The organism is Arenibacter echinorum (assembly GCF_003259375.1).
Classification (GTDB): domain Bacteria; phylum Bacteroidota; class Bacteroidia; order Flavobacteriales; family Flavobacteriaceae; genus Arenibacter; species Arenibacter echinorum.
Genome location: NZ_QLLN01000005.1, coordinates 288358 through 346028, shown reverse-complemented (window position 1 = coordinate 346028; position 57671 = coordinate 288358). Strand labels below are relative to the sequence as shown.

Genomic DNA, 57671 nt, shown 5'->3' with positions numbered 1-57671 from the left:
TAAGGTTCTGATTCCCATTTTTTAATTTTTAAATCGATAGTTATATTGCCCCATTATTATCCTTTATGTTCAGTAATTACTATCATTATTTATAAAGCCAAAAGGATCAATTCCTTAAATACTGGTTAAAGATTTCTTTACAAGCGAGATGTGATCATTACACTCCTTTAAAAATGTTTTTATTTTCCTGAAATACAATGCTATGGACATTCTAGTAATGGTATAGGGGCGTATGATTATTAAATGAGGTGATATGATTTTCATGAAAAAACTCACGATATTGAACGAAAGTTTTCAGAATACTTCAATTGCTAGTTTGGAATAAATTATGCTTAACATCTGATGAAGTGAATCAAAGGATTATTTATAGATTAAGCATGGCACCAATAATTTTAATGAAATGGGTTAATCTAGTTTGCAAAAAGGAGTAATGGATTATTGCCGCAAGTTTAATAATTCAATGCGATATTGTATTCTATGTAATGGTTGCTCATGTAGTTCGTAGACTAGTCCCACTTTATAATTAACCAAATTGATAATCACGGTAAATGTGATATTCTTAAGTAAATCCAGTATTCTTATTGACACTCCTGTAATACATTAAGTGTAATTGTATTTAATACGATCTATTGAAGGTTTTTATGTGACAAACCATAAAATGAAAATTAGCTATTAGTCAATAGAAGCTATAAAAAGGTGAAGACAAGTCCGGCTACTACACAATTGAATTCTTAAATCGCATATCTGAACCTAAACTGTTTTGATATAATTAGAAAAATGGAGTAAGCCATTAAGCATTGGACACAAAATTGGTTTGACTCGGGTTTTCTATTGCACTGATAGTATAACCTTTAGAGAGAACATCCTTATGTCTCCAAACTTAACAGTCTAACCTTAAGTTGACTACGGGATAGAGACAGATTCAAAATCGAAGGAGCGCCGACCGGTGCCCAATTCCATTCAAAGTAGCACAATAAGTAAAATCAAAGTTTTTGTTAATTATCAATTGCAAACAGTATTGAATAATGTCGAAGCTATAGGTGCATCTAATAAATAATGTTACCACAATATCATACTGTTGATAGTTTTTTTTAGAAAAATCACTTTTTCATGGGGAAAAATAAAAATTCGGCCTCTTTATAGATAGTACAAATCTTTATCATCCATTTAAGATGATAATAAAAATTGAATGGATTTAGTTGAAATCAATTCCAAGGAACGTGTTCTTTTTTTTCTGAACAACGTTAATTACAATTTTTTTTTGGGGTTTTGCTAAAAAGTTTCCTTTTCAATGGGGAAAAAATAAAATTCTCTCTCTATTAGTAAGTAAGAGTTTTTTTAACTGAATAACTCAAATTATGGAGTACATCGCATATTCGGTCGAAGATTTTATAAGCAATGAATATTTTGGAAAATGGGTTGTCCAGCAAGATGAAGATGCTGTTGATTTTTGGCAAAAATGGATAAAGGATCACCCTGAGAAAGATGATGAGGTACAATGTGCCGCCAATCTGATCCGACTTAGCCTTAATGAAAATACTTATCATGCCCAACAGTTTGATGTTGATACCCAGTGGAGGAGGATTTTACAAGAAATAACAAACTCGAAATAGATGTTTTAAACCAAAAGTTAAATTAAATAAAGTATAACTCATGAAATAAATAACAAGTATTCAAAGAACAGCTGAATTAGTCCAGTTTGGATATTAATAGTTTATGTCTTACAACGGACCTGTAGTAAAAAATGAAAAATTAATAGTTAACCAATTAAACCAAAATTATGAAACAAGTAACAACAAAATTACCGCGGACAATCGCGTCTCCACCTGAAATTGGCTTAAAACAGCTTTTTTCATGCCTATTTTTATTGATGGCATTCTTCCACATGCAGGCTATCTCGGGGAGTGGGGAAATAAATGTAAACAGCACAGAGGTCCTTGCCCCTCAGGATCTTGAAATTACTGGAACGGTGTCCGATGCCAATGGGGCACCTTTGCCAGGAGCAAGTATTTTAGTAAAAGGAACCAATAACGGCACCACTTCAGATTTTGATGGCAATTATTCCATTACTGTTTCAGGGAATGCTTCAGTTCTGGTTTTTAGTTACATTGGTTTTACCTCTAAAGAGGTTACCGTAAAAGGGCAGTCTTCAATAAATGTATCTTTAGAGGAAAGTAACCAAGCCTTGGACGAAGTAGTGGTAACGGCCCTTGGCATCGAAAGGGATAGAAAAACTTTAGGGTATGCTACCTCAAAGGTAGATTCAGAAGAATTTAGTGTAAACAGAACACCGAACTTTATGGACGCCTTGCAAGGAAAAGTTGCCGGAGTTAATATTTCAGCTCTTGGTTCGGGTCCACAGGGAAGTAGTAAGATTCGTATAAGGGGTATATCTTCCTTCGGTAATAATAACTCTCCTTTGATTGTGGTAAATGGTGTTCCCATTAACAATACTTCGTTTGGAGTAGAAAGTGGAGCTGGGGAAGTTGGTAGTAACCGAAATTCCGATAGTGGTGATGGTCTGAGCAGTATAAATCCTGACGATGTGGAGTCTATGACCATCCTCAAAGGTGCGGCGGCCTCAGCATTGTACGGATCTAGGGCAAAGGATGGTGTGATTATGATCACGACCAAAAATAGGTCGGAAGAAGGAGGGGTAGAGGTCACCTTTAACACGAATTATACCAATGGTACCCCTCTTGATTTTACGGACTATCAATACGAATACGGTCAAGGAGAAGGGGGTGTACGACCTAATGCGCCTTTTCCTAACTCGGGTGTCTGGAGTTTTGGCGAGCCGGTAGGAGGTACCCAAATACTCTTTGATGGTCTGGTAGTGCCTTATGAGCCCCAACGTAACAAGATAAGAGAATATTACAGGAATAGTTCTACCCTTATGAATACTATTTCCGTTGCCTCGGGTGGGGAAAATGGGGGAATAAACTTTTCTGCGGCGAATATGGATGCTACCTCTATTCTACCTGGATCTAAGTATTCAAGAAGGACCATTAATCTGGGATTTACCCAGAAACTCAAAAAATTTACAATCTCTGGAAATATCAATTACTCTAATGAGGAACGTATTAACCCACCGAATATCGCTGAACAGGATTTTAGTCCAGTGGTTATCTACACCCTGGCCTCGACCATGCCTATGGATTTGCTAAAAGAGAACTGCTGTGATAATAATGGCGATGAGATTTCTTATTCTAGATTCACCAATAGAACAAATCCGTATTTTGCTTTAAAACGCTTTGAAAATAACCGTCGTGACAGAGTTTTTGGAAATATTACCACAACATATAATTTTACGGACTGGTTGTCCGCCCAAGCAAGGATAGGACAGGATTATTATATGCGAGATGTCGATTATAATCTACCCACAGGTTCTCAAAGACAGGCGGCTGCACCTCCTGGTTTCGTAAACGGGGAGTATATTCAGGACCAACGGAGGTTCCGGGAAGTCAATGCCGATTTCTTGATTTCGGCGAACAAGAATTTTGGAGAGTTTGGAACAATGCTAAATTTTGGAGGTAATCAAATGTACCAGCGATCTGATATTAACACCATTTTGGGACGAAACTTTTATACTCGAGATTTGTATACCATCGGTAATGCCAGTACAGTATCACCAAATTACAGTCGTTCAGAAAGACAGGTCAATTCGCTTTATGCCGCCGCTGAACTTTCCTACGGTGGTTATCTTTATTTGAATGGTACCATGAGAAATGATTGGTTCTCAACCTTATCGCCTGCAAATAGAAGCATCCTATATCCTTCTGTTACTGGAAGTTTCGTTTTTAGCCAGGCCATGAAGAATAGGCCACAATGGCTTTCGTTTGGTAAAATAAGAGTTGCATATGCACAAGTCGGAAGTGATACAGATGTGGCTCCCTATTCGGACAATTTATTTTATACGGTCAATCCATTACAACTTTTAAATCAACCTGTTGGTGGTATTAACACGAGTACGATTCCTAATCCCAACCTAAAACCAATGCAGGTGACGGAAAGGGAAGTAGGTCTTGAACTGACCTTGTTTAATAATCTGCGTTTTGAGGCTTCTTATTATAACAAACTTTCGTCAGATCAAATTCTTCAGGCACAAACTTCGGATGCTTCGGGGTACTCCACCCGCTTAATAAATGTTGGCAAGAGTAGAAATGAAGGTGTTGAAGTGTTTATTTCCGCTACTCCCATACAGACCGATAATTTTTCATGGAATACATCTTCCAACTTATCTTATAATACTTCTGAGGTGTTGAGCCTTGGTGAAAATGTCGATGATAGCTTTATTACTGTTGGAAATTCCCAGTTTCACGGGGAACTCCGTCAAGTGGTAGGTAAGCCCATGGCACAACTCTATGGATGGGGATATCTAAGAGATGATCAAGGTAACCAGATTTTCGATGCAAATAACGGACTTCCTTTGAGGTCCAAAGAGCAAATCGAGTTTGGAACCGCATTACCTGTCTGGGTTGGGGGGTTTACTAATAGTTTTAAATACAAAAATTTGACACTCTCCTTCTTGGTTGATTACAAATTAGGTCATAAAATGATTTCAGGTACACATGTCAATGCATACAGGCACGGGCTTGATAAGGCGACCCTTGTAGGTAGGGATGTCGGCTACGTTATAGGTGAAGGTGTAAACCTCGACGGCAGTGTGAATACAACTCGTGCAGCAATTCAGCCTTATTATGAGACTATACGTTCTCATAGAGGTTCGGAGGAATCTTTGTTCAATGCGGGGTCTTGGCAGCTTAGGCAGGTATCCTTAGGATATGATTTTACCAAACATTTGAAAAAGATAAACTTTGTCAAGGGGCTAAAATTCGATATCGTGGCGAACAATGTGGCCGTACTCAAAAAATGGGTTCCCCATATCCATCCTGATCAAAACGGAATCATAGGTGATCAATTTGTAGGCCTAGAAGCCACAGGTCTGCCGATTACCAGAGATATCGGGTTTAATATGAATATTAAATTTTAATACTAAGATGATGAAAAATATAACAAAATATATATTTAGTGCGTTTTTGGTTTTGACATTACTTGTCTCTTGTGATGACGGTTTTGATGACCTGAACACCGACAAAGTGCGTTTGGTCTCCATAGACCCAACCTATCAGTTGAACACAGCAATTATACAAGGTGCTCCAGATTTCAATAACAACCTGCCTTATCAAGTTTCCATTGTAAGGCAAATGGCCTCCCCCTTCACTGGTTTTAGTACAGGAGCCAATCTGAATCAGGATAACCGTGCACAGACCAGGTTCTTATGGGCACAAGGCTATCTTACGACCATCAAAAATTTGGTAGATGGTATTGCAGCTATTGAGGATGATCCCGAGAAAACTAATTTATTGTCCATGCTCCGTATTTGGCGCGCACATGAATTTATGATTTTGACCGACACCTATGGCGACATTCCTTACTTAGAAGGGGGGAAAGGGTTCTTGGAACAGATTTCACTGCCAGTGTATACTCCTCAAGAACAAATTTACGATGATTTGCTTAGCGAACTTGAATCAGCCTCGGCCGCCCTTGACCCGTCAAAAGATGCAGTTGAACAAGAGTTGATGTACGCAGGTGCCGGTATTGATGATAATATACAGGCTTGGAAAAGAATGGGGTATTCATTATTATTAAGGGCCGCAATGCGATTGGTCAAAGTTGACGCGGCAAAAGCCCAAGAATTTGCGGCCAAAGCGATCGCAGGCGGTATTATGACCTCCAATGCGGATAATGCAATGGTTCGGCACGATGCAAGTTTTCGAAATGGACTGGGTGAGAGTTTGAACGGTGGGGTTTCTGGAGTATTCTATCTAGACAAGGAATTTGTTGATTTTTTACGGGACAATGACGACCCAAGACTGTCGACCATTGCAGTTCGGTATGTAGGTTCTGATTCGCAAGGAGGGCAAAAACCAGAAAACGCCGATCGTGACCCCAGTGTACAGATTGGAATGCCACAAGGATTTGATAATACTACGATAGCTCCACAAGTTGCGGAAGATGGTTTGGCAAGTTTATACGATTACAGCCAATTGGATAGAACCAGGCTAGGATCGCCAGAAGCCCCCACTTTTTATGTTACATATTCTGAAACGCTATTATTGTATGCCGAGGCCATCGTTAAAGGTTGGGCTACAGGTGATGCCAACGCAGTATATCAGAATGCAATCCGCGCTAATATGGAGCAATTTTCGGCTTGGCCAGGTAATACTACCATACCTGAATCTGATATCAATACATATCTATCGACACATTCCTTGACGCCTGGCATGGAATTGGAACAGATTAATAACCAATATTGGGTGTCTTCTTTCTTAAATGGTTCGGAAAGTTGGGCTAATTTTAGAAGAAGTGGTTTTCCCAATGTAGCACCAAACCCGTATCCCGGTAGTGAACTTAAGACCGAACCGTTTATTCGAAGGTTGACCTACCCTGATAGTGAAAGAACTGTAAATGCAGCCAATTTAGATCAGGCCATAAGCCGACAGGGACCGGATAACCTTGAAACGAGAGTTTGGTGGGATAAAAAACCGTAGAGAAACAAAAATCTGTGGGGTGAAAGCCCCACAGATTTGATTTAAAACAATGATTAAAACCTATTCAAATTATAATAACAAGATAAACTTATGAAAATCAAACACCTCCGATTAATCGTGTTGATTATTCTTGGTTCAAATCTATACGCTCAGGAATCCAAACCCAATATATTAATTATTTCGGCAGACGAGATGGTTCCTATGCTTTTAGGTGCTTACGGTCATCCCGTAGTAAAAACGCCCCATCTGGATCAGTTGGCAAAACAAGGTGTGCGATTTGATGCCGCCTATGCCAATAATCCACTTTGCGCACCAGCTAGGGCGGTAATGCTTACCGGAATGTATTCCTCAAACATCGGGGTATACGACAACGCTGCGCCGCTTGCCTCGGATATTCCTACCATTAATCACTATCTGGTCAATCATGGATACGAGACCGTATTAAGTGGCAAGGTACATTTTGTAGGACCGGACCAACTACACGGGTTTCAAAAACGACTTATAAAAAGCAACTACCCAGCCGACTATGAATGGGTTAAATCAAGGGAGGAAAAGATTCCTAGAGACCATTACAAAAATTATATCGCCAGTGGAGTGAAAATTGGCAAAAGAAATCATAGTTCAGACTTAGATGAACTAGCACATGGCAAAGCTATCGAGTATCTACGTGAAAAAGATGGAACACAACCATTCTTCCTTTTTGTTTCCTATAATTTTCCGCATGATCCATTCTGGCCTTCACAAAAGCATTGGGACATGTACAAAGATGCCGAAATTCAAATGCCAGAGTTTCCCGAAAATTGGAAAGACAAACTCAGCATAATGGAAAAATGGCTAAGACGTCATTCGGGTACCGATGAGGTCGATGTAACAGTTCCAGAAAGTATTAGGGAAGTGAGACGAGCCTATTACGCACTATACTCGTATATCGATGACAAAGTAGGCGAGTTATTATCTGCCTTGAAAGATAAAGGGCTCGACAAGAACACCATCGTTGTCTTTACCAGCGATCATGGTGACATGATTGGGGAAAAAGGGATGGTGCAAAAGCGCAGTTTCAACGAATGGTCTGCTCGCGTGCCGCTTATTGTGAAGTATCCCGACAAGAGTTTTGCAGGTACACAACAAGCCACTCCCGTGTCGTTGGTAGATATCATGCCCACCATGCTGGATTGGGCAGGCATTCCGAAAGAACACCGACTTGATTATGATGGATCAAGCTTAGTTCCGTTAATGGACGGCAAACTCGATGACAACAGATTCGCCCTAATAGAAAATCATTCAGAAGGGGTTTACACCACCTGTTTCAGTGTTGTAAAAAGCGGGTATAAATACAATTGGTTTAGAGGATATGGGGCACAATTGATAAATTTAAAGGCCGATCCTGGTGAGTGGAACAACTTAAACGGTCAGCGAGAACATGCAGGTTTGGAACATGACTTTAGACAGCTTATTCTAGACCGTTTCGACCCTGTTCAATTGGAAAAAGACGTGCGATTTAGTATCAGTAGTAGAATGATGATTCAATCCGTATTGGAGAAACAAGGCATTGATTGGAGATATAATCCTGATAAAGAAAATTGATTTTATTTGAAAACGATTATAAATCCTAAGAGGTTTTTAGTAATTACTATGCCTTATTAAATTATTGTATATGCGTTATACCATTCCGTTTTTCGGGGTAATTTGTTTTATGTTTTTATCTTGTGCCGAAAAAACAGACAAAGATGAAAGACCGAACATCATATTCGTGCTAGCCGATGACCATCGGTACGATGCCATGGAGTTTATGGGGCATCCATTTTTAAAAACACCTAACATGAATCGTATGGCAGGTCAGGGCCTCGTCTTCAAAAATGCTTATGTCACCACTTCGCTCTGTTCTCCTAGTCGTGCTTCTATACTTTCGGGGCTTTATGCCCACAACCACGGGGTAGTGGATAATTACCATTCAGTTGATGAAAACTTGAAGTTCTTTCCCAGCTATTTAAAAGACAATGGATATGAAACTGCATTTATAGGCAAGTGGCATATGGGGGGCGAGGATGACTCTCCGCGAGAAGGATTTGACTACTGGCTAAGCTTCAAAGGACAAGGCACCTACTGGGCCGATGGACACGGCACAAGTAGAGAAGTGCCACAGAACAACTCGGATGGCTTCAATATAAATGGTAAAAGAGTGCCTCAAAAGGGATATATTACTGATGAGCTCACCGATTACGCTATGAATTGGTTGGAGAAGCGTACTGCTGACAAGCCTTTTATGATGTACTTGTCCCATAAAGCCATACACGCTGATTTTGTTGCCGCGGACAGGCACTTGGGAAGCTATAAGAATATGGTTGTACCTGATTCCACCCAATTTAAAGTAGGTGAAAATACACCGATGTGGGTTATTAACCAACGTAATAGCAGGCACGGCGCTGATTTTGCCTATAACTTGCCTGATTTTGATATCAACGAATACTACCGACGGTATTGTGAAACGATACTTGCAGTAGACGAAAATTTAGGTCGCATTTTGGAATGGGTAGATGATGATGATAAGAAAGAAGCAAGAAAGACTATAGTTGTTTATATGGGTGATAACGGTTTCCATTTCGGTGAGCACGGACTTATCGATAAAAGAACCGCTTATGAAACATCAGTTAGGGTGCCATTGTTAATGTATGATTCTAAAACTTCTAAGGGAAGAGTCATAAACGAGATGGTTGCCAATATCGACATCGCTCCTACTTTTTTGGATATGGCAGGATTACCTGTTCCGGAAAGTATGGATGGTCGTAGTATGAAGCCTTTGATGGAAGATAAGAACATTCCTGATTGGCGCAATGAACTATTGTACGAGTACTATTGGGAACGGAACTACCCGTTTACCCCAACTACAAATGCATTACTAACTGAACGTTACAAGTTTATTCGATATCAAGGGATTTGGGATTTGGATGAATTTTACGATTTGGAATTGGATCCTAAAGAAATGAAGAACCTTATCAATTCAGCAGAACATGAAGATATGATAAAATATTATCGTCAAAGACTTTTTGAATTACTAAAAGAAACAGGAGGAGAGTCCATGCCTTTACTTGAAGATCGTGGCAATTATTATCCGCTTCGACATCCTGAAAAAGCCAAATCGGCCAATTTTCCAGAAAACTATTTTCTAAAACCTAAAAAAGATTAATTATTAATACATCTCTGTGAGGAGGAGAGTTTAATCAAACTTCGAGAAACTTAAATATTAAAAAACCAATGCTCAAAAAACTTATCTTTTTCATGTTTGTTACCGTTATAATGACAAACGTAACAGCACAAAAACCTAACTTTGTCATCACTATTGCAGATGATCATGGAGTTTATCATTCTTCACCCTATGGAGCGACCGAAATAAGGACGCCGAATCTACAAAAACTTGCTGATGAAGGTATTCGATTTGACAACGCCTATGTTGCCTCACCAGCCTGTGCCCCCAGCCGAGCTGCACTTTTCACGGGTATGATGCCTTATAATAATGGAATTGTGGGTAATCATGAAATAGGATTAAAGCCCGGTGTAGTCTCCCTCATTCCTAGCCTTCTTGAACAAGGTTACGAAGTTGTTTTTCACGGTAAAGTGGGCCACAGTGGAAGAAAACATTATGGAGCCTATGTGCCAGACGAGGTTAAAATACTTGGTGGCGGAGGTCTTCAAGAAACGATGACTCTCACCGAAGTTGAAACCTTTTTACGAAATCGCCCTAAAAACGCGCCACCACTTGCTATTTTTATTGGATGGACTGATACTCATACCGCATGGCCAGCTAAAGAGGCCGCTCGGATCTCCCCTGAAGATGTCGTTATTCCCCCACGTATCTTCGATACTCCTGAAGCAAGGGTAGAAATGACGCGTTACATTGAAGGAGCGGAGAACATTGATGTACGTCTTGGCAAGACAATGCAACTTGTAAATCAATATCTTGACCCAGATAATACGTTACTAGCCTACACATCAGATCATGGTATGCCATGGCCTTTTGCCAAATGGTCACTTTACGAAACCGGCATCCGTACGCCATTGATCGTTTCTTGGCCTGGTAAAATAAAACCAAATTCCGTTACCAATGCAATGGTTAGTTGGATAGACTTCATACCAACATTAATAGATCTGGCAGGCGGAAAGTCACCCAGAGGGATTGACGGTAAATCCTTTGGCGATGTCCTTTTTGGAAAAACGAGCAATCACCGAAAAGTTATTTTTGCTACTCATAAAGGCGATAATGATAAGAACGTTTATCCAATTCGTTCCGTGAGGGTTGGTAATTGGAAATACATTCGCAACTTACATCCGGAATTTGCCTACACTACCCATACCGATGTTTGGGCAACAGAAACTCCTAGATTAGAAGAACATTGGAAGCACGCAGGACATCATTGGGATTCTTATATTCAAGCGGCCAAAACTGACCCGGCAGCAGCTGCTTTCTTACGGGATTATCATAGCAATCCTTCTGAAGAACTCTATAACATTGACGAGGATCCCTTCGAGAAAAATAACCTCGCAGATTTGCCGGAATATGCGAAAGAACTGGGCAGATTACGCAAAATGGTATTAAAACGCATGAAGAAAGTCGGAGACGACCAATCACTTAGTGGACCGCCAAGATTACTTAAGAATTTCTCAATATTGGAGTCACGAAATAAATAAGTGAACATAGATAGTGTAATAACTTTCGTTCAATTTTTTAGTTTAAAGCTATTAGACGTAAAAAGTTTGGGTAAGGCATATCCTTTAAAAGCCGTTTTCCTAAAGTAAAGTATTACACTATGTTTGTTATTTAGGCTATTATATGAAAATTCATATTTTTCCTAAGTTGAAACATAGTTCGCTCCATAAGCTTATAAGCTCCTTTCGTACTTAAACCTAAAACTTCAGAAATTTCTTGATAGCTCAATAGCGAGTAGAACTTTAAGTAGACTATTTCTTTCTGGCAATCGGAAAGCTTATTCAAGGCAGTTTTTAGATTTCGTTGCTGTTCCACAATATTTTCGTTCTTAATCCATTTTTCTTCGACGGAAGAAATTTGTAAATGCTTTAGAGTAAATGGAACGGCATTGGTTGTATAATGTTTTCTTTTTTTAACCAATTCGGCAATCAACATTCTTCTAATTGATGTGAAAAGGTATGCCTTTATAGATTTTACTGACCCTAACTTTTGCCTTGACTTCCGTATTCCTATAAAAAGATCGTGTATGCAATCTTTGACTAACTCATGGTCATTTGTTAATTTCAACCCAAAACCATATAATAAAACTGAATAGTTTCTGTAGATGGTTTCATAAGCTAAATCGCAACCGCCTTGAAAATTTTTCCAAAGTTCAAGGTCAGTAGATAGGATGCTTTTGTCAGTTACAATTGCAGTGGGTTTACACATGACCCTCTGAGTTTGGTATTGCTGAGACGTTTGATTTAAATCCATAATGAAGCTGAATTAGTTGTTACTTTATTATCTTCAAGATTTTCCAAGTGATAAACTGATTCTTTTTTGCAAAGTCATTTTTCGAGATAAGCTCACACTATTTCAATGGTGTAATTGTTGTTACTCCCAAATCATAGAAATAAAAAGGAAGACGACTAAATCGATAAATGAGAATTTGTCCATACAGGCTTCTTGCCTTTTAAAAGTTCAATATTTTCTATCTACAATGTTATGAACCTAGGAGCTAAAGCTTAGGGATGAATGGTTCTTAGTTAGGGAGATTTGGATTTAATGTATTATTTGCACTTTGACTACTTTAGGAAGAATTAGGAGGTATATTTAAATTCTTTTGAGCATAAAACAGATATCTCATTGTTGAGTATAAAAAAGGCAGCCTAGAGTTTGGTAACATGGAGGTAGTTAAGGCTTTATTGAGCCACAGGAAAATTTAGTGTTTTTGGTAAGTTTTGAGTCTGTATCCAAGAATAAAGAGGTATAATTCACTTTAAGAAAGTCGTCTTGGGCGTTTCTTGCTTTTTCTGTAGTTTATCCATATCACCTTATCTTACACCCATTTATCCCTGTAAGTAGTGTTGTGATTTATAATTTTACAAAATGACCTGGTATTAATTCCTAACACAATTTTTAATGCTGTAAAAGTTCATTCATTTGAGCTAATAATGGGCGACAATTATTTTTTTGATTCTAGAAAGTAAAAATAAATGTTGTTGCGATAATGTAGAAATAATGAAATTCCAATGAGTGAATTAATAACCTTTAAAATAGGTTAATTTGATTTAATGAAAACCAATTAATATTATGAAGAGTTTAAAATTGAAAAAATCAAACAAGTGCTTTTTAGGTAGATACTTTGTGATTTATATTACATTCTTAGCTGGATGTTTCACAATATTAGAAGCCCAAGAAGTAAAAAAATTGAATGTTTTGTTTATTGCTTCGGATGACTTAAACAACGATATGGAAGTTTTTGATTCTCCTTTTATTCAGACTCCCAACCTAAATAGATTGTTAAATAGGGGAGTTCGTTTTGATAGGGCTTACAACCAATATCCATGGTGTTCACCTAGTAGGGCTTCTGTACTTACGGGACGAAGACCAGATCAAACAAAAGTTACAGATTTGAAAACGGAGTTTCGAAAACACCTGCCGGATGCGGTAACGTTACCTCAGTTATTTAAAAATAATGGATATTTCTCGGCAAGAGTAGGAAAAATATTTCATTATGGAGTACCGAATGACATAGGTACGGATGGACAAGATGATCCGGTTTCCTGGAACTATAGGGTGAACCCGATAGGTATAGATAAAACAGAAGAACATAATATTATTAATTATACTCCTGATCGAGGTTTGGGAAGCGCACTTTCTTATTGGATGGCAAATGGTTCGGATGATGATCAAACCGATGGGAAAGTTGCTAATGAAGCAGTTAAGATTATAAAAAAACATAAAGATGACCCCTTCTTTTTAGCTGTTGGATTTTTTAGGCCACATACCCCTTATGTAGCACCTAAAAAATATTTTGATCTTTACCCACTTGACAAAATACGACTGCCTGAGGAACGTGATGATGACTGGGACAACAAACCAGAAGCTGCAAAATGGAATGCAAAAATGCATTTTGGATTAAGTGTACAGCAACGCAAAGAAGTACTAAGGGCTTACTATGCCTCAATATCCTTTATGGATGCACAGGTGGGTAAACTTTTGGATGCTTTAGATGAAACCGGCCTAAGTGAAAACACTATAATTGTTTTTTGGAGTGATCATGGGTATAATGTTGGCCAACATGGTCAGTGGATGAAACAAAGTCTCTTTGAGCACGCAGCCAGAACCCCTTTGATTATTTCTTCTCCTGGTATGCAACAAGATAGAATAACAGAGAGTATTGTAGAGTTGTTGGACATTTATCCTACCATTGCAGATTTGGCAGGAATCCCTGTATCCTCAGATATTGAAGGTAAAAGTCTTCGGAAAATACTAGAAGAACCAAGCTTGGATTGGGATACTTGTGCTTACACACAAGTATTTCGAAGGCCCAGTGCAATGTCTTCTTCTGAGGTTACAGAAACTATTGATGGACGAAGTGTCCGATATAGACAATGGCGCTATACTGAGTGGAACGGTGGGGATGCAGGGATGGAATTATATGATTATGATAACGATCCAAACGAATTTCAAAATTTAGTCCACAAGCCCGAATATAAAAGTATTCGAAATTTAATGGCCGTATTATTACATAAAAACCAAGCAAAAGTTTCAGAATAACAAATACCATTGGATAATATTAGCCAGTTTTTGAATTTTTTATAATAAGAAGTAAAACTATGGTGATAAGGAAGTGAAACTAAGGATTTGTGGGACCATACTACAAAAAAATTAATGAAGTATAGGTATAGTAAAGTTGAGGGAATAAAAATAGATCAGAATTTTAATTTCCAAGATGTATTACTGGCTATTAAAAACATAAATACAATAGGTAGCTTTAAGACTACCTCTAAAGATTAATATGAAAAAACATCTCATCCCTTTATTATTGCTGTTGTGCTTATTTGGTTGTAATTCCCATAAAAAGGAAAATAGCGAAAAAAACTTTACAGTTGCTAAGCGGCCCAATATACTTTGGATAGTGGCTGAAGATTTGAGTCCGGTAATTCCTTCATTTGGAGATTCAACAGTTGTCACGCCAAATATTAGCCGATTGGCTGCGGAAGGTATCAGATATACGAATGTGTATTCGCCATCAGGTGTTTGTGCGCCCAGTAGAGCGGCAATTGCCACAGGAATGTACCAGAATCATATCGGTGCGCATCATATGAGAAACAGTGGAAATGGCAAATACTTTCCAGAAGGAATTCAACCCTATGAAGCAATGCCTCCCCCAATATTAAAATGTATAGTGAACATTTAAGACTGGAAGGATATTATTGTTCCAATAACAGTAAAGAGGATTATCAGTTTACAGCACCTGTAACGGCCTGGGATGAAAGTAGTAAAAAGGCCCATTGGAGAAACCGCGGACCTAACCAACCATTCTTCTCGATATTCAACCTAATGGTTACACATGAATCACAAATATGGGCTAAAGCCAAAGATTCACTTTGGGTCGAGGAAGATTTAGATGTGCCTGTCCCCCCTTATTTACCAGATAATGAAGTGGGCCGAACCGATATCAGACGGATGTATTCCAATATAAAGGAAATGGACCATCAGGTTGGTGAAATATTGGCCCAGTTGGAAGAGGACGGTTTATTGGAAAATACAATAATATTCTGGTTTTCTGACCACGGCGGACCCTTGCCTCGACAAAAGCGACTTTTGTATGATTCCGGCATGAGATTGCCTTTAGTTATAAGATATCCCGGCAAAAAGAATAGCGGTACGATAGATAATCGCTTGATAAGCTTTGTTGATTTTAAGCCAACTTTAATGTCCTTGGCAGGAATACATCCACCTATGAATATGGATGGAAGAGCCTTTGCTGGTGAATTTGAATCTATGGACATGAGAAAATATGTGCATGGTGCGGCAGATCGTTTTGATGAGCGATATGATATGATCCGAGCAGTTCGAGACAATCGATATAAATATTTGAGAAATTTCAGAATTGATCAAGGCTATTACTTACCCGTAGCCTATCGAGAACAAATGCCTATTATGCAAGAATTACTGCTTATGCGGAATAATGGAGAGCTAGATGGAAACCAAGCTTTATGGTTTAGGAATAAAAAAGCACCTGAAGAATTATTTGACACGTGGAATGATCCGTACGAATTAAATAATTTGGCCGACAATCCTGAATATAAAAACAAGCTGGAGGAGTTAAGGGAGGAATGTGAACGCTGGATGTCAGATATAGACGACAAGGGATTAATGTCTGAAAATGTATATGTTGATTCTATATGGCCGGAGGGGATCCAGCCTATAACGAAAGAACCTGTTATGGAAAAAATAAATGATAAGATCGTAATTAGTTGTGATACGGATGGAGCATCGATTGGTTATCAAATTTTAAAGGAGAATCAGAATTTACTGAATTCTTGGGAGGTTTATACTAAACCTTTTTCAATAAATCAGGGAGAGCGTGTCATATCCGTTGCGCATAGGATTGGATACCAACCAAGTGCTCAAGTTTCCTTTATCCCAAATTGAAAAACGTATGTCAAAATTTTTGATACATAAAGGAATAGGCAGTATTTCAGCAAGACCTATCCATGTTAATGTATTTAAAAATGAAACCAGTAATAGAAAATTTGATTATGAGTAATACCATTGAAGACATTTTATACGATGCCCACAACCACAACAAACGAGAAGAACTACTAGCTTTTTTGGAAATCATGCGGATTAAGAACCCTACTAGCGATTTAAGAGATTTGTATCAGATAGCCTATGAAAAGATAGTGAAGACATGAATCTTGGTGGTCTATTAAATTGATTTAATCTCTAAGTTTATTTAAGGTTAGATTGAACTATCCGGTTTTCGTTTACAAAATATTGAATATAACATTGTGGACAGCCAATTAAATGTCTGCAAATTTCTATAAAAAGGGTTTACCTTAATAATTAACGTTTTATGAAAAATAAAATAAAAATTTTAGCAATTTCTAGTATTGCCATTTTCGCCTTGGGATTTGGACTTCGTGACACTATATGGTCTAAAAAAGTAGAGACCATTAGTATGTTGAAAGAGCAAAATCGCCCCAATATCATTTTGATTATGGCAGACGATATGGGGTATTCAGATATTGGCTGCTATGGCGGAGAAATAAAAACGCCTAACCTTGATAATTTGGCAGCCAATGGTCTACGTTTTTCCCAATTCTATAACACCTCCCGTTGTTGTCCAACACGCGCATCTTTGTTAACTGGGCTTTATCCTGCACAAACTGGGATAGGGATGATGACAGATGATGAAGGTAAACCAGGTTATATAGGGGATTTGAATAATCAAAGTGTTACCATTGCAGAAGTTTTAAAGTCTGCAGGTTACCAAACCTACATGTCTGGGAAATGGCACGTGACGAAACACTTGAAAGATGTGGATTCACTTAAGTACAATTGGCCTCGCCAACGCGGTTTTGATAAATTTTATGGCACCATATTTGGCGCAGGAAGTTTCTGGGACCCTTATACTCTAGCACGTAATAATTCTTTGATAACCCCGGAAAATGATTCAATTTACCAGCCCAAACAATTCTATTATACAGATGCCATTAGTGATAATGCTGTAAAATATATTCAAGACTATAAGACTGAAGACATTAAGGATCCTTTTTTTATGTATGTGGCATATACGGCAGCTCATTGGCCCTTACATGCTCCTGAAGAGGAGATTGAGCAGTACAAAGGTAAATACGACAAAGGTTTCGATTCTGTTAGGCTTAAGCGATTTGAAAAATTAAAACAATTGGGCCTCCTAAAAGATAACTGGGATATAACAAAACCCATTGCCAATTGGGACACGGTGCAAAACAAGCCATGGCATGCCCGGAATATGGAGGTTTATGCAGCAATGGTTACGCGAATGGACAAGGGTATTGGTAATATTATAAGTGAACTGGAAAAGACTGGTGAAATTGAAAACACCCTAATTCTGTTCCTTCAAGACAATGGTGCTTGTGCTGAAGAATTGGAATGGGTAAGTGGAAGGGGAGACCGAGACATTCTTTCGGACAAGCCCACAACCGAACCTATGTTAAAAAATGAACTTCAAACGGAAATGGTACCAAAAATAACAAGAGATGGTTACCCGGTAGTTATGCAAAGCATTAAGGTATTGGCTGGATCAGATCAGACGTACAATGCATACGGCCCTACTTGGGCAAATGTTTCGAACACCCCCTTTAAAAAGTACAAGCATTGGGTAAACGAGGGAGGAATTTCTTCTCCACTTATTGCATATTGGCCATCTCAAATTAAGTCTAAAGGAGAAATATCACATCAACCTTCACATTTAATAGATATAATGGCGACATGTGTTGATGTCGCAGAAGCCTCATATCCTCAGGTTTATGATGGAAATGTAATATCACCAATTGAGGGCAAGAGTTTGACCCCGGTTTTATTGAATAATCAAATTTTGGAAAGGGAGGCAATTTATTTTGAACATGAAGGTAATAGAGCAATTAGGCAGCAAAAATGGAAATTGATATCCAAAGCCAATAACCACTCTGGGCATTATATAAGAGTAAATGAACTTCCCATTGATCAATGGGAATTATATGACATGGAAAATGACAGAACGGAAAATCATGACTTAGCAAAGCAATACCCAGAAATTGTCAAGGAGTTATCGAAAAAATGGCATGATTGGGCTAAAAGAACCAATACAATCCCCAAACCGATATAAATTATAATTTTGTATTAATACCGATTGCGGTAATACATTCAAGAACCAAAGCGAATAGTCCTTAGACGTTTTGCCTTAGATAATTTCATTAATAAATTGAGTAATAAAAGATATTTACGTACATGTTACAAGTTACAGGTTAGGGTGTCGAAGGTTAATATGATAGTAAATGGAACTCGAATGATTGTAGGTTAGGGAAAGGTTGTAAGCGCTTGTTCTGGGTTTAGGTAAAATGAAAGAATTGGTGAATAATTTTACTAATAGTTATTTTAATCGTTGGTTGTAGTATTTATGTATTTCTTGGCCTCTGTATAAAAAAATCAGGGATCAATCGGGGGTTTATTGGTCACCATTGGCAGTCCAATTTTTGATCGAATAACACTCTAAGAAACAACCATCTCATTCGCCTCATCCAAAACATGGTTGGTAAAACTCTTTAGGTAGATCTGAGTTGTTTTTAAGGAGTTGTGGCCCAATCCTTCGCTGATAACCTCTGTCGAAATCCCCATAAACTTGGCGATCGTAGCCCAGGAATGACGGATGGTATAAGTGGTAAAATGTTCTTCGATACCTGCATCCTTGGCAATGATCTTAAGACGGCTGTTCATCCTTCTTCTTTGGGTTTTATATTTTTCAAAGTGCCTTGTGCTGCCGTCATAGTTTGCAGGAAATAGATAATCAACCTTTGATTTTCCTTCAATATAAAAATTCAAAATTTCCCGTAGTTCCTCCGTAATTCGGACGGAGAGCTGATCTCCTGTCTTGCTACGGCCGTAGAATATGCGGTCATTGACTATGTCCTTGATCTGAAGCTTTACCAGATCTATGAAATTCATTCCCCTACAGTTAAACATCACTAATGCATAATTCTTTGCATGCCAGACTGGAGATCCTTCTTTGTAGTGAACGTCCCTGATCTTTATGAAGTCCATTTTAGATATGGCCTTTTTTTTGGTACGTCTGGAAGTGGGAATTTTAAAGTGTAGGAAGGGGTTTTTTTTGGGATAAAATTGATCCTCCTTGATGGCACTGTAATAAATGGCCCTAACTGCCCTCAAATAGGAGCTAATGCCATTTTTTGAACTGCTCTTGGCCTTGTGTTCGATCTGGAAATTGGTCAGTAGGGTAAGGGTAATCTCGTTCAACCGCAGGTCCCTTCCCCCGTTGAGTTTGGTAATGGATCTGATGGCCCCTGCATACCAGGACGCAGTTCCGGGTTTGTTGGATTTTAATTTTCTATCGATGATAACTTTGCCCCATTGCGACAGGGTAAGTCCGTTGTCCACTTCGTCCCTTATCTTGGTGTCCATTTTTTTGTCCCATGCTTTGCGTATATATCCTACCAGCGTATCCGCATCTACCGAGTTGATGCTGTCCCCAAGTTCTACTATCAGCATATGGGCGGTATGTAGTTTGTCATAAATTTTTTCATTGGCCCTGTCACAATCAATATGGTTGTTTTTAAAGGCCGACTTTTTCATCCGCATATATTTGTCGTCCCATCCAGCGGGGGAGCTGAAATAGGGAAGGCGTATGATCCTCGTTTTACGGTGAAACAATCTTAGGGCAACGGGATACAATCCGTTGGCTGCACTTTTTGCCGATTTTCTGGTGTCCAATATCAATCTTACCTTGGCCATAATCTTGTTCTTTTACTTAAAGTTAGTAAAAAACAAGGCTCACTTTAGGCTCACTATTTTTTGATATCATTTGATATCAAATGACATCCAATTTTATCGAAATTGAATTAAATAGCTGTAAATCAATATAATATGATGTATTTTGTATTCATTTGTAGGATGGAATATGAGTCTTCTAAGCAGGCGGTCCTAGGTTCGAATCCTAGTGCCATCACCAATAAACACAGGGCTTTCAAGAGATTGGAGGCCTTTTTTGGGTTAAGATGGGTATAACAATTGCTTCATGTAATGCTAGCTACGGGATTTATTTTAGATTAATGGTCGCTCGTAAGTTGCCTAATACCTTGATCTAGGTCCTCGTGATTCAACTTTTTAAAACCGACCTAAGGTATTTATTGTTCAAAACATAACTATCAAACATATCTGCGTTTTCGGGAACCGCACCCTCTATCTGTATCCAACCTTCATAGTCGATATCATCTATCGCTTTTTTTACTTTTTCAAAATCTATTCTGCCCTGTCCTAATAAATAACCGTTCTCTTTGGCGTGAAATTCACAGATGTGCTTTTTGCCCAGCCATCGTATTTCGTCGTAAATATTGTACCCCATTTTGTTTGAATTGGCTACGTCATAATAAACTTGGATATTAGGCGAATCTACGGCGTTGATGATTTCCATATGTTCTTCGGCACTTAGCCAAGATTCTATACCCAGGATGATACCATTGTCCTCTGCCTTTTTTGATACTTTTTTTAGCCTTCGAATCGTTGCCTGGGTGCCTTCCATGTCATTTTTAAGGTCTCCATTATGGAAGAAAGCCAATAGAACAACATTGACATTCATTTTTTTGGCCACATCTATACTGTCGGATACCCAAATTTCGGCACGTGGGTCCGATTTATAGGGAATGTTGTTCATTTCGCCAATGGCGATGCCTCCTATGCTCATACCATACTCCGAACAGGCATTTTTGTATTGTTGTTGAATGCTTGTTTGCCTTAGGTGCATATTGTTGGCCAATGTGCCCAAACTAATCTGCACCCCATCCAATCCAATTTTCTTACCAACTTTTATAGCATCAATTTCTGACATTTTCTGGATAGACCAATCGCAAGCGCCAATTTTAAATCCAAGACTTTTGTCCATGGCAAAAGCCTCGTAAGCCCCCAAAAAACTTAAACCGAGTAGGCCGGCGGAGGATTTTAACACTTCCCTTCTTGTTATTGAAGCACTCATAATGTCAATTTTTAATGGGTTGTAGAATTTAAAGCGTACTATTTTTTAGCGTTAACAGGTAGGAAGATAGATTGGCCAGGTCTTGTTCCGTAAGACCTAGGGATGTTGCATTGGGCATAATGCCCGTTTTCATTTTTTCCTTGCTATCTATTTCATCTGGTGCAATCACAATCTGTTTTCCGGTCATGTCCTTCAACACTGTGGTTTCGCCCTCGGATAGAAGAAAACCGAAAAAGGCCTGACCACTTTTAGTTTTTATCATAACCGGTTCATATCCAAATACAATGGACGCATTCGGATGAATAATGGCATCCAAAATGGCAGTCTTATCGAATTTCTCCCCGATCGAGGATAGGTCTGGACCTATATCGTTGCCCATAGTTCCGTTTTTATGACAAGTAGTACATTTTGATAGAAATACACTTTCACCTTTACTGCTTTCCCCTGTCAATTTTAAGATGGAGGGAATAGCCATTTGCTTTTCCCCGGATTTTTTAAAATGTTCACTGGCTAAGGTCCGGATTTCCAATTCGGGATTGTTAAAAATAACCTCGGATATTCCGCTAATAACTTCATTGGAAAGCTGATCGTTGGCGGCTAAACTAATTAAGAGGCGTCCACCTATCAAGCTTCCTGCCATTTCTTTCCCTACCTCGATCCTTTTTTTTGTAGAGGTGTCCTGGTTTAAAAGTGTTTCATTGAGTTTGGCAATATTGTCAGGAACACTGAATTCTTCCCCGTTTTCTGCTTCCCAATCCCACAGGGCATACCAGTCGTTACTTTTTCTGAAGTCCAGCCACCATTGGCATGTTTCCTTTACCGATTTGTCCGTACTGGATTTTTTTATGGCCAGCATAGCCTTGACCGCCTCTGTTTCATTAATAAATGCCAGGGCATCTACCGCTTGTTTTTTAAGATTTGGGGATAAACTTTCTGTTAGCGCCCTTTCTTTTAATGCTTTGATGGCAGATTTGGGATGTATTCGCCATACTAAGGAGGCAAAAGAATCTGACCAATTTGAAGGATCCTCGTGCTGATTGGAAAGCAATTCGGCATAGGCCAATTCTTCCTTGCCGTCCATAGCCATTCCAAAGGCTTCCAAAAACCAGGGATCATGGTCGTTATATTCTTTAAATAATTCCTTGATAAGTGCACTGCTTTCTTCCCAAGGTGTGTCTCGAAGGGAAATGGCCACCTCTCTTCTCACTTGGGGCGAAGGGTCATTAACCGCAATAGTGGCATATTTTAAAAAGGATTCAGCATCATCTTTCAGTGCTCTGTAAGCCACAATCCTTAATCGGGGGTCCGGCTCGCTTTTTAATACGTTTTTTACAATGGCTTTTCCTTCGTTGCCAAGTTTGGACAACAACCAGATGGCTCGTGATTGATGATAGGGATTGTCTGAATCCAATATTTTCTTGACCTCCTCAAAAACCTGTTCACCTTGCTCAAGTAATTTTTCAAATCCCTGATTTCGAACATTTATAGCTGGATTAAGAAGAGCTGCAACTTGGCCTTCTATGGTGCTTAGGTCTATTTTTGGGATGGTAAGATTTTTTCCTTTAGGGCTAATTCTATAGATTCTTCCATAGCCTAAGGTGTCCATCATCTGGTGGCCCCCTACTACTGGATCATACCAATCGGATATGTAAATAGCACCATCGGTTCCAACGGTAACATCGCTTGGCCTAAACCATTTGCGTTTATCCTCATCGATATCGTTCCATATATATCCTTCTGTGGATTCTTGGGTTGAGGTAATCAAATCCCGCCTTTTTAAATCAAATCCCGCTCCATTCGGAGATGGCTGGTAGGCAAATATTACGTTGCGTCCGGCATCGGCACTTAGGAGCATTCCACGATATTCCGGGCCAAAGGCGTCCCCTTCGTAAACGACCACACCTGTAGGTGATCCTGCTCCAGTGTTGTCTCCAGCCGGCATAACCCCTGGGTCGTCCTGGTGCCAATGGGCTGTGAAAATATCCTGCCCAGGTTTACGATCGGCCTGCCATGTACGTTTGCCGTTGGCATTGAAATATCCCGCGTTGCCACCTTCCATAAGCCAACTTACCCTACAGGTTACCACTTGATCATCGTTGTCGTTTTGCCACATATTTCCATATGAGTCCAGTGCAACCTCGTAGGAGTTTCGAAAATTGTGACCTACCACCTCAAGGCCAGTGCCGTCATTGTTCATTCTTAGGGCCAGGCCACCGACCCAAATACGCCCGTCGTCACTAACTTGTGCCGGTTCATTTTTATCGTTGTATGGGGTTCCACCCGTGTAAACGCTTCCTGAGCGGAGCTGCCAACCAGCTTTGTCAGTTACACGGTGCGGTCCGGCATTCCCCGTATTGAAATACCATTTTCCATCAGGGCCTACTACTAGCGAATGTAGGCTGTGGTCGTGATCAAAGCCTCCAAACCCTGTAAGAAAAGCTTCCTTTTTGTCGGGTACGTCATCGCCATCTTCATCAGTATAGACAAACAAGGTGGGCGCGCAGGATACAAAAACCTTGTTCCCCACTACTGCAATGCCCAAGGGTGCAACCAGATCTTTATCCTGGATAAATACTTTGGAGGTGTCGCTAATTCCGTCTCCATCAGTATCCTCCAGTATCACTACTCGGTCCCCTTTATCGAAATTTAGATGATGTTTGGGATCGTTGTTGAAATCCCTGTAGTTGACAGCTTCGGTAACCCAAATCCTTCCCTTTGAGTCCACATCCATATTTGTTGGGTTGAATAAGGCAGGAGATTCTGCCCATAGGTTTACTTCCCATCCTTCCGGGACATTAAAGTCATTTGACATGGTGGTTTGGAAATTGAGTTTAGGGGTTTCATATTCCGCCCTTCTGGAGTCCTCACAACAAATAAATGAGCAGGCCATGGCAACAACTCCTATACTTGTCAACTTCCTTCCAATTTTTTTAATAAACACCATACTTATTAAATTATTATCCTTAACATGTGCATACAAGTTAAAATTTAATTTTATATAAATGACTGTTTTCTTTCAAAAATTGGGAGTTGGAATGTGAACCCCACTTGTGGCGGATTTGTGTATCTGGAATAAGCCGGTGGAAGGTCGTAAAATGAAGTCGATTCTACTGTGTAAACCTAATATTTAATAGGGTAAAAATCTACTAATCAATAATATGTGTGCAGGTTTACCAGATAGTGAAAAAAGTTTAATGTAAGATGATGTTTTGTTATAAAGTATTGTTTAAAAAAGTTGCTGCAATTGTCTGTTCTTAATTCTTACCTAGGGCGGTAAATTAAACGACAAAATTAACTTGTATAGACAATAGTGAGGGTTTATTTAAAAGTAAATTCATTTAATAATCTTGGATATTGATTATAAGATAATGTAAATTAGACCTAGATACTTAAATTTTGTAGGTGAAAAAGATTAAGAAATACCATCAGATTCAAGACTATATAAAAAAAAGGATTCAGACACAAAAGTATCCTCCCGATAGTTATTTGCCTTCAGAAAATGAATTCTGTGTACAATTTGGTACCACTAGAACTACGGTTAGAAAAGCCTTGGACGAGCTATTGAAAGAAGGGTTTATAGCCAAGGAACACGGTAAGGGCAGTAAGGTCTTGGAGAGGGGAAAGTATTTGGGACTTTTGTCTATCAAAGGCTTTTCCGGATCAACGGATTATAAGGTATTGACCAAGGTGACAGAGGAGCCTAAAATTGTGGAATGGGACCCGGTAATTGGTTTTCCGTTATCCGAGGATGAAAAGAGTTCTAAATGCGTCTATTTTCAAAGAGTTCGTTATATAGACAACAAACCTGTAGTTTTGGAGAATAATTGGTATGCCTTGAACGCTTTGGAGCCTATAAGGTCTGAGGAATTTGTTGAGGGATCTTTTTTTAAAACCCTTAGCCAGGAATATTTAATAGAGATTATGGGAGCGGAGCAGGAGTTAAGGTCAGTACCGGCCAGCGGCGATAACGCCGAAAAATTGGGAATTGCAGTTGGAGCTCCTATTTTACATATATCAATTAGGTTCAGAACCAGTAGGCCCAACCTTAATTTATATGGTGATTTGTATTGTAATACTACTGAGTATCCTATTCGAAATAGTTACTTTTTGTAGTTTGGCCATTGTTAGTTTGGCTTAAGATTTGGAAAAGGCATATAATCTTTTCGGATTGTCAAAAAACACTTTTTTATAATGCTCTTCCAGCCCTTTTGATTTTAAGAATTGGGGAATGGTTTCTATAAGATAATTTAATCCAGGACTACCTCCATAACTTTTCCAATATGCATTTTTTGCCATATCCATTCCCAAGGTAATTTGATCTGGGTATTTGGGGAGAAGATTTTCCAAAAGATTTAGAGTATAATTGGGCTCTTGTTCTTTCCAGCGAAAAGCACTGTCGTATTCCAACCGAACTCCCATATCAAGTACCGCCATGTTATAATTTAGCTCTTTGGCCCGGTCCACATGGGAAAGCACCACATGTTGTAGATTTGCCCCCAATTTTTTGAACAGTTTCGCTTGTTCCAAGGCCTGTTTTCCAAAATTGGTGTGTGTTAATATTGGAGCTCCAGTTTCCAAATGTGCATTCACCACAGCCCTGAAAATTTTTTCCTGATGGGGAGTTATCGGACCATCCCCGGTAGCCAATTTAATGAGACCTGCCTTATATTGGGTCCTTTTTACAAATGGTCCGGAATAATCAAATTGATCAATACCTTTTTCAATATCGTCTATAAAAAGTTCGGTCATTTGATCTTCGGAATACTGATATCTCCAGTGATTTTCCGGGTAATAAATTTCCAAATGGATTCCCGTAGGGACAATTATATTGACACCACTGCTTTGACTTACCTCAACCGATTTTAAAATATTACGGCCGCAATTGGACGGCATGGTGTCTACTACTGTTCTGCCTCCCGCCCTATAAAAGCTCTTAAGCTCCTCGGTAATTTTATGTACATCGTTGAGTAAAAATTCAGGATGGGCAGCTGTTACATAACTATCCTCTATAATGATATGTTCATGGGAATAGGTGAGTCCCATTTCCGAAGTTGGCTTATCGCCCAAAACTGTTCTAAAAAATTCTTGAGACATAATTGTTAATTGTTTTTCCATCCGTACCTAGAGGTATCCGCAACTTTCTCGGGCATTCTTAAAATGGCCCCAATTTGTATTAAAGAATCCTGTAGTTTGTTAATATCGATGTTTTTGGCGTTCTGATCGGTATCCATAGAGATTATAGCGGCCAGGCCAGCCGCCTGCCCCATACTCATTGTCTGTGCCATAGAGCGGCAGGAGGCATGGGCGTCATGTGTTGCAGAGAAGCAACGGCCTACTACCCAAGTGTTTAGACTTTCCTTGGGTACAATAGTGCCGTATGGCACACCGTAGGCTCCCCCGTTGGGAACATATTGCCAAAAGGTTTCGGATTCTCCTTCGTCTGATTTTCGATGATCTTCAATGGGTGCGCCACAAAGAAAAATTTGGTCTTCGAAGGTTTTGGCACTTATACAATCCTCTTTTGTAAGACGGTATTCCCCAAAAACCCTTCGAGTTTCCCGGACACCAATTTGATGGGAGAGCCCAATAATCTTTGAATTTTTATATCCAGCTATCTCTGCCCTGAAAAAATCTTCAAAAATAAAGGCTTGCCGGCGCCCTTCAATTTCCGCCTTTGTAATACCTTCTACGTCCAGCGGATCCAGGTCCACTACTTTTACCGCCACTGTAGAAATGCATTTGGGCTGGCACATTTCATGTGCGGATCCCTCTTTGCGCGGAAGGGCATAAGTTCCTTTTTCATAAGCTTCTGCCATCTTTTCTTTTAACATTCTTTTTCCTCCTGCCGACTCATACTCTTGTTGTTCCACATTGGCCATACGGAAGGTGGTGGTCATACTTTGGGCGGATTCCTTCTCCCCGGCACGTTCAAAGGGTATATCTGCCAAATGGCAATAATCAGCATCGCCAGAAGCATCTATTACCCGGTTTGCAGTAATGGAAAAAAAGCCCGTGCCCTTATTGAAGAATATGCAGGTCGATGTTTCTCCTGTACTTTCCACTCCCACTAGGGTGGAGTGATATAATAATTGAATACCACTTTTTATCAAAAGTTGTTCCCAAACCAGTTTTAGTTTTTCAGGGTTATAATTTACTCCAGTACCCGCTCCGTAGGTATTGGGACGTAAAAAAATATTGCCCGATCTATCCAATTCATTCACGATTTTATCAGGAATTCCCCCTACAATTTTTCTAGGCGATTCCGATGGAGTGAAAAAACCGTAAAAAGTGTCCAGCATTTGGGTTGAGGTGCCACCCGGAAAACCATAACGTTCCACAAGGGTTACTTTATACCTCCCATTTGATGCAGCAATAGCAGCGGTAGCACCGGCGCTGCCACTTCCAATAATGAGGATGTCTGTGCGAAACGATTTAGAAATTACAGTTGAAAAGTTCATGTTTAAAATTAGTTAAATGCCAATATTGGGAATTGCAGGATAAAGCATGGTAAAACGTTGCCGTGCCATTAATTTTCACCTGAATTATTTCCCACATTTTGATATAATTTTGCCATTAAGTGGGCATGTTCATCATATGCAGATTCGAAAAGATCTACCGCCCGTTTTTCTCCAACGATTTTGCCACTGCTCAATACTTTGGGGGATTTGCCATTCTCGTGCAATATTTTGGCTACCTCGGCCTTTATACAGTTTATGAGCATAACTCCGCCTAATGTAGAGCCGGGTGCAACTGGAGAATCCAAACCATCCAGGTATATCATGGCATCGCCCAAAGGTGCTCCGGTATCCAATACATAATCGGCAAAATCGGTCAATTTTTTGCCGTCCGACTTTTTAGAGGTACTGCCTTCCAAGTGAAGCTTGCTCACCAAGGCAACCACTTTTATATTTCTTTTTCTAAATTCTTCCGCCATTTCTATAGGCACTACATTACAGCCACTTGAAGAAATAACAAGGGCACTGTCCTGCGGACTAGTATCAAAATTGCGGAGGATTCGTGCGGCCAATCCAGATACATTTTCTAGAAACATGGCTTGGCGCTGCCCGTTGGCTCCGACCACCAAATTGTGGAAGGATAGTGAAAGTTCCACAATGGGGTTGAACCCAGGGAAGGATCCGTATCTTGGCCACATTTCTTCTACCATCATACGACTATGTCCAGATCCAAAAAGGTGAACCATACGTCCGTTCAAAATGGATTGGGCAAAAAGCTGGGCCACTTCCTGAATCTTTGATTCTTGTTCCCCAATAACAGAGATTATTTCTTTTCCTTTTTCTAGATACAGTTTTGTTACACTCATTGTTTGTTTCTTTAAATATTGTTTTTGGCAAAAAATGCAGCGCCTATGGCGCCTGCATAAGATTCATGTCCTGCGCTAACAAGGCTCACTTTGTGCTCTCCTGGCCGCCACTCATATTGTGCCATGTATTCCTTTAGCGGCCGCATTAAGGATGCTTTGGCTCCGGCTGTTATTCCTCCACCTAACACTATAACTTCTGGGGAAAGTATATTGTTCAGGGCAGCAAGTGCAACAGCTAATTTCTCTACCGATTCCAGCCACCATACCCTAGCCTCTTCTTGACCATTTTGGTAGGCTTCCACTAATTTCCTTGTACTTTTAAATCTATTATCTGTTCTTTCCGCCACCGAAAAATTACCAATGGCGTATTCCAAACTACCAGGCATATTGGTCATGGTTGGAGGCCCATGCATGTCCACTGTCGTATGCCCTAAGTGCCCGGCCCTTTGTAGGTGCCCTTGGTATAGTTCCCCATTAATGATTATGCCACCGCCCACACCGGTACCAAGAGTAAGCATCAGCATATGGCGAATTCCTTGGGACCTGTGGAAGGATTCGTATTCGGCCAAACAGGCAGAATGTCCATCGTTCAATACCTTGATGTCTCTATCCAATTCAAGGGTCCAATCGAAATTTTCTATGCCCTTTAAGCGCTCTGGCATGTGAAGGATTTTTTTGTTCTTCGGATCCACTAGTCCTGGTGCTGAAATTCCGCATTTTAACAAATTTATATCCCCATTGGCGTACTGTTGCGTTTTAAGGGCAATTTGGGTTACAATTTTTTTCTTCCACACTTCACCCTTACCGTAATCATCTTCGGTCATTAGCTCATATTGCTCTAGTATTAGGCCATCTTCTTGGATGATAACGGTCTTTATTTTAGTACCTCCAATGTCTATGCCCATATAGTTTCTAGTCATATTGACATGGTGTTATTTGTATTGTCCCTCGCTAATCGTCCAGCCCCCGTCTACCGCCAAAACTTGTCCGGTAATAAATCCTGAATCAGGATGAAGGAACATCAATACTGCATTATTAATATCTTCGGAGATCCCCGGACGCCCACCATCCAAGGGTTGTTTTGTTTTAAGGAATTCCATAATCTGGTCGTCATTTACAGCCCGTTGGGACATGGGGGTCATAAAAAGACTTGGGGCAATGACGTTTATTCTGATATTGTGCCCGGCATAATAGGCTGCAATGGATTTGGAAAACCCTATTACGGCCGATTTGGCTGCAGCGTAAGCGTGGGTGGTAAAATATTTTGGGGAAGGGGAGTAGCCCAGAACCGATCCCATATTCAAGATGGTTCCCGATTTTTTATGGTCCAAAAAATAATTTATTATGGCCTGATTGGATAACATTAAGGAAGTCAGGTTTAATTCCAAGGTCTTGTTCCAACCTTCCAAGCTGATTTTATCCAATGGGCCATCACCCCATTTTCGGCCACTTCCACCAGCAACATGAAATAATCCAGTGATAGATCCAAAAGTTTCATGCGTCATTTTAATTGCGGTTTTGATGGTTTTTGGATCGGTGGCATCACCCTCCAAGGAAATGCTCCCCTTACCAAGGATTTCCTTTGCTTTTTCGCAATTATCCAAGTTTCTTCCTACTACCATAAGGTTGGCTCCATTATTCCTTAAAGCAATAGCTGCGGCAAGACCCATTCCTGTAGTTCCGCCCATTATTATATATGTACTGTTTTTAAAGTCCATTGTGTTTTTTATAATAGTCCAAAGAAAGTTATCTTGTTTATGGACATGCAAGTCCCATTGATCCCTTGGGCATACTTTCTACAAGCAGCTGTACCCTGGACCAAAATAGTACCTTGGAGGTTATGTAAATATTTTGTTTGCCATGGTTCTTTCCCATTGGTTTATATAGAATGGCCTTTATTTGTTGGCTTGGGTTACTTTTTGAGTTACCGCACCGGTTTTTTTGTGTTTTAATATTACTTTATTGTCCCCGTTGGGAAGAACCTCTTTTTTTATGATATAGTGGTCCTCATCATAGGAATTCCAGCTTTTTTGTTGTTGAAGAGGCTCATCACCTCGCCAATCTTCCAGAATAACGGGTTCCCACAATTTGCTTTCAGCAGATTTGAATGCCGCGTCGAGGATAGCGTTTACTACATAGCCGTCATAAAAGGTTTCAAGCGGTGGTCTGTTTTCTTCAATGGCCGTAAACATATCTGTAAACATATGGGGATAACCCAGTTCATGGGCCTCGTCCCCAACGGGAAATAACCAGCCGGTATTAGATTCTGCTTTTTCGGCCACGTACCCTTCACCTCCTTTTCCAGTAGTGAACATTTCGAATCCTGTGCGCAAAAAGCTATTTATCCATATAGTACCTTCGGTACCCATCACCTCGTCGCGCAGGTCCATTCCTCCACGAAAGGTCCAACTAACTTCGAACTGCCCTATGGCCCCATTGGCATATTTTACGAGTCCTATGGCATGATCTTCGGCTTCTATGGGATGTACTTGGGTATCGGCCCAACACATCACCTCCATTGGTTTTATGTTTTTACCAATAAAATTGCGACTAATTTCTACGCAGTGGCATCCTAGATCAATGATGGCACCACCTCCAGATTTTTCCTTATCCCAAAACCAATCGCTATGTGGACCAGGGTGGGTTTCCCTTGATTTGGCCCAAAGTACTTTGCCAATTTCACCACGCTTAATGCTTGCCATGGATTTTAAGAATTTTGGCGTGTAGCAAAGGTCTTCGAGGTAACCTCCAAAAATTCCGGCCTCTTCAACCATATCCAACATGGATTTGGCTTCCTCGGCTGTGCGGCCAAGAGGCTTCGTGCAGATGACGTGCTTCTTATGTTTTGCACATTCACGAACGGCGGACTCATGTAGGTGATTGGGTAGGGATATGAGCACTACTTCAACATCAGGATGGGCTATGGCTTCTTCCATAGATGTCGTGTAATGCGGCAAGTTATAATCCTCTGCAAACCGTTTGGCGTTTTTTTCATTACGTGAATAGACCATGACCAAATAATCTTTTCGTCGTTGGGAATGCAGTGATTCGGCATAAAACCGGGCAATAAAGCCGGAGCCTAACATGGCTATTTTCATATTGGTGTTTTTTTATTTCAATTTAGCTGTTTTGAATCTCTGTGTATACCTTTTAAACGGGCATTTTTCAGGAAACTAAATGTCATTACCTGAAAGAAAACAAAAAACGGTCATTGAAAAAGTGACTTAGTAAATATAAGAATTTTACTTGTACGTACAAGTTTTGAAAATACGATTGATTGAATATAATGATTTGAATATGAGTTTTGAAAAGAAAGTTGTCTATTGGTAAGATGGGCCAACTAATTGGTTAGCCATTTGGGTTTTTGATAAGCCAAGTACTGTAAAATTATGAAAGTTGTTTAAAATTAAAAAGATTAAATATTTCCCGCATTCAAAATTGATATTCTTAGGCCCTTTAGGAATATCGGGCGCCCAAGGTGTTAAAGATGGAAATACGTTTGAATTTAAACTACGGATTTTCTATTGCGTACGCCAAGATTTGCCAAACATATAACGGCTTAGGGCGTATGGCCCTTAAAGCTTAAAATTGACTTTTTGTACCTTCGCCGATTTTTCGTTTTTCCAAATTGTGAATAGAGTCCATATCCAGTGAACGTGTTTTTTTTGAAATATACATTCCATGAAGGATTACAAAAATGGTGCCTCCTGCAAAACAAAGGTTCAATACGAGTATAATGCTTATGATCTGTGACATGATAATTGATTTTTGGGTGTTATACAAATGTCGAAAATAGGGGAAGCAATATGTTATACAATTATTGCAATAGGTTATATAATTATTCTAAAATAGACTGCCTGAATACTGAAAAACCCATCCAGTTTAATTTAAAAATTAGTCTAATTTGAGGCTTTGGCTATCATTTCATTTTAATTTTCAATGAAGATAGGGAGTATAAACAAGGGTATAATATCAAAATGTATAAATGGTAGGATTTTCTGCACAATTGGTTTGATTGAATTGGGCGGTTCTACAGTTAACACCATCCTTCTGATGGTGGGCCATTGAGTAAGGAAAAATTGACAAATTTATTTGGATATTACCCAAGCATTGGTAGAATTATGCTTTCCTTCTATCACAATTTTATAAAAGCTGGAGGGATATTTACTTAAATCAATTTTAGTGCTATTACTATTCCCCTTCACTTTTTTAACCAATTTGTAGTGGTCGTATATGCCATTTTTAAATCCATTTTCCGTACTTAGGTAAACTTTGAGCTTTTTGTCCCTATTGTAGCTCTTCCAGTTAAGGGTTAAATCCGTGCCTTGAATGCTCGCCTTTAAATCGCTCACGGAAAGTGGACCCGTGATGGAAACCCCATCAATTTCAAATTCCCTGCTGCGCTCAGGGCCAATTTCCAAGCTTCTGAGCATCGCTGGCAAGATGTCCACAATACCTGGGGTTCCGTTCTTAAAATAGTCATTTATGCCATCGGCATCGGTTACGATCCAGGTAAGGCGTTCCCGATCAGATTGCCCTCCATGTCCTTTACCGGTTTCCTTGTCCCTACCGTGATCAGTAGTGATAAATATCTGCCAATCCTCGCCAAATTCCTTTCTTCTAAAATCTATTGCTTTGTATATGCGTCCTATTTGATTATCCATTATGGCAATGGCATAGTGAAATTGCTCGCTATCTCCATATCGGTGCCCCATATCATCTGTATATTCAAGATACACCCATGAAAGATCTGGACTTTCATCCTTTATATACCTGGCAGCTTCATCTGTTACCATTTCATCTATTTTATGAATATAAAGTCGGTCTTCGTCATGTGGAAAATTTAAGGTATCCAATTCAAAACCATCAAAATGATGATTTAACTTTAGGTAATTGGTTTGGGGAAGGCCCTCCCCAATTAATTTTGTCCTATTGTCCAACCAGGTTGAGAAAATAGCTGTTTTCAATTCCGGCCTATTCTCTTTGGCATATCTAAAAACTGTCCAGTAGTTGTAATTGGGATCTTTAATGCTGTTGCCCCATACATTGTGTTTATTTGCCCAGGTGCCGGTCAAAAGGCTGTTGTATCCTACGGCGGAAATAGTCGGAGTTTCTGAATAACCATCTTTTGCACCTCCTACATAGGCACGTGTATAGCCACCTTTCTTGGCAATGGCATCGAGGTTTGGTGTTTCTATTTTATCCAATACGTCAGCAGAAATACCATCAACAATAACAAACACTATTTTGGTATTTAGCTTCTGCCCGAAGAGGTTAGAATAACTAATAAAACTGATTAAAATGAGGATATAAAGTTTCAAGATGACGACTATTTATTGGTTTTTACTAAGGCATGTAATGTGGATAAATTTACTTTTAATTTTAAGGATTATTAAATTCAATTGGAATTAATTTAAAGACGGCAATTAGAATGATTAAAATGTATTGACATAACCCTCGTTTCCGTAACTTAGGATGCCCTGACCATAGGAAAAGACATAATTATGAAATATAAAATTAATCTTAAAAAGTTTGAAACCATACGTGAATTGCCCAATGCTTGGGGAAGTGAAAATTATATGGAACTGTTGGGTATTATGGAATTTGGGGATACTGCCAATATTCCGAATTCAGAATTGAAGGAAATGTGTATGTTGTCCTTAACAGATTTTGAGCCCCCAGAGGCAGCAGAAATAGTTTTGGGCTATTTGTTCAAAGAGGTTTTGAGTAGCAGTCAGATTGCCAATTTATCACATGAAATGCTCCATGAAAAAATGTGGGAGGAGTATGCGGATTTATCATTGCACGAACAATTTTTTAATGCTGGACAATTATTGTTTCAGGCCTTTAATGGCAAGTTTCCCCAGCCCGAAGCACTAAGGTTTAAGGTTGAGATAGAAGATGCTAAAAAGGAAGATATGTCTGTGTTTAAGTCCAATTTTGAAGCATCTCTCATCAGATTATTGGCAGCTGGGATGCCTAAGAATACTTTGTTGAATAGGTTGTTTTCAGAACAATTGGAAGGGCAGGATTTTCCGGATGCCAAGGATATAATTTGGCAGTACAACAGTGAGACGATAAGCGATAAATTAATGGGTATAGAGGTGATTAGCTCAGTTTATTGGTTTCACGATCTTAAATTTACCGATCCGTTTGAGGCAGAACTACCAACAGCATTTTAAAGCGAATATCATGGGAGATTTCATCGGTGGGTTTTCACATCTTCAACCCGCGATTTTTTTATAATTCTCCGTATGTTTGAAATAAATAGATAAGGTCATGGATTTTAAAGTCGTTTTTGGGTTAATGATTATTACTGCCATTGGGTTCACTTCATGTAAAATGGAAAAGAAATCCTCCGATTTAGGTTTGGCGGAAGTATCAAAAACAATTGCCCCGCCAAATATTATTTATATCCTTGCCGATGATTTGGGGTATGGGGATCTAGGTGTGTATGGGCAAAATAAGATTAAAACTCCCAATATAGATAAGTTGGCGGCCGAAGGTATGCTTTTTACCCAGCATTATTCCGGAAGTACTGTTTGTGCCCCCTCTAGATCGGCACTTATGACCGGTATGCATACAGGTCATACTGTGGTTAGGGGTAATTATGGAATTAAACCGGAAGGTCAATTTCCTATTCCCGATAGTACCCTTACCGTTGCGGAAGTCTTAAAGAAGGCTGGCTATAGCACCGGTGCTTTTGGTAAATGGGGGTTGGGATATCCAGGGTCGGAAGGGGATCCCAATAACCAAGGATTTGATACTTTTTATGGGTATAATTGTCAGACGATGGGGCATAATTATTATCCCTATCATTTGTGGTCCAATAAAGACTCTATAGTGCTGCCGGAGAATTCGGGCACTAAAAAAGGTATTTATGCCCCGAATCTTATTCATGAAAAGACCTTACAGTTTATTGAAGAGAATAGGGACAGGCCCTTTTTTGCCTATGTGCCGTCTATAATTCCACATGCAGAGTTGGTTGCCCCAGAGGAGGTGCATAATAGATTTAGAGGAAAATATATGCCAGAAAAAGTATATAAGGGTGTAGATGATGGCCCTAAGTATAAAATAGGAGGATGCGGCTCCCAAACAGAAAGCCATGCGGCCTTTGCGGCTATGGTGAGTATCTTGGATGAACAGGTGGGTGAAATTGTTAGGAAGGTTAACGATTTGGGAATAGCGGATAATACAATTATAATTTTTACATCCGACAATGGTCCACATCTAGAGGGTGGGGCAGATCCCGATTATTTTGATAGCAATGGTTTTTTAAAGGGTTATAAAAGGGATTTGTACGAAGGGGGAATTCGTGTACCTATGATGGTTAAATGGCCCAATAAGATTAAGCAGGGAAGCGTTACAGGCCATGTTTCGGCATTTTGGGATGTCTTTCCCACTTTGGCAGAAATTGCGGGGATACAGGAAACTCCTGGTTTGGACGGAATTTCCTTATTGCCCACTTTGTTGGGTAATTCCACTGAGCAGAAAGAACACGAGTATTTGTATTGGGAGTTTCATGAAAAAGGTGGTAGGCAAGCTGTTAGAAAGGGAGACTGGAAGGCTGTAAAGTACAATGTTCTAAAGAACCCGGATGCGCAGTTAGAGCTATATGACCTGTCCAAGGACACTGGTGAGGAGAATAATTTGGCGGCCGATTTCCCAGAGGTGGTTGCTGAAATGGAAGGCATTTTGGAAAGCGCCAGGACTCCTTCGGAGGTGTTTAGGTTTGGGAAATCAGAATAAGAGAGGGTGTTAGGTGGTAGTTAATGGATTCTATTCCAATTTATTAGGGATTACTTTTATTTCTCAAGGAGGTGTTGAAACCAAGATCTGTGGGGGAGGCATACTGTTTTTACTTCAACAGTTGAGAAATCGATTTTGAATCCAAAGGAGGCAATTTATTGAAAAAACTTTCCAAGGTTGTTTCAAACTCTTAAAATTGGTGTAATTTTGGCGGACTATTTTTCTGTTGTTGCAGTTAATGGGGTATTAGCTCAGTTGGTTTAGAGCGCTGCCTTGACAGGGCAGAGGTCACTGGTTCGAATCCAGTATGTCCCACAAAAAAATACTTTGGTTTTAAAGGTTATAACAACTCGAGTATTCTTTCCAAAGCCATGCCCCTGGATCCTTTTACCAAGATAGTGGCGCTTTTCAGCGTTTTATTGTTGAGAGTTTCCTTTAGATGGTCAAAGGACTTGAATTTACTACTGTCGCTTTTTGTCTTGAAAAAGTTCTCACCAATTAAAAACACTTGATCAAAATTCATATTGGCGGCTATATTTGAAATTTCCTGATGCTCTTTTTCTGCCGTTTTTCCTAATTCGAACATATCTCCCAAAAAGGCAATCTTATAATCAGCCTTTATTTGCTGAAAGTTTTCCAAGGCGGCCTTCATGCTTGTAGGGTTGGCATTATACGCATCCAGAATTATGTGGTGGCCATTTTTGTCGATTATTTGGGAACGATTATTTTGGGGGATATAATTTTCAATTCCTTTTTTTATCTCGTCCAGCTCCACATTAAAGTATCTTCCAATTAATATAGCGGCACAGCAATTGGTGAAATTATAACTGCCTACAAGTTGGGTCGTAATATGAATATTATCTACGGCAATTTTGACAAACGGATCAGCGCCAATAAGTTTTATTTGAAAGAATTCACTATCGTTCTGGCTATATCCAAATTTCTTGATAACCGTGGCTAATTTTTCCTTCTGAATAGGATCGTCTGCATTAAAAAAAACGGATTTGTCATGACTTGTTAAAAAGTCGTAAAGCTCACTTTTGCCCTTTATTACTCCGGCCTCACTCCCAAAGCCCTCTAGGTGCGCCTTTCCAAAATTGGTAATATATCCAAAATCGGGCCCGGCCAACTTGCATAGGAACTCTATTTCCTTAAGATGGTTGGCACCCATTTCTACAATGGCCATTTCCGTATCCGGAGTTATGGAAAGTAGTGTTAACGGTACCCCAATATGATTGTTTAAATTGCCCTTTGTGGCAATAGTTTTATATTTTCTGGATAGAACAGCGGTAATTAGTTCTTTTGTGGTGGTTTTGCCATTACTGCCTGTAAGGCCAATTACTTTTGCTTTGCAAAAGTTCCGGTGAAATTGGGATAGATTTTGGAGCGTGGTAAGTACATTTTTTACCAGTATGGTCTTATCGCCTACGGCATATTCCTCTTCATCTACAACGGCATATGAAGCGCCTTGGTCAAGAGCTTGGCCGGCATAAAAGTTACCATTAAAATTATCTCCCTTTAAGGCGAAAAATATGCAATTGGGGCTTATTTTTCTAGTGTCTGTGCACACCTGGGGGAACCCTAAAAAGAGTTGGTGCAATTGTTCTATTGTCATAAATCTAAGATATAAAAAAAGCCCTTTTTAAAAAGGGCTTCTTCATATTTATTTAACTACAAGAACTATTTGGCTTTCTTGCTTCTAGGTGTTTTGTTTTTTGTTTTGGATTTGGATCCGACTCTGGACATAGCGCATCTAAATCCAATATAGTCAGTAGCCATATACTGTGGTAAATATCTTCTCTGAGCTGGGTCCAACCAATAGGCCCTATCTCTCCATGAACCTCCTTTGAAGACCCTAACCTCATCATTGATCAATGAAGTTCTATTGTTGGATTTGTCATAAGCTCTCACAATATTTCCAGTAGAGTCTACCTGTACTTTGCTCACAGGAGAGTCGTACATTTTCTTTTCGTCCTTTTCGTCCTCCTCATCACTAAATCTGTCATAAAATCTGGTAGATCCTGGTTCACCGTCCCTATATCCTCTGTTGTCACTGGATGAGAAGTTTGTCCTTAAGAAGGTTTCTTCTTCATCTACTGGTACCATTTTTATCTCTCCAGGTAAATTTACCGCTACAACTTTACCGTTAGGCAAGGTGTCGTACACAATGGAGTCACGAATTACATTTACTTTTCCGTCTTTTCCAATGGCCGTTTTCATATAAACGTTTCCTCGGAAATAGTTGAAGTCACTTACTTCGTCGTCAACGATTGGTCTGTAGACATCTGCAACCCATTCCGCCACGTTTCCTGCCATATCATATAATCCAAAATCATTGGGTTTGTAAGATTTGACTTCTGCGGTAATATCGGCTCCGTCATCTGACCATCCTGCAATTCCGCCGTAATCTCCTTTTCCTTGTTTAAAGTTGGCCAATTGATCTCCTCTGCCAACTCTCTGTCCATTTCTGGTATAATCTCCTTCCCAAGGATATTTTTTTCTACCTCTGTAGTTATTGTATTCCCTGCTTCCTATCTGTGCCTGGGCTGCATATTCCCATTCAGTCTCTGTTGGCAATCTATATTCTGGTAAAATAACCCCGGAACTTCTTTTGGCAAAGACGGAAACTGAATCTTTTTTCATTTTTCCCTGTAAAGAGTCTATCTGTCCGTTGTATACGGATTCTGGTCTGTTTAAATATGCCTCTGTGCTAAAGCCACCTTCTGCTTCACCATTTATTACTTTGTATTTGGCCTCCTCTGAAAGATAGCCCTCCCTTTCCAGCATAACTTCATTCACTCGGTCTGTCCTCCATTCTGCAAATTGCGTAGCCTGGATCCAATTTACACCAACCACTGGGTATTCCGCATAAGCTGGGTGGCGTAGGTAGTTATTGGTCATGGTTTCGTTGAATCCCAACCTGTTTCTCCAAACCAATGTATCTGGTAAGGCACCGGTGTATATATGTACATATTTAGGATTTTCTGGAGGGTAAACACTCTTCAGGTAATCCAAATATTCCAAATACATAACGTTGGTAACTTCGGTCTCATCCATATAGAAAGACTGCACGTGCTGTGAGGTAGGGGTGTTGTTCCATTCGTGCATCACATCATCTTGAACCTGACCTTTTGTAAAGGTTCCTCCCTCTACAAATACTAAACCTGGTGCAGTTTCCTGCTCTTTAAAGTCTGAATTGTACTGAAATCCACCTTCCTTGGCGTTAATATTCCAGCCCGTAGCCCTTGAAACATTTTTAGAGGATGATGAGTTTTTACAGCTTGAAAAACCACCAGCTACAATAGCGCAAGAGAGTACAACTTTGATGAATTGTTTTTTCATAATTAGGACTTGAGTTCAAAAGACAAACTTCTTATTAAAGGAGTTTGCGATTCATATTTTATTAATATTTTGTGTCGCTTTCGGCATTTAGAACGATGATTAAGGCATAATATTTTGTTAAATGAAAAAAATTTGATCATTTATTTAACACGCTAAGAGCATCGCTTAACATGAATAACGACTTAAAATTTAATATAGTATGGATAGTTGATAATTCTTTGTAAAATATCAAGTAAAATCAATAAGAGTGAAACAAACTTAGCCATGGATTATTCCTATATATAGTATCTTATTGTAAAAAGAATTTAAATGCCGATTTTTTTTAATGGTTTATATAAGATATTCGGAAAAAGGACGTTTGACTATAATGAACCGAAATAATTTTATTCGGGTTCTTTGGGATAACTATTGAAACCAAATCTTAATTTTAACAAGTAAAAATGAAAAAATTATCAATACTTTTCTTGCTTTTCTTGGTGTTTAAAGTTTCTGCTCAGGAAGATAGGGTGATTACTACTGCCGTGCCTTTTTTGACCATTGCTGCTGATGCCAGGGCATCTGGTATGGGCGATATGGGGGTGGCAACTTCTACAGATGCTTTCTCCCAACAATGGAATCCGGCAAAATTTGCCTTCGCAGAAAGAGAAATGGGAATTGGACTTAGTTATACACCTTATTTGGAAAGTATAATTACCGATATAGCGCTGTTGAGCGCAAATTTTCACAAGAAGATCAATGATAGAAGTGCCTTTGCCTTAAGCATCAGATACTTTACCTTAGGGGAAATAGAACTTAGGCAATTTGCCGGGGATCAGGCCAGATTGGCCAAGCCCAACGAATTGGCTTTTGATGGTTCCTATTCTTTAAAGCTAAGTGAAACTTTTTCTATGGCTGTTGCAGGTAGGTTTATTAGTTCAAATCTTAAATTGCCGGATAATGGCAGTGAGGACTCCAAGGCGGCAAGTTCATTTGCCGTGGATGTTTCCGGATACTATCGCTCTAGGGAAATTGCCTACAATAGTTTTGATGGCCGTTGGAGGGCAGGCTTCAACATTTCAAATTTAGGAAGCAAGTTAAAGTATGATGACGCCGGACAAGAAAATTTTCTTCCTACCAATTTGAAAGGTGGGGTCGGTTTTGATTTTATTTTGGATCAGGATAATGTGCTTGGGCTTACCTCTGAATTTAATAAACTTTTGGTGCCTACTCCACAAGATTATAATGATGACGGGGTAATTGATGGAACGGATAATGACGAATATCAGCAAACTACTTTTTTTGAAGGGGTTTTTAAGTCATTTGGGGATGCACCTGATGGCTTTAGCGAGGAGTTAAAAGAATTTACATGGGCACTCGGTGCGGAATATACCTACCAGAATGCATTTATGTTAAGAACGGGATATTTTAATGAGAGCGATTTAAAGGGATCGAGAAAGTTTTTCACTTTGGGTGCTGGTTTTAGGTTTAAATCAGCTCAGGTAGACCTGTCTTATTTGTTCTCTACTTCTCAAGTCAGAAACCCTTTGGAGAATACACTTAGATTTTCTCTGACATTCAATTTGGGAGAAGAATTTTTGAATGATTAATGCCAAAAAAAATATATAGCTTAACTACAAAACCTGCCCACAAGCAGGTTTTGTTTATTTTTACTAAATTATATAACGCTAATTGTCTATGAAACTACGTAGGGTAGTGTTCGATCTATTGGTCTATGATTCTATGGATGAACTGGATCAGGGGGATCAAATTTTAATGCATGAAGCAGTAAAGGCCAGGAAAAATGCCTATTCCCCTTATTCAAAATTTAATGTTGGGGCTGCGGTATTATTGGATAATGATGAAATTGTAATTGGCAATAATCAGGAAAATGCCTCATACCCTTCCGGTTTGTGCGCAGAAAGAGTGGCCATATTTTACGCTTCGGCAAAATTTCCAGGTATTGGCATCAAGGCCATTGCCATAAGCGCCACTTCCAAAAATTTTGTAGTCAATAAACCTGCCGCCCCTTGTGGTAATTGTAGGCAGTCCATTTCGGAATATGAAATAAAACAATTGAGACCTATATCTATAATTATGTCCGGGGAAACGGGGGAGATCTTAAAATGTAACTCTGTTTCCGATATTCTTCCTTTAGCCTTTAACAGTACATTCTTGGGTTAGTACAATAAATTAACACATTCTATATTTAGGATTTAGGTATTTCTCAAGTATTCCTTATTTTGTTTTATATAATCGCTTTATGCGAAGCTTTTGATTTAAATTTTTTTCCTATTGATTTATATATGTATTTTTGTTTTCCGTTTTTGTCTGAAACTTGTTTTTGATCAAAGCGAATTACTACATAAATTATCAATTAATGGAAAAAATAACCAAAGAGGTCTACCTTAAGTGGTATGAGGACATGTTGTTCTGGAGAAAGTTTGAAGATAAACTTGCTGCAGTCTATATTCAACAAAAAGTTCGTGGATTTTTACATCTTTACAACGGACAGGAAGCTGTTCTTGCAGGGGCATTGCATGCAATGGACCTTAGCAAGGATAGAATGATTACTGCTTATAGGAATCACGTTCAGCCAATAGGTATGGGGGTTGATCCCAGAAAGGTTATGGCGGAACTCTATGGTAAAGTTACAGGAACTTCCAAAGGAATGGGTGGATCCATGCATATTTTTTCCAAAGAGCACCGTTTTTATGGAGGCCATGGCATAGTTGGTGGTCAGATTCCATTGGGTGCTGGATTGGCTTTTGCTGATAAGTATTTTAAAAGGGATGCCGTAACCCTTTGTTATATGGGAGATGGGGCAGTAAGACAAGGATCGCTGCATGAAAGCTTTAACTTGGCAATGCTATGGCAATTGCCGGTTGTTTTTGTTTGCGAAAACAATGGTTATGCCATGGGAACATCGGTAGCTAGAACCTCGCATTCAACGGAAATTTGGAAACTTGGATTGGGATATGAAATGCCATGTGGACCGGTAGATGGAATGGATCCGGTAACGGTTGCCAAGGAAATGAGCAAGGCAATTGACCGTGCCAGGTCCGGAGGCGGTCCTACTTTTTTGGAAATGAAGACTTATAGGTACAGGGGACACTCCATGTCGGATGCCCAGCATTATAGAACTAAGGACGAGGTAGAAGAGTACAAGAAGATCGACCCAATATCTCAAGTATTGGCGACCATAAAGGAAAATAAATATGCCACGGATGCCCAGATAAAGGAGATAGATATCCGGGTTAAAAAGTTGGTTTCTGAATGTGAAAAATTTGCAGAGGAATCGGATTATCCACCTCTAAATCAATTATATGATATGGTATACGATCAAGAGGACTATCCATTTGTAAAACATAAAATATAAGTAAATGGCAGAAGTAATAAATATGCCAAGACTTAGCGATACCATGGAAGAGGGGACCGTTGCTAAGTGGCTAAAAAAAGTAGGAGACAAAATTGAAGAAGGTGATATTTTGGCGGAAATCGAAACCGACAAAGCTACAATGGAGTTCGAATCTTTCAATGAGGGAACTTTATTATATATAGGTATTAAAGAAGGTGATACAGCTCCAGTGGATTCGCTTTTGGCCATAATTGGTGAAAAAGGGGAGGATGTTTCTGGCCTTATCAATAGTGCATCTTCTGATGCCAAAGAGGAAAAACAAGCGGAGGCTGTGGCCAAGGAGGAGGAGAAAAATGAGGAGAAGAAAGAGGCTTCTAAAGCTACAGGTGCTACTATCCCTGAAGGGGTGGAGATTATAAAGATGCCTCGCCTTAGTGATACCATGGAAGAAGGTACTGTAGCCACTTGGTTGAAAAAAGTTGGGGATGAGGTTGAAGAAGGGGATATCCTTGCAGAAATCGAGACCGACAAGGCCACAATGGAGTTTGAATCTTTTTATTCGGGTATCCTATTGTACGTGGGAATCAATGAAGGGGAAACTGCACCTGTAGATTCAGTGCTTGCAGTTATAGGTCCTAAAGGAACAGATGTTGATGCTGTATTGAGTGCGGGATCAGGTTCTACTTCTGATGAAGAAAGCACTCCTGAAGAAGTTAAGAAGGCTGAAACCTCTTCCGGTAATGGTCAGGAATCTGCACCTATTACTGCCAATGATGGTCAACGAATTTTTGCATCGCCATTGGCCAAGAAAATTGCCCAGGATAAGGGAATTAATCTAGAGGATGTAAAAGGGAGTGGCGATCAAGGAAGGATTATAAAGAAAGATATAGAGGAATATCAGCCTAAACAGAAAGCTGCCGAGAAAGCACTTCCTGCCCAGGAAAAGGCTTCCTCCCCACAAGCTGCTGTTGCGGCTCCAATTAATTTGCCTGTAGGGCAAGAGGGGAGTGAGGAAGTTAAGAATTCTCAAATGCGTAAGGTTATTGCCAAACGTTTGGGAGAGTCAAAGTTCTCCGCGCCACATTACTATTTGACCATTGAGGTCGATATGGATTACGCCAAGGTTTCAAGAGAGCAGATCAATAGCTTGCCGGACACCAAGGTATCCTTTAACGATATGGTGGTTAAGGCTTGTGCTATGGCGTTAAAAAAGCATCCACAAGTAAATACCTCATGGAACAATGAGACTACTAGATATAATCACCATGTGCATATCGGGGTTGCCGTTGCGGTTGATGAAGGCCTATTGGTTCCTGTATTAAAATTTGCGGATCAAATGACACTTACCCAAATAGGGGCTTCGGTGAAGGATTTGGCTGGAAAGGCAAGAAATAAGAAAATAAGTCCAGCGGAAATGGAGGGCAGTACCTTTACCGTTTCCAATCTGGGAATGTTCGGAATCTCTGAATTTACTTCTATTATTAACCAGCCCAATTCGGCTATACTGTCTGTTGGTGCCATTGTCCAAAAACCAGTGGTTAAAAATGGCCAGATCGTGGTTGGTAATACCATGAAGGTAACATTGGCATGCGATCACCGAACAGTGGATGGAGCTACAGGAGCTCAATTTTTGCAAACACTTAGGGCGTATTTGGAAAATCCGGTTACCATGTTAGCTTAAATAGAATACTTTAAACAATTATATAAAAAGCATCCTGATTTTCAGGATGCTTTTTTAACTTTAAGCCCTATCTAATTCTTGATGGTTATATGAATTGCACTAACGTATTCATGATTCATTTAGACCTTGATATAAATGCTGAATAAAATACAATTCGATTACATGACAAATAAAAATCAATTGATGAAAAATATTATTGGTCTTGCCATATTAGCTATAACCTTTGGCTGCGGTAGCGCTAAAATAAATAAGTCGGTTGGTCTGGCAAATGGGACCAATGGTTCTGGTGTAATTGCCATGGATGCCTCCCTAGCTCATGGTAGTGCAGAAGTTTCTTCTGTAATTGCTGATTTTTCCACAGAAAAAAGGATTGGGGGAATAATTTCCTATTTGGCATCGGATGAACTTCAGGGTAGGGAAACTGGTAGCGAAGGAATAGAAATGGCAGCTGAATATATTGAAACTATTTTTAAAAGTAATGGGATTGGTCCCTACTTTAAGACTTACAGGGATACCTTGACCAATTTTGAAAAACCGGCATACAATTTAGTTGGGTTCATTGAAGGCTCGGACGAACACTTAAAGAACGAATACGTTATAATCGGTGCCCATTATGACCATATAGGTACTGCTGATCCGGTGGCCGATGATAATATTGCCAATGGTGCCAATGATAATGCCTCCGGTACTACCGCGGTCTTGGAGTTTGCCCGTTATTTTGGCAAGTATAGAAATAATAAGCGAAGCGTAATTTTTGCCCTATTCAGTGGTGAGGAAAAAGGTCTTTTGGGCTCGAAGCATTTGGCCAAAAAGCTGAAAGATCAGAATTTGGATCTCTATGCCATGCTGAATTTTGAAATGGTAGGAGTCCCTCTAGTGGGTAAGGATTATTTTATGTATGTAACGGGCTATGAGGAATCCAATTTAGCGGATATTTGCAATACTTATGCCGAGGAGAAATTGGTTGGATTTCTTCCAACGGCAAAGGAATACAATCTGTTTAAAAGATCCGATAATTATCCCTTTCATTTAGAGTTTGGGGTTCCTTCCCAAACCTTTTGTACCTTCGATTTCACCAATTTCGATCACTATCACAAGGTGGGCGATGAGTTTTCCATAATGGATTTTGACCATATGGCCTTATTGGTAAATAAAACCCTTCCGGTTTTGGAAGATATTATTAATGCCCCGGTAAGGGAGTTAGAATATAAATAATGGCGAATATTGTAATTACTGGAAGTAGTAGGGGGATTGGCTTTCAAATGGCACAGTTATTTGCCAATGAAGGTCATAAAGTGTTGGCCCTATCCAGAAATAATGCCCCTATTGCCGCATTGAATCATCGGAATATTTCCAGCTTTTCGTTTGATTTGGCCAATGAGTCGGATTACGTCCAAATGGACGAGTTCATAAAAAATAATTGGAAGCAAGTTGATGTCCTTATAAACAATGCAGGTAAATTGCTGAACAAACCTTTTTTGGAAACTTCTATGGAAGCATTTGAAGAGGTTTATAAAGTGAATGTATTTGGAGTAGCCAATATTACCAAAAGAATAATTCCCTTAATGCCCAAAACTGGTCATGTGGTAACCATTAGTTCTATGGGGGGTGTTCAGGGTAGTATGAAATTTGCGGGATTATCTGCCTATAGTTCCAGTAAAGGTGCCGTAATTACTATGACAGAATTGTGGGCAGAGGAATTCAAGGAATCGGGACCATCATTTAATGTATTGGCCTTAGGGGCCGTACAGACCGAAATGTTGGAGGAAGCTTTTCCTGGTTATAAGGCGCCAACAACCGCTTTGGAAATGGCTACATATATCAAGGATTTTGCTCTTAGCGGCCATAAACTGTACAATGGAAAATTACTACAGGTGTCCAACTCAACGCCTTAATTTTTATAAACCAATGAAAGAATACAAGTGTGTTATTTTCGACTGTGATGGGGTATTGGTAGATAGTGAGCTGTTGGGCAATCAGGTATTTGTGGATATGGCCAATGAACAAGGCGCTGGGATAGATATTTCCTATGCCATGCAACATTTTAAAGGGGGTTTTCTGAATGATAGCATTAGACAGGTGGAGGCGATTATACAAAAGCAACTGCCCCTGGATTTTGAAATTGAATATAGACAAAGATCCTACGAAATGTTTTCGACCCATCTGAAACCGGTGGAAGGGGTTGAACAGGTCTTGAGTAAATTGACGCTGCCATTTTGTGTTGCATCCAGTGGGCCACAGGAAAAAATTAAAAGGAATTTGGCAACCGCCGGACTCTCCTCGTTTTTTAAAAACAATATCTTCAGTTGTTATGATATTGGAAAATGGAAACCCGATCCCGCTATTTACTTGTATGCTTCAGAATCCATGGGTTATTCTCCAAACGAATGCTTGGTAATAGAGGATTCCTTTAAGGGAGCCAAGGCGGCCACCTCTGGAGGATTTGATGTTTATGGTTATACCTTGTTAAACGAGGACCCTGATTTTGAAAAAGAAGTTACCAAAACCTTTGAGCAAATGGAAGAGTTGATCTCCTTGCTTAAATTATAACCAACTACCTTACTTTTGGGGCTTAGGCTTTAGAGGTTGGTTCCCTGAAATTAGACTGGCTATTATTTTTGTTTGTGGGAATTGTTCCAAAATAATCTTGATAAATACGGTAATTGGTATTGCCATGATCAATCCAGGTACCCCCCATATATATCCCCATAACATCAACATTACCAAAACGGTAATGATGTTAATGGAGAAAGATTTTCCCATAAATACGGGTTCCAGTATTGATCCGAACAAAACCTGTACCCCGGTAATGGAAATAACAAAGAACAAGAGTGTGCTCGTGGGCTCCAATTCTACAAAAGCAAATAGCGCCAATAGCACTACGGAAATAATGGAGCCGACCATTTGGACAAAATTTATGGCAAAAGCGAAAAGTCCCCAGAAAATTGGAAAACTTACATCAAAGAACACGCATGCCAATCCAATTCCGATTCCCGTAAAAAGGCTTACTAGAAATTTGACCTTAATAAATGTAATAAGGTCTTTTTCAACTTTTACAAACGTTTTAACCGAGGTGTGCTTTTGTTTTAGAATGGTATTGTTCATTAATTTCTGAACGTTTATTGATTCTGCCAACCAAAGCACAACAAAAAACACCGTCATTAATATCATGGTGACCGTATTGCCAATAAAATCCAGGGTCGTCCCAAAGTTCTTCATCATACTTTCTTTGGGAATAAAATTGTTAATGATGTTTTCCTCTTTGGCATAGGGTATTCCAAGGTAATCTTCCATTCCTAATAACAGGGCTTCCAATTTGGTCTCCGCTTTTTGAAAAAAAGCATTGTCTGCAGATAGTATTTCCTTGCTGGTAAGTTGTATAAGTTCTCCGCCTATTTTTAAGGCTCCAATGAAAATCAATATAACAATAAAAATACTGATAGGTTTGGATACATTCTTTTTATTGAGCCACCGCATAATAGGTAGGAACAATAAAGCTATGAACATAGAGAAAATGAGGGGGATAAAGATGAACGACAGAAGTTTTAGTAAGTAAAACACTAAGGGGATTACTATAATAAGCAATAACTTATTGGTGGTTCTTAACTCGTTCATAATTATAATAATAGTTTGTTTTTCGCTGTGTTCAACGGGAATGCAAAGTTAGTGGAAAGAAGTTGTCTTTAATCGTTAATAAAAATGTAAATATTCTTCAGGATACATTTTTTTTGGTATTGATAATTGTATTTTGGATAAAATTTCTGCTTAAGGCTATATGGAATCTTAAAATTTCTAATTTTGTTGCTATGCAGGACACTTTGGAAAAGTATCTTCCTGAAAGGGCGGTAAGTTTAAGTATGGAACTTATAAAAGAAAATGGGGTACACCTTAAGATTGTGAATCAACGGGTTACCCGTCATGGAGATTATAGGCGGATGCCCAACGGATCCCATCAGATTACCGTGAACGCCACTCTAAATAAATATCGATTCTTGATCACTTTGGTTCATGAAATAGCGCATTTGGTTGCTTTTGAAAAATATGGACGGAAAATAAAACCGCACGGATTGGAGTGGAAAAGGACGTTTCAATATCTAATGCTGCCGTTTTTAAGACCTGAGGTTTTTCCAACCAATCTTTTGCCTATGTTGGCCAGACATTTTAGAAATCCAAAAGCGAGTAGTGATACCGACGCTGGTTTATCTTTGGCCCTTAAACAATTTGATGTACAGGATAAGGAGAAATCTTATATTTTTGAATTGCCTCATGGCAGTGTTTTCAGGATATACAATGGAAAACTATTTCAAAAGAAGAATAAAAGGGTAAAGCGATACGAGTGTGTTGAAGTAGCTACGGGCAGGGTATATCTTTTTCAGCCCAATGCCGAGGTAGAATTGATAAAGGATTAAGATAAGGAACTATGAATAAAAATTATTATGCAGTTTTAATGGCAGGCGGAGTTGGTTCCAGATTTTGGCCGATAAGCACAACTGCTTATCCTAAGCAGTTTCATGATATGTTGGGTACAGGGGATACCTTGATACAGAAGACTTTTAAAAGGCTGGCTAAGTTTGTGCCGGTTGAAAATATATTGATCTTGACCAATGAAAGATATAACGAATTGGTCTTGGAGCAATTGCCAGAGGTTAAGCAAGAGCAAGTAGTGTTGGAGCCGGCCATGCGCAACACTGCTCCATGTATACTGTATGCGGCCTTAAAAATACAAAAGAAGAACCCTGATGCCGTTATGATAGTTGCCCCCAGTGATCACTGGATAGAGGATGAGGAGGCATTTGCCAAGGACGTTATAACCTGTTTCGATAAGTGTGAAAGGGAAAATGTACTCTGTACGCTGGGTATAAAACCTACTTTTCCCAATACCGGCTTTGGGTATATAGAATTTGAAAAGAACAATAGTCGGGAACCACTGAAGAACGTTAATCAGTTTAGGGAAAAACCTGATTATGAAACGGCAAAGGATTTCATAAAACAAGGTAATTTTTTATGGAATGCCGGTATTTTCATGTGGAGTGTAAAAACTATTGTCGATGCTTTTAAAAAATATCAACCCGAACAATACAATTTATTTCTGAGTGGATGGACTTACTATAATACCGGTCAGGAAAGGGCATTTATTAATGAAAATTACCCTAAGGCAGAGAATGTTTCAATAGATTATGCCATTTTGGAACCGTCCAGTAATATTTTTGTACTGCCGGCCACTTTTGATTGGAACGATCTTGGTACATGGGGCTCGTTGTACGATAAATTGGACAAGGACGATAATGACAACGCTTTGGTGAATTGTCAAGTTTTAGCTGAGGATTCCCAGGGGAATATGATTCGTTCCCCAAAAGGAAAAATTATCGTTATTGATGGATTAAAAGACTATATTGTGGTAGACAAGGAGGAGGTTTTACTCATATATCCCAAATCCAAGGAACAGGATATTAAAAAGGTACTTGCAAAAGTTAAAGATAAATTTGGAGATCAGCTGGCTTAATTATGGAGGAAAATTTGAATAAAGACCAGAATCAGGATTTTCCTGAGGGTAGCGGGCAAGATATAAAGAGAGATTTTAGGGGTCTTTTGGATGGTGTTAAAGTATTTCTGGCCGATCTATTGGATATACGCAAGAATACCGATCCAGAAGCTACAAAAGAATCCATTATTGCTGATATTCCTTTTAAGGGCCATACCTCCTGGATTTTAATATGCTCTATTTTTATCGCATCTGTTGGACTTAATGCCAATTCCACTGCAGTAGTTATCGGCGCCATGTTAATTTCGCCTTTAATGGGCCCTATTTTGGGTATTGGGCTGTCTTTGGCCATTAATGACATAGATACCTTGAGACGTTCATTGAAGAATTTTGCCGTCATGGTTGGTTTAAGCGTTATTACCGCATTTTTATTCTTTTATTTATTCCCATTAAGGGATGAATCATCGGAATTACTGGCTAGGACCGCTCCTGACATCAGAGATGTGCTTATTGCATTTTTTGGAGGTTTGGCATTGGTAATTGCCAGGGCCAAAAAAGGGACTATTGCCAGCGTTATCTATGGAGTGGCAATTGCTACGGCTTTGATGCCACCCTTATGTACTGTTGGTTTTGGGTTGGCCATTGGTAATTTTGGTTATGCTACCGGTGCCATGTACCTTTTCACCATAAATACTATTTTTATTGCGCTGGCTACTTTTTTGGTTCTAAAATTATTGCGTTTTCCTATGGTGCGCTATGCCAATTCACAGCGTAGAAGGTTTATCGCTAGAATGGCCTCTACAGTGGCGATTTTAGTTATGATTCCGGCCGGATTTACCTTTTACGATGTGTTTCAGGAATCTTTGTTTCGAAAGCAGGCCAATCAATTCGTTGCTAGCAATATTGTGCCTTATGAATTACCTGGGGAGGGTAGATATTTAGAGAATTTGACCGATATTCAATACAATCACGGTGAAAATGGTTTTATTGAACTGGTGTTTATGGGCAACGAAACCATACCGGACAATGTTATTGCAACTTGGAATACCCAAAAAAATACCTTCGACAAGCTTAAAAATATAGAATTAAAAATTGTTCAGGGATCTAAAAATCAGGAATTGGATCAAATGAGGTATGTCAGCGAGCTTTATGAATCCAAAAAGGCGGAATTACTAAGCAAGGAACAGCAAATTCAGGTTTTAAAGGAGGAGGTTGGTAAAATGAGCAAGATTGTTGAACAGCAGATTCCCTTTCAAGAAATTAGTGCGGAGGCCAAGACCAATTATGAAAATTTGACTAGTTTAGGCTTTTCGTATACCATTACAACCGATTTTAATAAACTGGATACCATCCCAGTATTTAATGTAAAGTGGAAAAAGGGTGTGCCTGACAAGCAAATTAAAACCGATTCCCAAAAACTAACGGATTGGTTGCGACTAAGGTTAAAGAATTCCAAGATTCAAGTCAGGGAAGAACCGAGTTAATTCCGCTCCTCGATATACATTTGTCGCACCTTTTTAAATAATTCGGAGGAATAGACGAAGTCGGTTACGGCTTCGTTATCTGTTTTAAAAATTTCCTTATTACTGCCTTCCCATTCCTTTAGGCCATTTTTGAGGAAAATTATCTTCTCGCCAATTTCCATAACAGAATTCATGTCATGGGTATTGATTACCGTAGTAATATCGTATTCTTGGGTAATTTCGTGGATAAGATTGTCTATTAGGATAGCTGTTTTAGGATCCAGTCCAGAATTGGGTTCATCACAAAATAAGTATTTCGGATTCATTACAATTGCCCTGGCAATGGCAACACGCTTTTGCATTCCTCCCGATATTTCCGATGGAAATTTATTATGTGCATCAACTAGGTTTACGCGTTTAAGTACAAAATCTACCCGATCCTGCATTTCCGATTTCGATTGTTTGGTGAACATGCCCAGGGGAAACATAACATTACCCTGTACGGTCATGGAATCGAACAGGGCGCTACCCTGAAACACCATGCCCATCTCCTGTCTTAAGTTGCGTTGTTCACTTGCGGATAGTTCGGAATAGATTTTTCCGTCATAGCTAATGGTGCCTTCATCCGGTGTAAAGAGGCCCAAAAGACATTTCAAAAAGACTGTTTTACCGGATCCACTTTGTCCTATTATAAGGTTGGTCTTGCCCTTTTCAAAATTGGAACTAATGCCTTTTAAAACATGGCTTTCCCCGAACGATTTATGTATGTTGTCTACTTCTATCATTAGCCCAAGAGTAATTGTGTTAAGATATAATTTACAATAATGATCACAACACTTGTCCATACAAAGGCGGTGGTACTGGCCTTGCCAACTTCCAATGCCCCCCCTTTCATGTAATAACCGTGAAAAGATGGTATGGTAGCTATAATTAATGCAAATACTATCGATTTTACAAAGGAATAAGTGACATGAAATGGAATGAAGTCCAATTGCAAGCCTTCAACAAAGTCTGCACTGGAGCTAAACCCTCCAAAAACACCGGCTGTCCATCCTCCAAAGATACCCACATACATAGCTATTGCAATCACAAAAGGATAAAACAACATCGCTATTATTTTTGGAAAAACCAGGTAGTTCAAAGAATTGACCCCCATGATTTCCAAGGCATCAATTTGTTCCGTTACCCTCATGGTGCCAATACTGGATGTGATATAGGAACCCACTTTACCGGCCATAATTATTGAGGTGAAGGTTGGAGCAAATTCCAATATTACCGATTGCCTGGTGGCAAACCCAATAAGGTTTCGAGGTATAAGAGGATTGGTAATGTTTAATGCGGTCTGTATGGAAACTACACCCCCGATAAAGAAGGAAATGAAAATTATAATACCCATGGAACCATAAACCAATTCGTCTATTTCCTTTAGTATTAGGGTTTTCATAATAGACCATTTGGTGGGTTTTTTAAAAACCTCCTTGATCATTATAAAATAGCTGCCTATTGATGCTAAATAATTCATTCAATATAAAATATTGCTTAGGAATGTAAAAATAACAATATTAAGAATCATTTAACTTCCAATTAAAATTTAAAGGTTTTATTTCTATATTTTTGTTTCTTTAAAAATAAGAAGAATGCAAAATAAGAGTCTGCTGCTATTGCTTTTAGCGCTTTTAATAGGATTTAATCCAGTTAAAGTAAATGCCCAAAGAAAATCCAAAAAAGATAGGGTAGAGGCCATATCCAATGCCGAGATTGTAACTAATAAGAATATTGCCACTACGCCTAAGTTAGTAGTGGGGATTGTGGTAGATCAAATGAGGTACGATTATTTGACCCGTTTCTGGAATCAATATGGGGATGGTGGATTTAAGCGTTTGGTGAATGATGGGTTTAATTGCAAGAACAATCATTTTAATTATGCACCAACAGTTACTGGCGCCGGACATGCTTCTGTGTATGCGGGAACAACCCCATCTGTTCACGGTATTATAGCGAATGATTGGTATGATAAATATGCGGATGAAAGCGTTTACTGCGCAGGAGATCCCAGTTATAATTCGGTCGGAACGTCTTCCGATGCCGGAAAAATGTCCCCGCATAGGATGCAAACTACGACCATAACTGACCAAGTAAGGTTGCACACCCAAATGCGCGGCAAAGTGATAGCTGTTGCAATTAAAGATAGAGGTGCCGTTCTGCCTGGTGGCCATACGGCCAATGCCGCTTATTGGTTTGATGGTGGGGCTGAAGGCAATTGGATTACCAGCTCTTATTATATGGATGAATTGCCTAAATGGGTCACTGAATTCAATGCACAAAAAAGTGTAGCTAAATACAAAAAACCTTGGACAACCCTCAAAGACATCAATAGCTATATAGAAAGTGGAGCTGATAACAATAATTACGAAGGGCTCTTTGAAGGTCAGTCCACCCCAACATTTCCTCACGATTTAGTTGGCTTGTGGGATAATAACGGCAAATATAGTATCCTAAAAAGTACTCCTTATGGCAATAGCCTAACCGCTGATTTTGCTTTGGAGGCTGTGGATAAGGAGTCACTTGGAACCGATAATTTTACAGACTTCCTGGCAATTAGTTTCTCAAGTACGGATTATGTAGGTCATAAATGGGGGGTGAATTCGAAAGAAGTAGAGGATACCTATCTGCGTTTGGACCAAGATTTAAAACGTCTTTTCGACACCTTGGATAAAAAAGTGGGAACTGGGGAATATACCGTTTTTCTAACTGCAGATCATGCAGCAATTAATGTTCCGGCTTTTTTAAGGGATCAGAATCTTCCCGCTGGTGTAGTGGAATCAAAAAAATTGAACGACCGACTTACAGAATATTTGAAGTATACCTATGGAACTACCGATATTGTGAAGAAGACTTCCAATAATCAGTTGTTTTTGGATTATAGGGTAATCAAAAGTTTGGATTTGGACATAGATGATGTTGAAGAGGAATTGGCCTTGGAGTTAATTCAATATGACGGTATTTATAAGGTGTTTACGGCCAATCAGATGTGGCAAAATCAATATACTAGTGGAATTCCTTATTTCGTTCAGAACGGGTTCAATCAAAAACGTTCAGGGGATGTGTTGATGGTGTTCGATCCGGGAAGCGGAAATTACGGAAAGACAGGATCAACACATGGGTCGCCATGGAACTACGATACGCATGCACCCTTATTATTTTATGGTAAAGGTATTAAGAAGGGCAGTACGGTTAATAGAACCGAAATTCCGGACATAGCTCCAACAATAGCTGCCTTAATGGGAATGAACGCTCCTTCAGGAACTACTGGAGAGCCTATTGAAGAGGTGATAGAATAATATTTTGTTGTAAAAATAAAAAAGCCAAACTTTTCTTATTGGAAGAGTTTGGCTTTTATTTTTCTCCATCGCAGCTGGCGAATAAACTTGCCCTCCACAGGGTTTACAAGAAAATCTGTTTTTTCTTTCCTGGCTGAAAAATAGCCTTGAAGATTATCTAGAAATGCTCTTGGTTTTTTTTGTTTCAAGGCCATTTTTACCGAAGCAATAAGAGTAATCAGAAACCCGTACCTCATAGTGAACATGGCCTTTCCTTGGAGTAATTTGGCTTTTTTGTTATAAGCATTTCCCAATGGGCGTAAGTGTTTAACGTGCAGGTTGCTATCGGTATAGATATTAAAACCGTTGTATTGGGCAAGCAGCTCGTCCACGGTATCCCATCCCATGGCTGTTTTAAGTCCGCCAATGGAATTAAAACATCTCTTACTGTAAGCTTTAAATGCCCCGCGCACATGGTCTTTGTCCATAGGGTGATTTAATTTCCATTCACCGTTTTTGTCTTGCTCATAAGCAAAACCACCGGCTATCCCAATTTTTGCATCTGTTGAAAATATCTTGGCTACTTTTTCGAAATAGGAATTAGGAAGAATTATATCGGCATCTAACTTCACTATAAAGTCGTAGTCGTCATCTAATTGTTCCAAGCCTTTGTTAAAAGCATTAACCACCTTGCTGCCTGGCAAATGAGTAGCGGATGATTGTACATTGATCTTCGAGATATAATTGTGTTTTGCAGTAAAGCTGTCTATTATTTGCTCGGTATTATCCGACGAATTATCATTAACTACAACAACTCTTTTTGGGGGCATGGTTTGTATAATGACAGATTGCAAGGCGTCCCTTAAGAATAGACCTTCGTTATGAGCAGGAATGATAATATAGTAGTTCACCGCTAAAAATTTATTTGTTTTAATGGTTGGAACATCCAGCCCTTTATTTTTGTTGGGATTCTATTGGGAGCTGTTTTTTCTTTCGGCATAAACAATGTAATATCTGGGGGTAAAACTACGGAGCAGTGGCCTTATCCCAATTTTTTTTACGGGATTGGTCCATTTTGCCCTATCCTTAATTTCCCATCCGGCCTTTTCCAGTAACCAATCAAACTGCCAGTCTTCAAACTCGTGATAATGCCTGTCCCACGGATCGGTCTTGCTTTTGTAAGCCGATGAAAACCATAGTCTTAGAGGGATACTGGCTACCAATTTATCGGTTTTAATTTGACTAAGGATATTGAACGGGGCCAAAAGATGTTCAAAAATTTCAAAGGCCGTGGCAACTTCAGCCTTGGTGGTAAGGGCAGCCGAAAAATCCAGATCCAAATCCTCTCCTGCTGTATTCTCTACTTGGTATCCATTTTCCTTCATAATCTTGGAAAAGGGATTTTCGACCCCTAGATCTAAAATGGATTGATCGGTAGATACGTGTTTTTGGAGAAATTCCAGGGTATGTTTAAAACGTTTGTTCGGGAAGGTTCTTTCGTACATCGGCGGTGATCTGGTTTGTTGTTTAACATGTTCATTGCGGTTTAATAAGGAATGACCCAAAAACCAGAAACAAAGATATTTGAAATAGTGTTTAATAGTCTATGGATTAAACCTTATAGACAATGGCGTTTATGTTCATGCCTGCACCAACACTGGCAAATATAACAACATCTCCCTTTTTTATCGATTGATTTTCCATTTTTCCATTTTTCACCATATCAAATAGGGTGGGTATGGTAGCTACGGAACTATTTCCCAATTTTTCTATGCTCATGGGCATAATTCCATTGGGCATTTCCATATTGAAAAGATTGTAAAAACGTTTTACTATGGCCTCGTCCATTTTTTCATTGGCCTGATGAATGAATATTTTTTTTACTTCGGTGATAGGCACTCCACTTTCGTCCAAACAGTCTTTCATGGCCTGGGGCACATGGGTTACCGCAAATTCATATATTTTTCTGCCATGCATTTTTATGTATCGCGTGTCGTCTTGTGTTGTTTTGGAATAGGACTCGCCAAAGAAAAGAAAAAATGCTTCCTCATTAGCATAGGTCGCGCTATTGTGCGAAAGGATTTGGCCAGCATTTTCTCGAGCTTCAACTATTGTGGCCCCGGCACCATCCGAATAGATCATGGAGTCCCGATCATGTTTGTCCACAATCCTTGACAGGGTTTCTGCGCCAATTACAAGACATTTTTTGGCAATACCGCTTTTGATAAATGCATTTGCCTGGATTACTCCTTCTATCCAACCTGGACAACCAAATAGGAGATCATAGGCAACACATTTGGGATTCTTGATTTGTAATTGGTGTTTTACCCTTGTGGCCAAACTTGGTAAGGTGTCACCTTGGTTTTTGCCAACGGATACATCACCAAAATTATGGGCAAAAATTATATAGTCCAGTTCCTCTTTGTCAATTTTGGCATCGGCTATTGCCTTTTCTGCTGCAAAAAATGCCAGTTTGGAGGTGTTTAAGTTATCTTCTGCATAGCGCCTTTCACTAATTCCGGTAATGCCTTGGAATTTTTGAATGATCACATCATTTGGATGCTTAAAGGGAGTGCCATCCTCATTTAAAAAATCATGATTTTTAAAATCTAAATTCTTTGTTACGATAGATGGTAGGTAAGAACCAGTGCCAGTAATGCCAATGTTCATAATAATTTGCAAATTTAATAGTATAAATATAAACCAATTGATCCGCGGTA

44 protein-coding genes and 1 tRNA gene are annotated in these 57671 nt (G+C 39.3%); 25 read left to right on the top strand and 20 right to left on the bottom strand.

The genetic code is table 11. The features are described 5' to 3' along the window. Nucleotides 1–1358: 1358 nt before the first annotated feature. The 6 genes from LV92_RS14750 to LV92_RS14725 all read left to right on the top strand — a co-directional run bounded on the left by LV92_RS14750 (nucleotide 1359) and on the right by LV92_RS14725 (nucleotide 11237). Nucleotides 1359–1613 carry a hypothetical protein gene (locus LV92_RS14750; RefSeq protein WP_111624393.1) on the top strand — a complete coding sequence of 85 codons (255 nt, stop codon included), beginning with the start codon at nucleotides 1359–1361 and terminating at the stop codon, nucleotides 1611–1613. A gap of 167 nt (nucleotides 1614–1780) precedes the next feature. Continuing rightward, entirely contained in the window at nucleotides 1781–4993 is a 3213-nt protein-coding gene (locus LV92_RS14745; RefSeq protein WP_111624392.1) for a SusC/RagA family TonB-linked outer membrane protein, read from the top strand. Nucleotides 4994–5000: 7 nt separating this feature from the next. After that, nucleotides 5001–6554: a SusD/RagB family nutrient-binding outer membrane lipoprotein gene (locus tag LV92_RS14740; protein ID WP_211322992.1), complete on the top strand. Its 1554-nt coding sequence runs from the start codon at nucleotides 5001–5003 to the stop codon at nucleotides 6552–6554. Nucleotides 6555–6644: 90 nt separating this feature from the next. Beyond that, entirely contained in the window at nucleotides 6645–8138 is a 1494-nt protein-coding gene (locus LV92_RS14735; RefSeq protein ID WP_111624390.1) for a sulfatase-like hydrolase/transferase, read from the top strand. 70 nt (nucleotides 8139–8208) lie between these two features. Next, entirely contained in the window at nucleotides 8209–9738 is a 1530-nt protein-coding gene (locus tag LV92_RS14730; RefSeq protein WP_111624389.1) for a sulfatase family protein, read from the top strand. A 68-nt stretch (nucleotides 9739–9806) separates the two neighbouring features. Continuing rightward, a complete protein-coding gene (locus tag LV92_RS14725; protein WP_111624388.1) occupies nucleotides 9807–11237 on the top strand; it encodes a sulfatase-like hydrolase/transferase in 1431 nt (476 codons plus the stop codon). 130 nt (nucleotides 11238–11367) lie between these two features. Here LV92_RS14725 and LV92_RS14720 read toward each other — a convergent pair whose 3' ends face one another. Then, nucleotides 11368–12009: an RNA polymerase sigma factor gene (locus LV92_RS14720; protein WP_111624387.1), complete on the bottom strand. Its 642-nt coding sequence runs from the start codon at nucleotides 12007–12009 to the stop codon at nucleotides 11368–11370. A gap of 819 nt (nucleotides 12010–12828) precedes the next feature. On the opposite strand from LV92_RS14720, the gene LV92_RS14715 reads away from it, so the two are divergent. The 4 genes from LV92_RS14715 (at nucleotide 12829) to LV92_RS14700 (ending at nucleotide 18382) form a co-directional block, all read left to right on the top strand. Next, nucleotides 12829–14298 carry a sulfatase gene (locus LV92_RS14715; protein ID WP_111624386.1) on the top strand — a complete coding sequence of 490 codons (1470 nt, stop codon included), beginning with the start codon at nucleotides 12829–12831 and terminating at the stop codon, nucleotides 14296–14298. 241 nt (nucleotides 14299–14539) lie between these two features. Then, on the top strand, nucleotides 14540–14941 hold the full coding sequence (locus tag LV92_RS21900; RefSeq protein ID WP_211322991.1) for a sulfatase-like hydrolase/transferase: 402 nt from the start codon (nucleotides 14540–14542) through the stop codon (nucleotides 14939–14941). Further along, nucleotides 14923–16182: a sulfatase family protein gene (locus tag LV92_RS14710; protein ID WP_211322990.1), complete on the top strand. Its 1260-nt coding sequence runs from the start codon at nucleotides 14923–14925 to the stop codon at nucleotides 16180–16182. Before LV92_RS21900 ends, LV92_RS14710 begins: the two co-directional genes overlap by 19 nt. A 424-nt stretch (nucleotides 16183–16606) precedes the next feature. Then, a complete protein-coding gene (locus LV92_RS14700; protein ID WP_211322989.1) occupies nucleotides 16607–18382 on the top strand; it encodes an arylsulfatase in 1776 nt (591 codons plus the stop codon). A 383-nt stretch (nucleotides 18383–18765) separates the two neighbouring features. On the opposite strand, the gene LV92_RS14695 is transcribed toward LV92_RS14700, so the two are convergent. The 3 genes from LV92_RS14695 to LV92_RS14685 all read right to left on the bottom strand — a co-directional run bounded on the left by LV92_RS14695 (nucleotide 18766) and on the right by LV92_RS14685 (nucleotide 24203). After that, nucleotides 18766–20022: a tyrosine-type recombinase/integrase gene (locus LV92_RS14695; protein ID WP_111624384.1), complete on the bottom strand. Its 1257-nt coding sequence runs from the start codon at nucleotides 20020–20022 to the stop codon at nucleotides 18766–18768. 364 nt (nucleotides 20023–20386) lie between these two features. Further along, complete coding sequence (locus LV92_RS14690; protein ID WP_211322988.1) at nucleotides 20387–21259, bottom strand: sugar phosphate isomerase/epimerase family protein; 873 nt, start codon at nucleotides 21257–21259, stop codon at nucleotides 20387–20389. A 28-nt stretch (nucleotides 21260–21287) separates the two neighbouring features. Next, the gene (locus LV92_RS14685; protein WP_111624383.1) at nucleotides 21288–24203 is read right to left on the bottom strand and encodes a PVC-type heme-binding CxxCH protein; all 2916 of its coding nucleotides are present in this window, start codon (nucleotides 24201–24203) and stop codon (nucleotides 21288–21290) included. Between the two features lie 458 nt (nucleotides 24204–24661). On the opposite strand from LV92_RS14685, the gene LV92_RS14680 reads away from it, so the two are divergent. Next, the gene (locus tag LV92_RS14680; RefSeq protein ID WP_111624382.1) at nucleotides 24662–25372 is read left to right on the top strand and encodes a GntR family transcriptional regulator; all 711 of its coding nucleotides are present in this window, start codon (nucleotides 24662–24664) and stop codon (nucleotides 25370–25372) included. Between the two features lie 21 nt (nucleotides 25373–25393). On the opposite strand, the gene LV92_RS14675 is transcribed toward LV92_RS14680, so the two are convergent. The 8 genes from LV92_RS14675 to LV92_RS14645 all read right to left on the bottom strand — a co-directional run bounded on the left by LV92_RS14675 (nucleotide 25394) and on the right by LV92_RS14645 (nucleotide 33823). Further along, complete coding sequence (locus LV92_RS14675) at nucleotides 25394–26353, bottom strand: phosphotriesterase family protein (RefSeq protein ID WP_111624526.1); 960 nt, start codon at nucleotides 26351–26353, stop codon at nucleotides 25394–25396. 5 nt (nucleotides 26354–26358) lie between these two features. Then, on the bottom strand, nucleotides 26359–27717 hold the full coding sequence (locus LV92_RS14670; protein WP_111624381.1) for an FAD-dependent oxidoreductase: 1359 nt from the start codon (nucleotides 27715–27717) through the stop codon (nucleotides 26359–26361). Between the two features lie 68 nt (nucleotides 27718–27785). Continuing rightward, nucleotides 27786–28580: a sugar isomerase domain-containing protein gene (locus LV92_RS14665; protein WP_111624380.1), complete on the bottom strand. Its 795-nt coding sequence runs from the start codon at nucleotides 28578–28580 to the stop codon at nucleotides 27786–27788. An 11-nt stretch (nucleotides 28581–28591) separates the two neighbouring features. After that, a complete protein-coding gene (locus LV92_RS14660) occupies nucleotides 28592–29500 on the bottom strand; it encodes an ROK family protein (RefSeq protein WP_111624379.1) in 909 nt (302 codons plus the stop codon). Between the two features lie 12 nt (nucleotides 29501–29512). Then, entirely contained in the window at nucleotides 29513–30298 is a 786-nt protein-coding gene (locus LV92_RS14655; protein ID WP_111624378.1) for an SDR family NAD(P)-dependent oxidoreductase, read from the bottom strand. A gap of 177 nt (nucleotides 30299–30475) precedes the next feature. Continuing rightward, nucleotides 30476–31678 carry a Gfo/Idh/MocA family protein gene (locus LV92_RS14650; RefSeq protein ID WP_111624377.1) on the bottom strand — a complete coding sequence of 401 codons (1203 nt, stop codon included), beginning with the start codon at nucleotides 31676–31678 and terminating at the stop codon, nucleotides 30476–30478. A gap of 484 nt (nucleotides 31679–32162) precedes the next feature. Further along, nucleotides 32163–32336: a hypothetical protein gene (locus tag LV92_RS21815; protein ID WP_170126333.1), complete on the bottom strand. Its 174-nt coding sequence runs from the start codon at nucleotides 32334–32336 to the stop codon at nucleotides 32163–32165. Nucleotides 32337–32668: 332 nt separating this feature from the next. Next, complete coding sequence (locus LV92_RS14645) at nucleotides 32669–33823, bottom strand: alkaline phosphatase family protein (RefSeq protein ID WP_245946390.1); 1155 nt, start codon at nucleotides 33821–33823, stop codon at nucleotides 32669–32671. A gap of 261 nt (nucleotides 33824–34084) precedes the next feature. On the opposite strand from LV92_RS14645, the gene LV92_RS14640 reads away from it, so the two are divergent. The 3 genes from LV92_RS14640 (at nucleotide 34085) to LV92_RS14630 (ending at nucleotide 36644) form a co-directional block, all read left to right on the top strand. Next, complete coding sequence (locus tag LV92_RS14640) at nucleotides 34085–34762, top strand: hypothetical protein (RefSeq protein WP_245946389.1); 678 nt, start codon at nucleotides 34085–34087, stop codon at nucleotides 34760–34762. 97 nt (nucleotides 34763–34859) lie between these two features. Then, nucleotides 34860–36329 carry an arylsulfatase gene (locus tag LV92_RS14635; RefSeq protein WP_211322987.1) on the top strand — a complete coding sequence of 490 codons (1470 nt, stop codon included), beginning with the start codon at nucleotides 34860–34862 and terminating at the stop codon, nucleotides 36327–36329. A gap of 240 nt (nucleotides 36330–36569) precedes the next feature. Further along, a tRNA-Val gene (locus tag LV92_RS14630) sits at nucleotides 36570–36644 on the top strand. A gap of 25 nt (nucleotides 36645–36669) precedes the next feature. Here LV92_RS14630 and LV92_RS14625 read toward each other — a convergent pair. Both LV92_RS14625 and gldJ read right to left on the bottom strand, forming a co-directional pair. Then, nucleotides 36670–37944 carry a UDP-N-acetylmuramoyl-tripeptide--D-alanyl-D-alanine ligase gene (locus tag LV92_RS14625; RefSeq protein WP_111624375.1) on the bottom strand — a complete coding sequence of 425 codons (1275 nt, stop codon included), beginning with the start codon at nucleotides 37942–37944 and terminating at the stop codon, nucleotides 36670–36672. Nucleotides 37945–38009: 65 nt separating this feature from the next. Next, a complete protein-coding gene (gene gldJ, locus LV92_RS14620) occupies nucleotides 38010–39671 on the bottom strand; it encodes a gliding motility lipoprotein GldJ (protein ID WP_111624374.1) in 1662 nt (553 codons plus the stop codon). A 440-nt stretch (nucleotides 39672–40111) separates the two neighbouring features. On the opposite strand from gldJ, the gene porV reads away from it, so the two are divergent. The 7 genes from porV (at nucleotide 40112) to LV92_RS14585 (ending at nucleotide 47236) form a co-directional block, all read left to right on the top strand. Then, complete coding sequence (gene porV / locus LV92_RS14615; RefSeq protein ID WP_111624373.1) at nucleotides 40112–41257, top strand: type IX secretion system outer membrane channel protein PorV; 1146 nt, start codon at nucleotides 40112–40114, stop codon at nucleotides 41255–41257. An 88-nt stretch (nucleotides 41258–41345) separates the two neighbouring features. Continuing rightward, entirely contained in the window at nucleotides 41346–41831 is a 486-nt protein-coding gene (cdd, locus tag LV92_RS14610) for a cytidine deaminase (protein WP_111624372.1), read from the top strand. A 196-nt stretch (nucleotides 41832–42027) separates the two neighbouring features. Beyond that, entirely contained in the window at nucleotides 42028–43026 is a 999-nt protein-coding gene (pdhA, locus tag LV92_RS14605) for a pyruvate dehydrogenase (acetyl-transferring) E1 component subunit alpha (RefSeq protein WP_111624371.1), read from the top strand. Between the two features lie 4 nt (nucleotides 43027–43030). Next, the gene (locus tag LV92_RS14600) at nucleotides 43031–44686 is read left to right on the top strand and encodes a pyruvate dehydrogenase complex dihydrolipoamide acetyltransferase (protein ID WP_111624370.1); all 1656 of its coding nucleotides are present in this window, start codon (nucleotides 43031–43033) and stop codon (nucleotides 44684–44686) included. A 183-nt stretch (nucleotides 44687–44869) separates the two neighbouring features. Further along, a complete protein-coding gene (locus LV92_RS14595) occupies nucleotides 44870–45901 on the top strand; it encodes a M28 family metallopeptidase (RefSeq protein WP_111624523.1) in 1032 nt (343 codons plus the stop codon). Further along, on the top strand, nucleotides 45901–46581 hold the full coding sequence (locus LV92_RS14590; RefSeq protein ID WP_111624369.1) for an SDR family NAD(P)-dependent oxidoreductase: 681 nt from the start codon (nucleotides 45901–45903) through the stop codon (nucleotides 46579–46581). The genes LV92_RS14595 and LV92_RS14590 overlap by 1 nt, the downstream gene beginning before the upstream one ends. A gap of 13 nt (nucleotides 46582–46594) precedes the next feature. Beyond that, a complete protein-coding gene (locus LV92_RS14585) occupies nucleotides 46595–47236 on the top strand; it encodes an HAD family hydrolase (protein ID WP_111624368.1) in 642 nt (213 codons plus the stop codon). 9 nt (nucleotides 47237–47245) lie between these two features. Here the strand turns inward: LV92_RS14585 and LV92_RS14580 are convergent, their stop codons facing one another. Next, the gene (locus LV92_RS14580; RefSeq protein ID WP_111624367.1) at nucleotides 47246–48301 is read right to left on the bottom strand and encodes an AI-2E family transporter; all 1056 of its coding nucleotides are present in this window, start codon (nucleotides 48299–48301) and stop codon (nucleotides 47246–47248) included. A gap of 191 nt (nucleotides 48302–48492) precedes the next feature. On the opposite strand from LV92_RS14580, the gene LV92_RS14575 reads away from it, so the two are divergent. From LV92_RS14575 to LV92_RS14565, 3 genes are read left to right on the top strand one after another with little or no spacing between them, the layout of a single operon-like run. Beyond that, nucleotides 48493–49095, top strand: coding sequence for a SprT-like domain-containing protein (locus LV92_RS14575; RefSeq protein WP_111624522.1), 603 nt, complete (start codon nucleotides 48493–48495; stop codon nucleotides 49093–49095). Between the two features lie 11 nt (nucleotides 49096–49106). Then, nucleotides 49107–50189: a mannose-1-phosphate guanylyltransferase gene (locus LV92_RS14570; protein ID WP_111624366.1), complete on the top strand. Its 1083-nt coding sequence runs from the start codon at nucleotides 49107–49109 to the stop codon at nucleotides 50187–50189. Between the two features lie 2 nt (nucleotides 50190–50191). Further along, complete coding sequence (locus tag LV92_RS14565) at nucleotides 50192–51652, top strand: DUF389 domain-containing protein (protein WP_111624365.1); 1461 nt, start codon at nucleotides 50192–50194, stop codon at nucleotides 51650–51652. Here the strand turns inward: LV92_RS14565 and LV92_RS14560 are convergent. After that, the gene (locus LV92_RS14560) at nucleotides 51649–52416 is read right to left on the bottom strand and encodes an ABC transporter ATP-binding protein (RefSeq protein ID WP_111624364.1); all 768 of its coding nucleotides are present in this window, start codon (nucleotides 52414–52416) and stop codon (nucleotides 51649–51651) included. The two genes, LV92_RS14565 and LV92_RS14560, sit on opposite strands and share 4 nt — an antisense overlap. Next, on the bottom strand, nucleotides 52416–53153 hold the full coding sequence (locus LV92_RS14555) for an MlaE family ABC transporter permease (protein WP_111624363.1): 738 nt from the start codon (nucleotides 53151–53153) through the stop codon (nucleotides 52416–52418). The genes LV92_RS14560 and LV92_RS14555 overlap by 1 nt, the downstream gene beginning before the upstream one ends. Nucleotides 53154–53268: 115 nt before the next feature. Here LV92_RS14555 and pafA point away from each other — a divergent pair, with 115 nt between their 5' ends. Beyond that, a complete protein-coding gene (pafA, locus tag LV92_RS14550; protein WP_111624362.1) occupies nucleotides 53269–54972 on the top strand; it encodes an alkaline phosphatase PafA in 1704 nt (567 codons plus the stop codon). 35 nt (nucleotides 54973–55007) lie between these two features. Here pafA and LV92_RS14545 read toward each other — a convergent pair whose 3' ends face one another. From LV92_RS14545 to LV92_RS14535, 3 genes are all read right to left on the bottom strand, one after another. After that, complete coding sequence (locus LV92_RS14545) at nucleotides 55008–55862, bottom strand: glycosyltransferase (protein WP_111624361.1); 855 nt, start codon at nucleotides 55860–55862, stop codon at nucleotides 55008–55010. Nucleotides 55863–55922: 60 nt separating this feature from the next. Beyond that, complete coding sequence (locus LV92_RS14540; RefSeq protein ID WP_111624360.1) at nucleotides 55923–56456, bottom strand: methyltransferase; 534 nt, start codon at nucleotides 56454–56456, stop codon at nucleotides 55923–55925. A gap of 106 nt (nucleotides 56457–56562) precedes the next feature. Beyond that, nucleotides 56563–57621, bottom strand: coding sequence for a 3-oxoacyl-ACP synthase III family protein (locus tag LV92_RS14535; protein WP_111624359.1), 1059 nt, complete (start codon nucleotides 57619–57621; stop codon nucleotides 56563–56565). Nucleotides 57622–57671: the final 50 nt, after the last annotated feature.

Excerpts from the sequence above, each read along its gene's own strand:
- LV92_RS14665 (WP_111624380.1), bottom strand. The coding sequence starts at position 28,580 with ATGAGTGTAACAAAACTGTATCTAGAAAAAGGAAAAGAAATAATCTCT.
- LV92_RS14560 (WP_111624364.1), bottom strand. The coding sequence starts at position 52,416 with ATGATAGAAGTAGACAACATACATAAATCGTTCGGGGAAAGCCATGTT.
- pdhA (WP_111624371.1), top strand. The coding sequence starts at position 42,028 with ATGGAAAAAATAACCAAAGAGGTCTACCTTAAGTGGTATGAGGACATG.
- LV92_RS14535 (WP_111624359.1), bottom strand. The coding sequence starts at position 57,621 with ATGAACATTGGCATTACTGGCACTGGTTCTTACCTACCATCTATCGTA.
- LV92_RS14650 (WP_111624377.1), bottom strand. The coding sequence starts at position 31,678 with ATGAAAATAGCCATGTTAGGCTCCGGCTTTATTGCCCGGTTTTATGCC.
- LV92_RS14730 (WP_111624389.1), top strand. The coding sequence starts at position 8,209 with ATGCGTTATACCATTCCGTTTTTCGGGGTAATTTGTTTTATGTTTTTA.
- LV92_RS14740 (WP_211322992.1), top strand. The coding sequence starts at position 5,001 with ATGATGAAAAATATAACAAAATATATATTTAGTGCGTTTTTGGTTTTG.
- porV (WP_111624373.1), top strand. The coding sequence starts at position 40,112 with ATGAAAAAATTATCAATACTTTTCTTGCTTTTCTTGGTGTTTAAAGTT.
- LV92_RS21815 (WP_170126333.1), bottom strand. The coding sequence starts at position 32,336 with ATGTCACAGATCATAAGCATTATACTCGTATTGAACCTTTGTTTTGCA.
- LV92_RS14600 (WP_111624370.1), top strand. The coding sequence starts at position 43,031 with ATGGCAGAAGTAATAAATATGCCAAGACTTAGCGATACCATGGAAGAG.
- LV92_RS14695 (WP_111624384.1), bottom strand. The coding sequence starts at position 20,022 with ATGGCCAAGGTAAGATTGATATTGGACACCAGAAAATCGGCAAAAAGT.
- LV92_RS14710 (WP_211322990.1), top strand. The coding sequence starts at position 14,923 with ATGTATAGTGAACATTTAAGACTGGAAGGATATTATTGTTCCAATAAC.
- LV92_RS14735 (WP_111624390.1), top strand. The coding sequence starts at position 6,645 with ATGAAAATCAAACACCTCCGATTAATCGTGTTGATTATTCTTGGTTCA.
- LV92_RS14720 (WP_111624387.1), bottom strand. The coding sequence starts at position 12,009 with ATGGATTTAAATCAAACGTCTCAGCAATACCAAACTCAGAGGGTCATG.
- pafA (WP_111624362.1), top strand. The coding sequence starts at position 53,269 with ATGCAAAATAAGAGTCTGCTGCTATTGCTTTTAGCGCTTTTAATAGGA.
- LV92_RS14715 (WP_111624386.1), top strand. The coding sequence starts at position 12,829 with ATGAAGAGTTTAAAATTGAAAAAATCAAACAAGTGCTTTTTAGGTAGA.
- LV92_RS14690 (WP_211322988.1), bottom strand. The coding sequence starts at position 21,259 with ATGAGTGCTTCAATAACAAGAAGGGAAGTGTTAAAATCCTCCGCCGGC.
- LV92_RS14570 (WP_111624366.1), top strand. The coding sequence starts at position 49,107 with ATGAATAAAAATTATTATGCAGTTTTAATGGCAGGCGGAGTTGGTTCC.
- LV92_RS14585 (WP_111624368.1), top strand. The coding sequence starts at position 46,595 with ATGAAAGAATACAAGTGTGTTATTTTCGACTGTGATGGGGTATTGGTA.
- LV92_RS14635 (WP_211322987.1), top strand. The coding sequence starts at position 34,860 with ATGGATTTTAAAGTCGTTTTTGGGTTAATGATTATTACTGCCATTGGG.
- LV92_RS14625 (WP_111624375.1), bottom strand. The coding sequence starts at position 37,944 with ATGACAATAGAACAATTGCACCAACTCTTTTTAGGGTTCCCCCAGGTG.
- LV92_RS14750 (WP_111624393.1), top strand. The coding sequence starts at position 1,359 with ATGGAGTACATCGCATATTCGGTCGAAGATTTTATAAGCAATGAATAT.
- gldJ (WP_111624374.1), bottom strand. The coding sequence starts at position 39,671 with ATGAAAAAACAATTCATCAAAGTTGTACTCTCTTGCGCTATTGTAGCT.
- LV92_RS14700 (WP_211322989.1), top strand. The coding sequence starts at position 16,607 with ATGAAAAATAAAATAAAAATTTTAGCAATTTCTAGTATTGCCATTTTC.
- LV92_RS14655 (WP_111624378.1), bottom strand. The coding sequence starts at position 30,298 with ATGGACTTTAAAAACAGTACATATATAATAATGGGCGGAACTACAGGA.
- LV92_RS14745 (WP_111624392.1), top strand. The coding sequence starts at position 1,781 with ATGAAACAAGTAACAACAAAATTACCGCGGACAATCGCGTCTCCACCT.
- LV92_RS14640 (WP_245946389.1), top strand. The coding sequence starts at position 34,085 with ATGAAATATAAAATTAATCTTAAAAAGTTTGAAACCATACGTGAATTG.
- LV92_RS14540 (WP_111624360.1), bottom strand. The coding sequence starts at position 56,456 with ATGTACGAAAGAACCTTCCCGAACAAACGTTTTAAACATACCCTGGAA.
- LV92_RS14675 (WP_111624526.1), bottom strand. The coding sequence starts at position 26,353 with ATGTCTCAAGAATTTTTTAGAACAGTTTTGGGCGATAAGCCAACTTCG.
- LV92_RS14725 (WP_111624388.1), top strand. The coding sequence starts at position 9,807 with ATGCTCAAAAAACTTATCTTTTTCATGTTTGTTACCGTTATAATGACA.
- LV92_RS14590 (WP_111624369.1), top strand. The coding sequence starts at position 45,901 with ATGGCGAATATTGTAATTACTGGAAGTAGTAGGGGGATTGGCTTTCAA.
- LV92_RS14565 (WP_111624365.1), top strand. The coding sequence starts at position 50,192 with ATGGAGGAAAATTTGAATAAAGACCAGAATCAGGATTTTCCTGAGGGT.
- LV92_RS14685 (WP_111624383.1), bottom strand. The coding sequence starts at position 24,203 with ATGGTGTTTATTAAAAAAATTGGAAGGAAGTTGACAAGTATAGGAGTT.
- LV92_RS14580 (WP_111624367.1), bottom strand. The coding sequence starts at position 48,301 with ATGAACGAGTTAAGAACCACCAATAAGTTATTGCTTATTATAGTAATC.
- LV92_RS14595 (WP_111624523.1), top strand. The coding sequence starts at position 44,870 with ATGAAAAATATTATTGGTCTTGCCATATTAGCTATAACCTTTGGCTGC.
- LV92_RS14660 (WP_111624379.1), bottom strand. The coding sequence starts at position 29,500 with ATGACTAGAAACTATATGGGCATAGACATTGGAGGTACTAAAATAAAG.
- LV92_RS14670 (WP_111624381.1), bottom strand. The coding sequence starts at position 27,717 with ATGAACTTTTCAACTGTAATTTCTAAATCGTTTCGCACAGACATCCTC.
- cdd (WP_111624372.1), top strand. The coding sequence starts at position 41,346 with ATGAAACTACGTAGGGTAGTGTTCGATCTATTGGTCTATGATTCTATG.
- LV92_RS14555 (WP_111624363.1), bottom strand. The coding sequence starts at position 53,153 with ATGAATTATTTAGCATCAATAGGCAGCTATTTTATAATGATCAAGGAG.
- LV92_RS14575 (WP_111624522.1), top strand. The coding sequence starts at position 48,493 with ATGCAGGACACTTTGGAAAAGTATCTTCCTGAAAGGGCGGTAAGTTTA.
- LV92_RS21900 (WP_211322991.1), top strand. The coding sequence starts at position 14,540 with ATGAAAAAACATCTCATCCCTTTATTATTGCTGTTGTGCTTATTTGGT.